At 36.1% G+C, this 57,671-nt stretch carries 52 protein-coding genes (2 of these 52 cut by a window edge); 25 read left to right on the forward strand and 27 right to left on the reverse strand.

Going from position 1 to position 57,671, the window contains the following annotated elements:
* Positions 1–244, reverse strand: the 5' end (the start) of a protein-coding gene (locus BAZ10_RS06920) for a TonB-dependent siderophore receptor (RefSeq protein WP_078771447.1). 1,997 nt of this gene lie to the left of the window's left edge; only the first 244 of its 2,241 coding nucleotides appear in the window; its start codon is at positions 242–244; the stop codon falls past the left edge of the window.
* Positions 245–462: 218 nt separating this feature from the next.
* On the opposite strand from BAZ10_RS06920, the gene BAZ10_RS06925 reads away from it, so the two are divergent.
* Complete coding sequence (locus BAZ10_RS06925; protein WP_078771448.1) at positions 463–1,518, forward strand: Gfo/Idh/MocA family oxidoreductase; 1,056 nt, start codon at positions 463–465, stop codon at positions 1,516–1,518.
* A gap of 75 nt (positions 1,519–1,593) precedes the next feature.
* Positions 1,594–2,739, forward strand: coding sequence for a pepsin/retropepsin-like aspartic protease family protein (locus tag BAZ10_RS06930; RefSeq protein ID WP_078771449.1), 1,146 nt, complete (start codon positions 1,594–1,596; stop codon positions 2,737–2,739).
* Positions 2,740–2,808: 69 nt separating this feature from the next.
* Here BAZ10_RS06930 and deoD read toward each other — a convergent pair whose 3' ends face one another.
* Positions 2,809–3,516 carry a purine-nucleoside phosphorylase gene (gene deoD, locus BAZ10_RS06935; RefSeq protein WP_078771450.1) on the reverse strand — a complete coding sequence of 236 codons (708 nt, stop codon included), beginning with the start codon at positions 3,514–3,516 and terminating at the stop codon, positions 2,809–2,811.
* A gap of 58 nt (positions 3,517–3,574) precedes the next feature.
* Positions 3,575–5,470, reverse strand: a complete 1,896-nt coding sequence (locus BAZ10_RS06940; RefSeq protein ID WP_078771451.1) for an ABC-F family ATP-binding cassette domain-containing protein — start codon at positions 5,468–5,470, stop codon at positions 3,575–3,577.
* Positions 5,471–5,607: 137 nt separating this feature from the next.
* Here BAZ10_RS06940 and BAZ10_RS06945 point away from each other — a divergent pair, with 137 nt between their 5' ends.
* Complete coding sequence (locus BAZ10_RS06945) at positions 5,608–6,762, forward strand: TlpA family protein disulfide reductase (protein ID WP_078771452.1); 1,155 nt, start codon at positions 5,608–5,610, stop codon at positions 6,760–6,762.
* On the forward strand, positions 6,762–7,277 hold the full coding sequence (locus BAZ10_RS06950; protein ID WP_078771453.1) for a 5' nucleotidase, NT5C type: 516 nt from the start codon (positions 6,762–6,764) through the stop codon (positions 7,275–7,277). The genes BAZ10_RS06945 and BAZ10_RS06950 overlap by 1 nt, the downstream gene beginning before the upstream one ends.
* Before the next feature lie 79 nt (positions 7,278–7,356).
* On the opposite strand, the gene BAZ10_RS06955 is transcribed toward BAZ10_RS06950, so the two are convergent.
* Positions 7,357–8,214: a GH25 family lysozyme gene (locus BAZ10_RS06955; RefSeq protein ID WP_078771835.1), complete on the reverse strand. Its 858-nt coding sequence runs from the start codon at positions 8,212–8,214 to the stop codon at positions 7,357–7,359.
* 122 nt (positions 8,215–8,336) lie between these two features.
* On the opposite strand from BAZ10_RS06955, the gene BAZ10_RS06960 reads away from it, so the two are divergent.
* Genes BAZ10_RS06960 through deoC form a run of 5 tightly spaced genes read left to right on the forward strand, consistent with a single transcriptional unit; the run spans position 8,337 to position 12,473 of the window.
* On the forward strand, positions 8,337–9,590 hold the full coding sequence (locus BAZ10_RS06960) for an NAD(P)/FAD-dependent oxidoreductase (RefSeq protein ID WP_078771454.1): 1,254 nt from the start codon (positions 8,337–8,339) through the stop codon (positions 9,588–9,590).
* The gene (gene trmD, locus BAZ10_RS06965) at positions 9,587–10,264 is read left to right on the forward strand and encodes a tRNA (guanosine(37)-N1)-methyltransferase TrmD (protein ID WP_078771455.1); all 678 of its coding nucleotides are present in this window, start codon (positions 9,587–9,589) and stop codon (positions 10,262–10,264) included. Before BAZ10_RS06960 ends, trmD begins: the two co-directional genes overlap by 4 nt.
* Positions 10,265–10,274: 10 nt before the next feature.
* A complete protein-coding gene (locus BAZ10_RS06970) occupies positions 10,275–11,255 on the forward strand; it encodes an endonuclease/exonuclease/phosphatase family protein (RefSeq protein WP_078771456.1) in 981 nt (326 codons plus the stop codon).
* The gene (locus BAZ10_RS06975) at positions 11,252–11,722 is read left to right on the forward strand and encodes an Lrp/AsnC family transcriptional regulator (RefSeq protein WP_009087955.1); all 471 of its coding nucleotides are present in this window, start codon (positions 11,252–11,254) and stop codon (positions 11,720–11,722) included. The genes BAZ10_RS06970 and BAZ10_RS06975 overlap by 4 nt, the downstream gene beginning before the upstream one ends.
* Positions 11,723–11,729: 7 nt before the next feature.
* On the forward strand, positions 11,730–12,473 hold the full coding sequence (gene deoC / locus BAZ10_RS06980) for a deoxyribose-phosphate aldolase (RefSeq protein ID WP_078771457.1): 744 nt from the start codon (positions 11,730–11,732) through the stop codon (positions 12,471–12,473).
* Between the two features lie 43 nt (positions 12,474–12,516).
* Here the strand turns inward: deoC and BAZ10_RS06985 are convergent, their stop codons facing one another.
* Positions 12,517–12,876 carry a T9SS sorting signal type C domain-containing protein gene (locus BAZ10_RS06985; protein WP_078771458.1) on the reverse strand — a complete coding sequence of 120 codons (360 nt, stop codon included), beginning with the start codon at positions 12,874–12,876 and terminating at the stop codon, positions 12,517–12,519.
* Positions 12,877–12,980: 104 nt separating this feature from the next.
* On the opposite strand from BAZ10_RS06985, the gene hemB reads away from it, so the two are divergent.
* Entirely contained in the window at positions 12,981–13,970 is a 990-nt protein-coding gene (gene hemB, locus BAZ10_RS06990; RefSeq protein WP_078771459.1) for a porphobilinogen synthase, read from the forward strand.
* A gap of 51 nt (positions 13,971–14,021) precedes the next feature.
* Here hemB and murB read toward each other — a convergent pair whose 3' ends face one another.
* The 3 genes from murB to BAZ10_RS07005 are packed head-to-tail and all read right to left on the reverse strand — an operon-like array spanning position 14,022 to position 16,732.
* Positions 14,022–15,041 (reverse strand): UDP-N-acetylmuramate dehydrogenase, encoded by a 1,020-nt coding sequence (gene murB, locus BAZ10_RS06995; RefSeq protein WP_078771460.1) that lies wholly within the window; start codon positions 15,039–15,041, stop codon positions 14,022–14,024.
* A complete protein-coding gene (locus BAZ10_RS07000) occupies positions 15,041–15,520 on the reverse strand; it encodes a hypothetical protein (RefSeq protein ID WP_078771461.1) in 480 nt (159 codons plus the stop codon). Before BAZ10_RS07000 ends, murB begins: the two co-directional genes overlap by 1 nt.
* Before the next feature lie 18 nt (positions 15,521–15,538).
* On the reverse strand, positions 15,539–16,732 hold the full coding sequence (locus BAZ10_RS07005; protein ID WP_078771462.1) for a pyridoxal phosphate-dependent aminotransferase: 1,194 nt from the start codon (positions 16,730–16,732) through the stop codon (positions 15,539–15,541).
* A 105-nt stretch (positions 16,733–16,837) separates the two neighbouring features.
* Here BAZ10_RS07005 and BAZ10_RS07010 point away from each other — a divergent pair, with 105 nt between their 5' ends.
* From BAZ10_RS07010 to BAZ10_RS07020, 3 genes are read left to right on the forward strand one after another with little or no spacing between them, the layout of a single operon-like run.
* Positions 16,838–17,284, forward strand: coding sequence for a DUF1801 domain-containing protein (locus BAZ10_RS07010; RefSeq protein WP_078771463.1), 447 nt, complete (start codon positions 16,838–16,840; stop codon positions 17,282–17,284).
* Between the two features lie 19 nt (positions 17,285–17,303).
* The gene (locus BAZ10_RS07015) at positions 17,304–17,858 is read left to right on the forward strand and encodes a LemA family protein (protein WP_059156916.1); all 555 of its coding nucleotides are present in this window, start codon (positions 17,304–17,306) and stop codon (positions 17,856–17,858) included.
* A gap of 3 nt (positions 17,859–17,861) precedes the next feature.
* Complete coding sequence (locus BAZ10_RS07020) at positions 17,862–19,856, forward strand: DUF2207 domain-containing protein (protein WP_078771464.1); 1,995 nt, start codon at positions 17,862–17,864, stop codon at positions 19,854–19,856.
* A gap of 52 nt (positions 19,857–19,908) precedes the next feature.
* Here the strand turns inward: BAZ10_RS07020 and murA are convergent, their stop codons facing one another.
* The 4 genes from murA to BAZ10_RS07040 all read right to left on the reverse strand — a co-directional run bounded on the left by murA (position 19,909) and on the right by BAZ10_RS07040 (position 22,856).
* Complete coding sequence (gene murA, locus BAZ10_RS07025) at positions 19,909–21,216, reverse strand: UDP-N-acetylglucosamine 1-carboxyvinyltransferase (protein WP_059154297.1); 1,308 nt, start codon at positions 21,214–21,216, stop codon at positions 19,909–19,911.
* Positions 21,216–21,875: a DUF4290 domain-containing protein gene (locus tag BAZ10_RS07030; RefSeq protein WP_034868592.1), complete on the reverse strand. Its 660-nt coding sequence runs from the start codon at positions 21,873–21,875 to the stop codon at positions 21,216–21,218. The genes murA and BAZ10_RS07030 overlap by 1 nt, the downstream gene beginning before the upstream one ends.
* A 75-nt stretch (positions 21,876–21,950) precedes the next feature.
* Positions 21,951–22,370 carry a thiol-disulfide oxidoreductase DCC family protein gene (locus tag BAZ10_RS07035; RefSeq protein WP_059324204.1) on the reverse strand — a complete coding sequence of 140 codons (420 nt, stop codon included), beginning with the start codon at positions 22,368–22,370 and terminating at the stop codon, positions 21,951–21,953.
* Between the two features lie 6 nt (positions 22,371–22,376).
* Positions 22,377–22,856 carry a heme-binding domain-containing protein gene (locus BAZ10_RS07040; protein WP_034868598.1) on the reverse strand — a complete coding sequence of 160 codons (480 nt, stop codon included), beginning with the start codon at positions 22,854–22,856 and terminating at the stop codon, positions 22,377–22,379.
* Positions 22,857–23,083: 227 nt separating this feature from the next.
* On the opposite strand from BAZ10_RS07040, the gene der reads away from it, so the two are divergent.
* Entirely contained in the window at positions 23,084–24,394 is a 1,311-nt protein-coding gene (gene der / locus BAZ10_RS07045; RefSeq protein ID WP_034868925.1) for a ribosome biogenesis GTPase Der, read from the forward strand.
* A gap of 56 nt (positions 24,395–24,450) precedes the next feature.
* A complete protein-coding gene (locus BAZ10_RS07050; protein WP_035590502.1) occupies positions 24,451–25,095 on the forward strand; it encodes a 4'-phosphopantetheinyl transferase family protein in 645 nt (214 codons plus the stop codon).
* 20 nt (positions 25,096–25,115) lie between these two features.
* Here the strand turns inward: BAZ10_RS07050 and BAZ10_RS07055 are convergent, their stop codons facing one another.
* From BAZ10_RS07055 to BAZ10_RS07065, 3 genes are read right to left on the reverse strand one after another with little or no spacing between them, the layout of a single operon-like run.
* On the reverse strand, positions 25,116–25,958 hold the full coding sequence (locus BAZ10_RS07055) for a carboxylesterase family protein (protein WP_035590504.1): 843 nt from the start codon (positions 25,956–25,958) through the stop codon (positions 25,116–25,118).
* Positions 25,959–25,972: 14 nt separating this feature from the next.
* Positions 25,973–26,458 (reverse strand): GNAT family N-acetyltransferase, encoded by a 486-nt coding sequence (locus BAZ10_RS07060; RefSeq protein WP_035590505.1) that lies wholly within the window; start codon positions 26,456–26,458, stop codon positions 25,973–25,975.
* A gap of 45 nt (positions 26,459–26,503) precedes the next feature.
* The gene (locus BAZ10_RS07065; protein ID WP_078771465.1) at positions 26,504–30,424 is read right to left on the reverse strand and encodes a Pls/PosA family non-ribosomal peptide synthetase; all 3,921 of its coding nucleotides are present in this window, start codon (positions 30,422–30,424) and stop codon (positions 26,504–26,506) included.
* Positions 30,425–30,533: 109 nt separating this feature from the next.
* On the opposite strand from BAZ10_RS07065, the gene upp reads away from it, so the two are divergent.
* Positions 30,534–31,184: a uracil phosphoribosyltransferase gene (gene upp, locus BAZ10_RS07070; RefSeq protein WP_078771466.1), complete on the forward strand. Its 651-nt coding sequence runs from the start codon at positions 30,534–30,536 to the stop codon at positions 31,182–31,184.
* A gap of 5 nt (positions 31,185–31,189) precedes the next feature.
* On the opposite strand, the gene BAZ10_RS07075 is transcribed toward upp, so the two are convergent.
* Both BAZ10_RS07075 and BAZ10_RS07080 read right to left on the reverse strand, forming a co-directional pair.
* Positions 31,190–31,843 (reverse strand): ComF family protein, encoded by a 654-nt coding sequence (locus tag BAZ10_RS07075; protein WP_078771467.1) that lies wholly within the window; start codon positions 31,841–31,843, stop codon positions 31,190–31,192.
* Positions 31,844–31,864: 21 nt separating this feature from the next.
* A complete protein-coding gene (locus BAZ10_RS07080; protein ID WP_078771468.1) occupies positions 31,865–33,370 on the reverse strand; it encodes a helix-turn-helix domain-containing protein in 1,506 nt (501 codons plus the stop codon).
* 78 nt (positions 33,371–33,448) lie between these two features.
* Between BAZ10_RS07080 and aceB the strand changes: the two genes are divergently transcribed.
* The 3 genes from aceB (at position 33,449) to aqpZ (ending at position 37,202) form a co-directional block, all read left to right on the forward strand.
* Complete coding sequence (gene aceB, locus BAZ10_RS07085; protein ID WP_078771469.1) at positions 33,449–35,014, forward strand: malate synthase A; 1,566 nt, start codon at positions 33,449–33,451, stop codon at positions 35,012–35,014.
* A gap of 38 nt (positions 35,015–35,052) precedes the next feature.
* Entirely contained in the window at positions 35,053–36,327 is a 1,275-nt protein-coding gene (aceA, locus tag BAZ10_RS07090) for an isocitrate lyase (RefSeq protein ID WP_078771470.1), read from the forward strand.
* A 155-nt stretch (positions 36,328–36,482) separates the two neighbouring features.
* Entirely contained in the window at positions 36,483–37,202 is a 720-nt protein-coding gene (gene aqpZ, locus BAZ10_RS07095; protein WP_009087912.1) for an aquaporin Z, read from the forward strand.
* Between the two features lie 88 nt (positions 37,203–37,290).
* Here aqpZ and BAZ10_RS07100 read toward each other — a convergent pair whose 3' ends face one another.
* The 8 genes from BAZ10_RS07100 to pfkA all read right to left on the reverse strand — a co-directional run bounded on the left by BAZ10_RS07100 (position 37,291) and on the right by pfkA (position 45,717).
* Positions 37,291–38,295, reverse strand: a complete 1,005-nt coding sequence (locus BAZ10_RS07100; RefSeq protein ID WP_078771471.1) for a LuxE/PaaK family acyltransferase — start codon at positions 38,293–38,295, stop codon at positions 37,291–37,293.
* Between the two features lie 47 nt (positions 38,296–38,342).
* Complete coding sequence (locus tag BAZ10_RS07105) at positions 38,343–39,263, reverse strand: NAD-dependent epimerase/dehydratase family protein (RefSeq protein ID WP_078771472.1); 921 nt, start codon at positions 39,261–39,263, stop codon at positions 38,343–38,345.
* Positions 39,264–39,323: 60 nt separating this feature from the next.
* Entirely contained in the window at positions 39,324–39,905 is a 582-nt protein-coding gene (locus BAZ10_RS07110; RefSeq protein ID WP_078771473.1) for a Crp/Fnr family transcriptional regulator, read from the reverse strand.
* A 3-nt stretch (positions 39,906–39,908) separates the two neighbouring features.
* Entirely contained in the window at positions 39,909–40,676 is a 768-nt protein-coding gene (locus tag BAZ10_RS07115; RefSeq protein WP_078771474.1) for a UDP-2,3-diacylglucosamine diphosphatase, read from the reverse strand.
* Positions 40,677–40,681: 5 nt separating this feature from the next.
* The gene (locus tag BAZ10_RS07120; RefSeq protein WP_078771475.1) at positions 40,682–41,134 is read right to left on the reverse strand and encodes a 6-pyruvoyl trahydropterin synthase family protein; all 453 of its coding nucleotides are present in this window, start codon (positions 41,132–41,134) and stop codon (positions 40,682–40,684) included.
* Positions 41,135–41,276: 142 nt separating this feature from the next.
* Positions 41,277–43,511, reverse strand: coding sequence for a TonB-dependent receptor plug domain-containing protein (locus BAZ10_RS07125; protein WP_078771476.1), 2,235 nt, complete (start codon positions 43,509–43,511; stop codon positions 41,277–41,279).
* 182 nt (positions 43,512–43,693) lie between these two features.
* On the reverse strand, positions 43,694–44,698 hold the full coding sequence (gene gap / locus BAZ10_RS07130; RefSeq protein ID WP_009087903.1) for a type I glyceraldehyde-3-phosphate dehydrogenase: 1,005 nt from the start codon (positions 44,696–44,698) through the stop codon (positions 43,694–43,696).
* Between the two features lie 32 nt (positions 44,699–44,730).
* Positions 44,731–45,717, reverse strand: coding sequence for a 6-phosphofructokinase (pfkA, locus tag BAZ10_RS07135; protein ID WP_059154277.1), 987 nt, complete (start codon positions 45,715–45,717; stop codon positions 44,731–44,733).
* Positions 45,718–46,080: 363 nt separating this feature from the next.
* Here pfkA and BAZ10_RS07140 point away from each other — a divergent pair, with 363 nt between their 5' ends.
* The gene (locus BAZ10_RS07140; RefSeq protein WP_078771477.1) at positions 46,081–49,062 is read left to right on the forward strand and encodes a SusC/RagA family TonB-linked outer membrane protein; all 2,982 of its coding nucleotides are present in this window, start codon (positions 46,081–46,083) and stop codon (positions 49,060–49,062) included.
* Between the two features lie 10 nt (positions 49,063–49,072).
* The gene (locus BAZ10_RS07145; protein WP_078771836.1) at positions 49,073–50,716 is read left to right on the forward strand and encodes a RagB/SusD family nutrient uptake outer membrane protein; all 1,644 of its coding nucleotides are present in this window, start codon (positions 49,073–49,075) and stop codon (positions 50,714–50,716) included.
* A gap of 46 nt (positions 50,717–50,762) precedes the next feature.
* On the opposite strand, the gene BAZ10_RS07150 is transcribed toward BAZ10_RS07145, so the two are convergent.
* Both BAZ10_RS07150 and BAZ10_RS07155 read right to left on the reverse strand, forming a co-directional pair.
* Positions 50,763–52,280 (reverse strand): sulfatase family protein, encoded by a 1,518-nt coding sequence (locus tag BAZ10_RS07150; RefSeq protein WP_078771478.1) that lies wholly within the window; start codon positions 52,278–52,280, stop codon positions 50,763–50,765.
* Between the two features lie 18 nt (positions 52,281–52,298).
* A complete protein-coding gene (locus tag BAZ10_RS07155; protein ID WP_078771479.1) occupies positions 52,299–53,450 on the reverse strand; it encodes a formylglycine-generating enzyme family protein in 1,152 nt (383 codons plus the stop codon).
* Between the two features lie 119 nt (positions 53,451–53,569).
* Here BAZ10_RS07155 and BAZ10_RS07160 point away from each other — a divergent pair, with 119 nt between their 5' ends.
* From BAZ10_RS07160 to BAZ10_RS07175, 4 genes are all read left to right on the forward strand, one after another.
* Entirely contained in the window at positions 53,570–54,550 is a 981-nt protein-coding gene (locus BAZ10_RS07160) for a hypothetical protein (RefSeq protein WP_078771480.1), read from the forward strand.
* 49 nt (positions 54,551–54,599) lie between these two features.
* Positions 54,600–54,938 (forward strand): hypothetical protein, encoded by a 339-nt coding sequence (locus BAZ10_RS07165; protein WP_024568565.1) that lies wholly within the window; start codon positions 54,600–54,602, stop codon positions 54,936–54,938.
* A gap of 229 nt (positions 54,939–55,167) precedes the next feature.
* The gene (locus BAZ10_RS07170) at positions 55,168–57,552 is read left to right on the forward strand and encodes a TonB-dependent receptor (protein ID WP_078771481.1); all 2,385 of its coding nucleotides are present in this window, start codon (positions 55,168–55,170) and stop codon (positions 57,550–57,552) included.
* An 88-nt stretch (positions 57,553–57,640) separates the two neighbouring features.
* Positions 57,641–57,671, forward strand: partial view of a hypothetical protein gene (locus BAZ10_RS07175; RefSeq protein ID WP_078771482.1) — the 5' portion only. It continues 533 nt past the right edge of the window; only the first 31 of its 564 coding nucleotides appear in the window; its start codon is at positions 57,641–57,643; its stop codon lies off the right edge, out of view.

Here is a 57,671-nt window from a genome sequence, read left to right on the forward strand (position 1 = left end):
GCTTTGCCTGCTGCTGTTCTATGATTTCATGAGTGACAATGGCAATTGGTTGTGGAGTTTCCATTACCGTAAGGTTAGATTTGGTAGATAATGGTTTCGCCTTATTAGGATTTCCTGTTTTATGGAGATTAATATCTTCTATCTGCTGAACTTTAATAGTGTCAGTCTTGATGAATTTTCCTTTCTGTGCATGAGCAAAAGTAGCGCACAATAGGAGTCCCAGAGCAATAGTGCTTTTATTCATAAGTTGTTGAGTTAAATCTATTTAGACTTATTTAAAATAATTTTGCAAAAGTAAAAATTTTTAGCATCAAAGCAATGTTTTATTTAGAATTATTAAAAAAAGAATGTTTTGTTTGTATTTATCTGATTTACAATGTTATATTTTTATTTATCGATAATTTTGAATCATTCAGTAATATCAGACAGTTGAATATGTAATATCTTTGATAAAAAATTGAAATGCAATTAGTAAAAGTTGGCCTATGTGCATTCGGAATGAGTGGGAAAGTATTTCATGCACCATTTCTGAAGGAGCATCCCGGATATTTTATGTCCGCAGTAGTAGAGAGATCTAAAAACGATTCAAAAGATAAATATCCTGATGCAATTATTTACCGTTCAGTAGAAGAAATGCTGGAGAATGCGGATATTGATATGGTGGTCGTAAATACACCTGTACAGACGCATTTTGAATACGCTAAAATGGCTTTAGAAGCGGGCAAAAATGTCGTTGTGGAAAAACCTTTTACAGTAAATACTTTCGAAGCCGAAGAGTTGGTAAAACTGGCAGAAGAAAAAGGATTGTTTCTGAGTGTTTATCAGAATCGTAGATTCGACAGGGACTTTCTGCAAGTGAAAAATATTATATCTGAAGGAAAACTGGGAAATATAAAAGAGACTGAGATACGTTTTGACAGATTCCGTACTACGGCAAGCGGAAAAGTACATAAAGAAAATCCGGACTTACCTGCATCCGGAGCGTTACATGATTTAGGAGCTCATCTTGTAGATCAGGCTATTCAGCTTTTTGGAGAACCCGAAAAATTATTTGCAGATGTTTTCTCAATGAAAGGGACTGAGTATGCCAACGATTATTTTGAGATTCTTTTGTACTATCCGAATAGTCTTAGAGTTCGTGTAAAAGCTTCTGTATTTACCAAAGAAGATCATTATGCTTACAAAATTCATGGAGATAAGGGTAGCTTTCTCCAGGAAAGAACAGATGACCAGGAAGCAGAATTGGTTGCTGGGGCTATTCCTGAATTTAACAAGGACTGGCAAAAACCTCTTAACGGAGATGACAGCATACTGAATTATCTGGATGAAAATGGTGATACAATTCGTATAACACAAAGTAGTAAAGCTGGTGATTATATGGATTATTATCAGGAAATATATGAACACGTTGTATTTGGTAATCCATTGCCATCTCCTGGTAAAGAGGTTATACAGAATATGAAACTTATTGATAAAGCTCTGGAAAGTGCAAAATCCGGACAGATAATTAATTTCTGATAAAAAAATATTATTTCTTATAGAAGTGAATTAAAAATGTTTCTATTTTTATGTCAATAAATTATTGTAGTAAAAATGAAACATTTTTTTTCTGTCTCATTACTTTTTGTGATGGTTCTATGCTTTTCCCAACAGAAATTAACCGTTGTTAAGGCAAACTCCAACAAAGCCAAAATCTATGAAGAAGATAATATGACATCTGGTTGGGGTATTAATCCAAAGGTAAAGCCCGATATTCATACGACAGGTAGAATTACAAAGTGCAAAAAGGTTGTATTCAAAACCGATATAGATTCTATAGTAGTAAACCTGAAGTCCGGAGAGAAAAAAGACTTTATCGTACTTTTAAATGGTAAAGATTCATGTTATACCAGAATTCAGGCACCGGAAGTAAAAAACTTTAGCAAAACAAAACCGGAAATTCATGATACAATTCCTTTTATCGTGAACAAGTATAATACTAACCTTGTCAAGACATTCTTTAACCATAAAGATTCTCTTACGTTCAATTTTGATACCGGAGCTACAGAAATGTCTGTTACAAGAGATGCGCTGAAAAACAGAATAAAATCTAATCCTCAGCTTTATAGTACACAGTACGATATACAAATCGGTAAAAGAACTTATAAAAGTGAGATCTACGATCATGAAATGGTAGGTCAGGAGGCAGATGGTTTATTGGGATGGAATATTTTCGATGGAATGCTGGTAGAATTGAATTATGATAAAGAGAAAATGATAGTACATTCTAAGATGCCTAAGAGTATATTGAAGGATAAAGGTTATTCAAAGTTTAAAATCTGGTATTTTAACAACAAACCTTTTATTGAATGTGATATGTGGGAGAATGGTGTTTGGTATAAAGAATGGTTTCTTTTTGATTTGGGGTATCAGCGATCTGTAATGTTGGATAATGATTTGCTGAAAGAGAAAAATTTCCCTGTGGAGAATATGAAGATTATAAAGAAAACAAGTCTGCGTGGGGTTAGTGGAAAAGAAATTCCTGTAATAACAGCTAATTTGCAAAAGATAAAGATTGGGAAGGCTGAACTAAAAAATATTCCAGCCCAGCTTCTGACAGCAAACAAACCTATGGGGTCTGCTAAAATTCATATCCTGGGAAATGATATGCTAAAGCGATTCAATACAGTACTTGATTTTCAAAATAACATAATTTACCTTAAACCAAATACTTTATTCAGCAAGGAGCTAATGAACTAAGGTAAAATCTGAGATAAAAAAAGCTGCATAACTCAGTTATGCAGCTTTTTTATTGTTAGTAACTATTGATTATAGTTTGATAGCTGTTTCTAAGGCTAATTCAATCATTGGCTTTAAAGCTCTTTCTCTTTCATTTGCAGAAATCTCCTCTCTTGTAGGGATAATGTCTGAAACTGTTAATATTGTTGCAGCATTTTTTCCTAAATGTTGAGCATTGGCAAATAAAGCAAATGCTTCCATTTCTACAGCAGAACAGTTATATTTCTCTGCAACAGCAGGAACAGAAGGGTTCTTGCGGTAGAAAATATCACTTGTGTGGATATTTGTATTTTTAGTAACGATAGACTGAGCAGTAGCTGTTTCGTTTATCATATCAAAAACTTTCCCCTGATGAGAGAGGATATCTCCTTCAATTTCCCATGCGTACTTAGCATAAGTACTTTCACTTGCTGCGTTTTCAACATTAAGAATATCGAAAAGTTTCAGATCTGTGTTGTAAGCACCACAAGTTCCGATTCGGATAATAGTATCTACATCATATTCAGTAAATAGTTCATAAGAGTAGATTCCGATGCTGGCACAACCCATTCCGCTGGCACCAACTGATATTGTTTTTCCTTTATATTCTCCGGTAAAGTAGAATATGTTTCGGGTTTTACTTACCAATCTTACGTTTTCTAAAAAATTCTCCGCAATATATTGCGCACGTAGCGGATCTCCCGGTTGTAATACAACTTTTGCAATATCTCCTTTATTAGCACTAATGTGAACGCTCATAATTTTATTTTTTGAAAAGACAAATATAGTGACTTTGATCGTATTGGGCTAAACAGAACTAGTTCCCGGAAGCTTCCTGTAGCTCCAGCCAACGCAGTTCATAATTCTCTAATATTTCCGAAACTTTCTCTAAATCAGCGGATAAAACAGATATCTTTTCATAATCTGCTTCATTATTTAATTTATCTAATATGATATTTCTCTGCTTTTCCAGTTCAGGCATTTCTTTTTCTATCGTTTCCAGTTCACGCTGCTCTTTAAAAGAAAGTTTCTTTTTGGAAGAAGTCTGGTTGTTGATAACAGGCTTTGGTTCCTGAGGCTGTACTTCCGGAGTTTTGTAAGTTGTATCTTGTTTTTTATCCTGATTCTTTTTCCATTCTCTGTATTCAGAGAAATTACCAATAAAGTCTTTAATTTTTCCTTCACCCTCAAAAGCTAAAACATGATCCACAATTCTGTCCATAAAGTAACGGTCGTGGGATACGATAATTAAACTCCCTTGGAAGTTTAATAAAAAGTTTTCAAGAACAGTAAGTGTTGGTAAATCCAGATCGTTGGTAGGCTCATCAAAAATTAAGAAATTAGGATTCTGATAAAGCACATACATCAGGTGTAGTCTTCTTTTCTCTCCACCGGATAATTTAGATATTGGTGAATATTGGGTTTGATCATCGAACAAGAACAAACGTAAAAACTGAGATGCAGAAATTGTCCGGCCATTGGCAAGTGGGAAATTTTCGGATATTTCTTTAATAAAATCTATAACCCTCTCATCTTCCTTGTATTTTAAACCTTTCTGGGAGAAGTAACCGAATTTTATAGTTTCGCCAGTTTCTATTTCACCAGAATCTTTGGGCTCTAATTCCTGAATAATATTAAGTAACGTAGATTTTCCGGCACCATTCTTTCCGATAATCCCAACCTTTTCTCCACGTTGGAACTGGTAACTAAAATCTTTAAGTAAAACTTTGTCTCCGTAGCTCTTATTGATATCTCTTAGTTCAAGAATCTTTTTTCCCAAACGTTTCATATCAAAATCAAGCTCCAAAGCTTGTTTTCTGGTGTCTGTTTTTGCTACTTTTTCAGTTTCATAAAAAGAATCAATTCTGCTTTTGGACTTTGTCGTACGAGCCTTAGGCTGACGGCGCATCCATTCCAGTTCTTTTCTGTATAAGTTATTGGCCTTATCAATAGTTGCTTCCAGATTGTCTTCGCGGATCATTTTATTTTCCAGATAAGTAGCATATGAACCATTGTGAAGATATAATGCCTGATCTTCCATTTCCCAAATGGTATCGCATACACTATCCAGGAAGTAACGGTCGTGGGTTACCAAAAGTAAAGTGATTTTGGCTTTACTCAGATAATTTTCCAGCCATTCTACCATATCGACATCCAGATGGTTGGTAGGTTCATCCATTATAAGGAGAGTGTGGCGGTGCTCTGCACGGGTTTCCGTAAGCAGCTTGGCAAGTGCAACTCTTTTAATCTGTCCTCCGGATAATGTTCCCATTTTAGCATCCAGATCTGTAATCTTTAGCTGAGAAAGAATTTGTTTCATTTCGTTCTCCAGATCCCATGCTTTATGGGCTTCCATTTCAGCAAGTGCTTTTTCTATAAAATCATGATCAGTGGAATGAAGTGAAGCATGGTAATTTTTAAGAGCCATAATTGGCGCAGAATCCAGCGTCATCATAAACTCTTCTATAGTCAGATCAGATTCAAAGTCTATTTCCTGATCAAATAAGACTACCTGAATGTCTTTGTTGATAACTACATTTCCGCTGTCGGCAATTTCTTTTCCCATCAGGATTTTCAGTAATGTAGATTTTCCGCTTCCGTTTTTAGCAACAATAGCAATTTTATCCCCTTCATTGACGTTGAAAGAAATATTTTTGAATAAAACTTTAATCCCGTAAGATTTGGTAAGATTTTCTGCGGTAACGTAATTCATTCCTGATTCTAAATTTGAACTGCGAAAATACAAAAAATAGAAAGGTTCCCACGAACAGAATATTTTAACAGATATTTCTTGTATCACCTATATTTCTTTGTGAAAATTTTTCAATATTTGTTGAAATATTTAAATAAATGAAGTTTCTCAATTCTTTCTTTCTTGTGATCTTGGGAATTTATGCTCAGGCACAAACATTTGATCTCAATACAACTTTTTATCAGAAAGATGGTAAAAAGATTAGCCTGGCCAGTGGAGTTCCGAGTGAAAAATACTTTAATGGTAATTTTACAATAAGTAATGACAAGGTAAAAAATCAGAAAATTCTTTTCAAAGTAAAGAGTGCAAAAGATAAAATGATATATCCTTTTAATTTTCTTATTAACAGAAAGGATGGGTTTTATTTTTCAGAAGATTTTTATCTGGATTCCCGTGCTCAGTTTTTAACCATGGGAAATCCAAAGGATTCAACTAACTATGATGTTAAATATGCTAATGAAAACAGTTTTGTTGCTAAAGAAGTGGAGAAGTATAAAATGTTTTATAAAGATTTGCGTACCAGAAACGATTCATTGAGAGCAGAACAAAAATTAATATTTGAGAAGTATGACAGCTATGATAAAATACCTGAAGATTTTATCCGAAGATCTGAAAAGATTAGCGCTGAGATAGAAGAACAGGAGAAATTACGGCTGTTGGAGTTTATTAAAAAGAACCCCAAATCATTTGTAGGATTCTGGCAATTGGTTAAGGATTTTCAAAGTAAAGGTTATAAACCTATCTTCGAAGAAATGTACAACCATCTTTCTTCAAGTTTAAAAGAAACCTATTCAGGTAAGGCTTTAGGTAAAGGGATTTACTCGGCAAAGATTCTTGCTATAGGTCAGAAATTTCCGGATCCCAAAGTCACTTCAATCGATCAGAAGCCAGTAATCTTTAAAATGCCGGAAGCCAAGGTTATCCTGGTAGATTTTTGGTTTAGCCATTGTAAGCCTTGTAGAGAAGAAATACCTAAATTAGTGGAGCTTTATGGAAAATATAAGAGTAAAGGATTTGAAATTGTAAGTATTGCTACAGACATTATAAAGGCTCTTCCGCATTTGCAGAAAACTGTAAAAGAAGATTTTAATATGACTTGGGCCAATTATCTGGATGAGAACAGAAAACAGTCGGATGAATGGGTTGTAACTTACTTTCCAAGTAAATTTTTATTAGACAGTAATGGGATTATCGTTCAAAAGGATATTTCAGTAGAGGATCTGGAAAAATTATTAGCAGAAAAATTAAAATAATGAAGAAACGAGTTTTAGTAGATATGGACGGAGTACTGGCAGATGTGTATCACCAGTTTATAAAATATGAAGAAAGAGATTCCGGTATCAGGAAAGAGATAGAAGATTCAAAAGGGCTTGATGAAACAATTGCTTTTCCCAATGTTGATAAACATTTGCATGAGCCTGGTTTTTTTAGAAATCTGCAGGTAATGGAAGATAGTATAGAAGTAATTGAATATCTTAATTCTAAATACGAAGTTTTCATTTTATCTGCGGCGATGGAGTTTCCCAACAGTTTACGGGAGAAATATGACTGGCTCGCAGAGCACTTTCCGTTTATTACATGGGAGCAAATTATATTCTGCGGGAGTAAGAAAGCGGTAACTGGAGATTATATGATTGATGATTATCCAAAGAATTTAGATACTTTCCAGGGAGAGAAATTACTTTTCACACAACCACATAATCAGTATGTGGATAATTCTGATTATAGAAGAATAGGTTCCTGGAAAGAAATACGGACTATTTTGTAACAATTTGTTATTTTGAATAATATGGAAAATAAAAGTGAAGCTATTCAGCTTCACTTTTTTCTTTTATAAATCGATTATCTTAATCTAATGTAAGACCTTTTAGTTGCCACATATTTCCATTGAATACATTAACATCTACTTTGGTATTGATACCATTCACGATACCTTTTTCTGTAAACTGCCAGAACCTCCATTCTGCCTTATCAGATGGAACATCTACATCATTGTAATTGGCCAACCAAAGAGGATAGTCTTTAAAATCGTCCTGAAGATAATCTCTGTAAAAATAATAGTAAGTGTATATAATAGGTTTTTCACCATAGGCCTCCTCTACAATTTTCAGCCAAACTTTTAGATCGCTTCTGAATTCTTCAAGGCTCTTATTCCGGGGGATTTTTTCAATATCCAGAACAGGACGCATATCTCCGGATTCTAATTTTACAGTTTCCAGAAAATTGTTAGCTTGTTGTACCGGATCTTCTTTTGGACGGTAAAAATGATAGGCACCGCGAATGAGCTCATTCTTTTGAGAAGTTTTCCAGTATTCATCAAAATGCTGGTCTTTGCCATCTTTGCCCATTGTGGCACGAAGGAGTATAAACCTTATATCTATTGATCCGTTGGCAATAGTCAGTTTTTTCCAGTTAATATCCTCTTTCCTCTGGTAATGGGAAATATCGATACCAAAAACTTTATCCGAGTAAAGCGAAACAATTCTGTTTATTCGCTCTTCTTCCGTTTTAGAGTTCTTTAGGGAATGTTTTTCTTTGCCTTTGAAATGCATGGCATAGTAAAAAATAACCTGATCTTTCATATAGAAACCAATCCCGATAAGAGACAGAAAAAGAATCACAAATAATACCCAAAGTTTCTTTCGGGCATCTGTACGCTTTTTCGCAATAGTTTTTCTTCGCTTTTGTGTTGCTTTTTTTGGCATAAATTCTGCTGCAAAACTATTAAAAGCTTTTTGTTTTTGGAAGTCTAAATAGTGAATTATTCTTAAAAACATCCTTTTTATTTTTGTAAATTTGATGCATATAAACAGTTTTTCCCCATACTATGAGTGAAAAAATCCTTATTATAGGTGGTGGCTTTGCAGGGCTTCGTCTTGCCAGAACGCTAAACCAGAAACGAGAAAAACGTATTACGGTGATTGATAAGGTAAATCATCATATGTTTCAGCCTTTATTCTATCAGGTTGCAAGCGGGCGTATAGAACCTTCTAACATTTCGTTTCCTTTCCGAAAGATATTTCAGAAATCGAAAAATATTCAGTTTAGAATGACTGATATCTTAAAGATTGTGCCTGAAGAAAATAAGGTGATTAGTGAAGATGCGGAATTCAAGTATGATAAACTGGTTATAGCGACCGGATGCAAAACTAATTTTTATGGAAATGAAGTTTTGGAAGGAAATGCATACGGAATGAAAAATACTCAGGAAGCAATTAGTATACGGAATCATGTGCTCATGACTTTTGAACGTCTGATTATTGAAAGACAGAGAAGTGATGATGGTGACTGGAATCTGGTTATTGTAGGTGGAGGACCTACAGGAGCTGAGCTTGCAGGTGCTTTTGCAGAAATGAAACGCGATGTACTGCCACGGGATTATCCTAAAATGAGCTTTAAAAATCTGAATATTATTCTTATTAATGCTACAGACAAGCCTCTGGCATCAATGAGTACGGAAGCACAGGATAAATCCGAAGAATATCTAAAGCAACTTGGAGTAATACTAATGAATAATACCCGGGTGGATGCTTATGATGGTGAAAATGTTACCCTTCATGACGGAACTGTTATCCCATCTAACAATGTTATCTGGGCTGCTGGAGTTACCGGAAACATTATAGAAGGTATTTCGCAGGAGCATATTATGCGGAATCGTTATATCGTGGATGAATATAATAAAGTAAAAGGATACGATAATATATATGCTATCGGAGATATTGCCTATATGGAAACAGCAGAATATCCACAGGGACATGCACAGCTGGCCAGTGTGGCAATCGCTCAGGGAGAGCATCTTGGCAAAAATTTTTTAAAAACAGCTGCATGGGAACCTTTTAAATATAAAGATAAAGGCTCTATGGCAACAATAGGAAAACACAGAGCTGTAGTAGATCTCCGGAATTTTAAATTTCAGGGAAGACTGGCCTGGTATTTCTGGATGTTTCTACATCTTATGCTTATCCTGAGTGTAAGAAATAAAATTGCCATTTTTTATAACTGGGCGTGGGCTTATATAAATAAAGATTCGTCTTTAAGACTTATTATCGTTCCGCACAAAAAGAATAATACTGAACAATGAGAATTGATATAATATCTGTTTTACCAGAATTAATGGAGAGTCCTTTTAAGGCATCAATCCTTAAAAGAGCAATGCAGAAGGAAATAGCGGAAGTACATTTTCATCATTTGAGAGAATGGGGATTTGGTAAACACCGCCAAATAGATGATGAGCCTTATGGAGGAGGGGCCGGAATGGTTATGATGGTAGAACCTATAGATAACTGTATTTTATCATTAAAAGCAGAAAGAAACTATGACGAAGTTATTTATCTGACACCAGATGGTGAAACACTGAATCAGAAAATAGCCAATACACTTTCCATCCAGAAAAATCTTATTTTTCTGTGTGGACATTATAAAGGAATAGATCAGAGAGTAAGAGAGCTGCATGTAACCAAAGAAATTTCTATCGGTGATTATGTGCTTACAGGCGGTGAACTTGCTGCATGTGTACTTGCAGATTCTGTTATTCGTCTCATTCCAGGGGTACTAAATGACGAGCAGTCGGCACTTACTGACAGCTTTCAGGATGACTTACTCTCCCCGCCAATTTATACAAGACCAGAAGAGTATAAAGGATTAAAAGTTCCTGATATTTTGCTTAGTGGTCATGCCCAGGCTATAGAAGATTGGAGATATGATGAAGCGGTAAGAATTACACAGGAAAAAAGACCCGATTTATTAAACAAGTAAAAAGCATAATTTGGAATTATCCTCTGCAGTTTCAGAACTGGTAATGTTTTACAATACTGAAAACTTTTTTTCTCCGCAGGAAGAGCGGTATCATCGGAATTATATTCCCAAATCTGGTTTAAAAAACTGGAATGAAGAACGTTATCAGAATAAAATATTTAAATTTTCCAGAACTTTTGAATATATTCGTGAAGAAATTGGACAATTTCCAATGCTTATAGGTCTTGCGGAAGTCGAAAATGATAAAGTACTTCAGCATATAACAGAGCAGGAGATCTTTGAAGGGAAATACAATTTTGTACATTATGATTCACTGGACGAGCGTGGTGTAGATACTGCACTATTATACGATAAAAGTAAACTTATACTGTTGCATTCTGAAGTCTATTCCGAAATATTTGATATTGAAGACGGACTGCCCAACACATTTGACACAACAAGGGATGTTCTGTATTGTCAGTTCCGGTATGGAGTTATAGAGCTTAATGTTTATGTACTGCATTTACCTTCCAAACGGGAAAAAGATGTAAATGCACCAAAACGTAAAATTATTCTGGATAAACTGAAAAAAAAGATACAGAATAAACTCTCCCAGAACCCTCAGGAAAATATTCTGGTGATGGGAGATTTTAATGAAAATCCTGGTGATGCGAATGTTCAGAGCTTTATACATTCCAGTGAAGGAAATGAAAAAATATTAGTAAATTCTTTTGAAGAATTATATAATAAAAAAAAATATTCTACGTTTCATAGAAGCGAAGGCCTATTATTTGATCAAATAATTTTATCGCCTTCATTTTTTAACTTAGAAAGTGATGTTAAGTTTATAAACGCTCAAGTTTTTAACTCCGAACATCTTAAAGAAAGAAGCTATCAATATCGGGGTCGCCCATTTAGGACATATGTAGGAACCCGTTATCTGGGAGGATATAGTGACCATTTTCCGGTGTTGGTAGCGCTAAAGTTGACAAAACAAATAGGAAATATATGAAAAATCTAGCAAGCGCAGGATATCATCTTGATGCTATTGACAAGGAAATTATCTACTTATTGATGGATAATGCCAAAACTTCTTTGGCTCACATTTCATCTCACGTTGGAATTTCCACAACAGCAGTACATCAGAGGATAAAAAAATTAGAACAGGCAGGTGTAATCGAAAATTCGATTTCTTTCCTGAATCCGAGAAAAGTAGGGTACAAAGTAACTTCTTATATGGGAGTATATCTTGATCAGCCTAGCCACTACAATGAAATTATCAAATCATTAGAACAAATTAATGAGGTTGTGGAAGCTCATTATACAACAGGAAACTATACTGTTTTCCTTAAAGTTCTTGCAAAAGACAATGACCATTTGATGGAGATCTTAAGCAAAATTCAAAAGCTTAAAGGTGTGATGAGAACTGAGACTTTCATATCTTTGGAGCAAAGTATTTCAAGACAGCTTAAAGTATAATAACGTAATGAAGAGCATAAAAGATTATTTAGATTCCACTTATCTTAAAACACCTCAACAATCTGGTCTTACAGAAGAGCAAACACGTGAAACTGTACATAACCTTACACAAGAAGCTATAGATCATAAGCTTTTTGCAGTAATGATTCGCCCTGAATATGTGAAAGAAACAAAAGAGTTCCTTCAGCAGCAGGCAGCATCTGTGGTAGTAGGAACTGTTATTGGTTTTCATGAAGGTACAGCATCGGTTGAGGAAAAAGTAGCGGAAGCCCAAAAGGCAATTGAAGACGGGGTAGATGAGCTGGATTTTGTAATCAATTATGAAGCTTACAAAAACGGAAATATTGATTTGGTACAGGAGGAAGTAATTACTTGCACCAGATTAGCATTAGAAAATGGTAAAATCGCAAAATGGATTATAGAAATTGCTGCATTAAGCAATGATCAGATTGCAGATATTACTAAAAAAATTGCTACATGGACAGAGGAAAACTTCTCTGAAAATGCAGATAAAGTTTTTGTGAAATCCTCTACAGGTTTCTATAAGACCGAAGACGGAAAGCCTAATGGTGCAACTGTAGAAGGTATCAGGATAATGTTGGAAAATGCAGGGAGATTGCCAGTGAAAGCTGCCGGTGGAGTGAGAACTCCGGAGGAAGCAGAGAAAATGGTAGAGATGGGGGTTCAGCGAATAGGAACATCTTCAGCTTTAGCATTAATCGGAGAAAATACTTCGAAAGGAGATTATTAGTATCCGTAAAGAATAAAAAAGCCGCTTCATAGAAGCGGCTTTTTTATTCTTTCACCAGCTGAATTACCTGATCAATATTGTTGCTTAGCGTATACTTTATAAGATACTTTCCTGGCTTCAGTTGCTCTGTTGGTAATTTTACCATATTCAGATTAATATCCTTTAGTTCTATCACTGGTTTACCTATTATAGCATATATGGTAACTGATTTTAACTTTGAATGAGAATCTTCGATCTGTAAATTTAATTCATGATTGCCTGTGGGGATAAGATTAACAGGAACACTTCTTTTTGAAGAATCACTTAGTGATGATGACTGTTGTTGCTCAGGATCACTATATGCCAGGTGTGGCACAAAGGATAAAACGGCAAACAAAAATAAATAAAATAAAAATGCTCTCAAATGTCATGTTTAATTATAACGAAATTAGAAAAAACAAATCATAAAATAATAGGTTTACGGCTTCGGTATAGTTAAATTTGTATTAAATTTTAAATAATTCATTCATGAATTTTAATAGAAACAGAAGACTGCGTACAAGTCAGTCTGTTAGAGATTTAGTGCGTGAAACTACACTAACTACAAACGATTTTGTACTTCCTATTTTTGTAATGGAAGGTAGCGGAAAGAAAGAACCTATAGCTTCTATGCCTGGTGTGTTCAGGCACTCTTTAGACCTTTTAAAAGAAGAGATAAAAGATCTTTATAAGCATGGTATAAAAGCGGTTAATGTTTACGTTAAAGTAAGCGATAACCTTAAAGATAATACAGGAAAAGAATCGTGGAATCCGAATGGGTTAATGCAGGCTGCTATTAAACTTATTAAAGATACTGAGCCTAACATGATTGTTATGCCGGATGTTGCTCTGGATCCATATTCAGTTTATGGTCACGACGGAATTATAGAAAGAGGAGAGGTTATTAATGATGCTACGGTAGATGCGTTAGTAAGAATGAGTCTTTCTCATGCTGAAGCAGGTGCTGATTTTGTAGCTCCGTCCGATATGATGGATGGGCGCACTTTTGCAATACGTCAGGCTTTTGAAGAAAATGGATTTACTAATGTAGGTATTATCTCTTACGCTGCTAAATATGCAAGTGCTTTTTACGGACCGTTTAGAAGTGCTTTGGATAGCGCACCTGTAGATAATCAGGAAATTCCGAAGGATAAGAAAACTTATCAGATGGATTTTGCAAACTCTCGTGAGGCTATCCGTGAGGTTTTGGATGATGTGGATGAAGGTGCTGATATTATTATGATCAAGCCGGGAATGCCAAATCTGGATATTGTAGCAAAAGTAAGAGAGATTATTACTCAGCCAATTGCTGTATATCAGGTGAGTGGAGAGTATGCGATGTTAAAAGCTGCTTCTCAGAACGGATGGTTAGATAATGATAAAGTTATTTTGGAAAGTTTACACAGCATTAAGAGAGCTGGAGCAGATTTAATCTTCACATATTTTGCTAAAGAGGCTTCACTGCTTTTGAATAAATAGATCTGAGATTTTAAGATAAAAAAAGCTGTTTCATCCGAAACAGCTTTTTGTTTATAGGATGTTAACCTCTCTTTCTAGTTCTATTCCGAATTTTTCCTTTACGGAATTAATAATCTGTGATGAAAAATCGAATACTTCTTTTCCTGTAGCATTCCCTGTAGCATTAATAATAACCAAAGCCTGTAGCGAATGGCAGCCAACATTCTTAATTATTTTACCTTTCCAGCCGCATTGTTCAATTAACCAGCCAGCAGGTACCTTTACTTCATCTCCGTTAGGATAGTTAGGGATATTTTCAAATATTATTTTCAGACTGTTGAATTGTTCAGCCGGGATAACCGGGTTTTTGAAAAAACTTCCCGCATTTCCTGTTATAGCAGGATCCGGAAGCTTGCTCTGTCTTATAGCAATTACGGCATCCGAAATATCTTTTATAGTAATTGTAGTGATGTTATTCTTATCCAGTTCCTGCTGAATAGCTCCATAAGTTGCAGAAATTTTGTGTTCGCGGGTTGTAAGAAGGAAACTTACCTCCAGAATAATATAACGTCCTTTTGCCGTGCTTTTAAAAATAGAGTCGCGGTAACCAAAATGGCAGTCTTTCAGATTTAGTGTTTTTACGCTAAAATCTTCAGTGTCCAAAACTTTACAGGAATGGAAAGTATCTTTTATTTCAGTACCATAAGCACCGATATTCTGAATAGGTGATGTGCCTACATTACCCGGGATCAGGGAAAGATTCTCCAGCCCACCATAATTTTTAGAAATACAATGGAGAACAAACTGATGCCAGTTTTCACCTGCCTTTGCTGTAACCAGAATATGGTTTTCATCAGCTTTTTCTTCTGTAATTCCTTTCAGGCGCAAAGCAATGATCAGACCTTCATAATCCTTAGTTAAAAGCATATTACTTCCACCTCCGAGGATCAGATAGGGCATGTTTTTCTCTTTTGAAAAATGAAGCGCTTCTTTTAATTCTTCAATGCTATGTACTTCAATGAAAAATAAAGCTTCGGCTTCAACCTGAAATGTGTTGTATTGTTTTAATGAAAAGTTTTCCTGTAACTGCATTATTTTTTTTGGATTAATTCCTCTAGCTGCGAATATACTACTTCCAGAGATTTGTAATTATCTGTGTCCTTTTTTCCATTAATAACACGATAAGTACGGGTGGAAGTTTTTATTTCCCATATGTCATCTATTCCGTCAAAAGGCTGATAACTTGGACCGTTTTTAATTTTTGATACTGAGGATAGATCAATTTCCGAAATTAGTTTATTCCATTCTGAGGGTGTAATTGCTCTTTTGTGAGATTTATTCAGATGGTCATTATCAGCTTGTCTCTGTATAGATGAAACAGAATCTTTATTTACCCGGATATTTCTGAAATAGCCTAAATTACCACCTTCAGTTGTAACATTTATAGATTCTATTTTCTCAGAAGGGATTGCTATATTTTTTGAAGTTTTTTCTTCCTTACATGAAAAAAATATCAGCAATAATGCCGTTAATAATATGGTTTTCCATTTATAAAGCCTTATTGCTGACATCTTAAAGTTTTATTTAAATTAGTCTTTGTAAACCTGAAGAGCATTTCTAAGAACCTCAACAGATTTTCTAAGATCTTCTTCTTTTAGCACGTATGCCATTCTTACCTGCTTTTTACCTAATGCAGGATCAGAATAGAATCCTCCGGCAGGAGCAACCATAATGGTTTCACCATTGAAGTTATAAGATTCCAGTAACCATTGTGCAAAATCGTCAGTATCCTTCACTGGAAGTTCCACCATACAATAGAAAGCTCCTTTAGGGTTAGGACAGATAACACCAGGGATACTGTTTAACAAATCAACTAAAAGGTTTCTACGTTTTGTGTATTCTTCACGAACTGAACGGATATATGCATCGTCATCAACGTGTGCAGCAGCAGCAATAATCTGACCGATAAGCACCGGGCTAAGCCTTGCCTGTGCAAATTTCATTGCCGCATCTAAAATCTTTTGTGAACGGGTAACCATGAAACCAATTCTTACACCACACATGCTGTAACGCTTGGATTCCGAATCGATAACGATACAGTTGTCTGCAAGTTCAGGGAAAGCAAGCATAGATATCTGGCTTTTTCCGTCGTATACATATTCACGATAAACTTCATCGGAGATAACTACAATATCATGTTTTAATGCAATTTCAGCAAGTTTAGCAAGCTCTTCTCTTGTATAGAGATATCCGGTAGGGTTACCAGGGTTACATATAAGAATAGCTTTGGTTTTATCAGTAATTTTCTTTTCAAATTCTTCAATAGGAGGCAATGCAAAACCTGTATCGATAGATGATGGGATAGATTTTACCACTACTCCTAATGCATTGGAAAATCCGTTATAATTTGCGTAATAAGGTTCAGGTACAATAATCTCATCATCCTGATCACAAAGTACTGAAATTGCAAAATTTAACGCTTCGGATCCACCATTGGTAACAATAAAGTTTTTAGGTGTAATGTCTGCAAAACCGATTTTATTATAATATTTTGCTAATTGTTCACGGTATTCAATATTTCCTTCGGAAAGAGAATATTCCAGAACTCTTAAATGAATATCTTTTAGAGCATCCAGCGCAGATTGAGGCGTTTCAATATCCGGTTGTCCAATATTAAGGTGATAAACTTTTATTCCTTTTTGCTTGGCCGCAATAGAGAAAGGAACTAATTTTCTGATTGGTGAAGCCGGCATATGTTCGGCTCTGTTCGATATTTTTGGCATTTCTAAGATTTATTTTTCGAGTAACAAATTTACTAAATTTTAGAGGAAAAACTTTTCATTGTTCAACGAAATAAATTTGTTTATTTTTAAGAAAAATAAATGATGATGAGTAACCTGATACAAACATATCTGGAAAAAGTCCCTGATGAGAGAAAAATAGCTTTTCATAAATTGTTCAATGCAATTCATGATAATCTGCCTAAGGGGTTTGAGTTAACTGAAGCTTACGGAATGCTTACATGGGTTGTGCCTTTGTCTAAATATCCTGCAGGTTACCATTGTGCTCCCGGTACCCCGCTCCCTTTTTTGAGCCTGGCCAGTCAGAAAAATTTTCTGGCATTTTATCATATGGGTATATATGCCGATAAAGACCTGTTGGAATGGTTTCAGGAAAGTTATACTCAACATGCAAAATATAAACTGGATATGGGGAAAAGTTGTGTTCGGTTCAAAAAAATGGATGATATTCCCTATGACATAATTGCTGAATTGAGCGCTAAAATATCACCGGAAATATGGATTGAAAAATATGAAACTGTTTTTAAAAAATAATTAAACTAAAAATAATCTTATGATTGCACTTATTGTTGTTATTGCACTTGTTGCTATCGTTTTGTTGTATGGAGTTTCTGTGTACAATAAGCTTGTTAAATTCAGAAATTTGGTTCAGGAAGCCTGGAGTAGTATTGATGTAATGCTGAAAAAGCGATATGATCTTATTCCAAATTTGGTAGAAACTGTAAAAGGATATGCTACACACGAAAGAGAAACATTAGATAGTGTAACGCAGGCGAGAACTATGGCGAAAAATGCTGGTTCTGTACAGGAGAAAGAAGCTGCTGAGAAAAATCTTAATCAGGCTATGATGAATTTATTTGCTGTGGCCGAACAATATCCGGATCTGAAGGCTAATACCAATTTTCAGCAACTGCAAAATGAACTTTCTTCTCTGGAAAGTGATATCGAAAAATCCAGAAGATATTACAATGGTACCGCGCGGGAGAATAATACACTTGTAGAATCCTTCCCAAGCAATATTATTGCTAACATGTATAAATTTGAAAAAGCACCTTTCTTCGAGTTACAGAATACCGCTGAAAGAGAAGTTCCTTCTGTAAAATTTTAAAAATTGAAGCGGTTATTTATATTTGTATTATTCTCTTTTTTTCTGCTTTTTAAAGCCCAGGAACAGGCTACAGCTGCGGCTGCAGCCGCAAATGCAGATGCAGTAGGAGATAGTATAACAACAGAAAGTACAGAACCAACTGAAAGGATTTTATCTTTTCATTCAGATATTACAGTTCATAAAAATTCATCACTTACAGTTACCGAGACTATAGTTATCAACAGTCTTGGGTATAACTTTAAAAGAGGGATTTTCAGAACATTTCCCTCTGTGAGAAATCTGAACGGGAAGACGAAAAAAGTTAAGTTTAAAATTCTTTCCGTGAAGAAAGATGGTGTGAAGGAACATTATTCTACTACATATGAGAGTAGTCAAAAGACAATATATGTAGGGAATGAAGATACTTATTTGGATCCGGGAAAATATACTTATCAGATTACATATGAGACACCAGATCAGGTAGGATTCTTTCCTAAGTATGATGAGTTGTATTGGAATGTAAATGGTATGGCCTGGGATTTTCCTATAGACAAAATTTCGGCGACAGTTCACTTGCCTCAGGGAGCTAAAATATTACAAAATGCTTGTTACTCAGGAGTAGAGGGAAGTACGGCACAAAACTGTTCGTCAAAAATTATTTCTGATAATGAAATTGAATGGCAGGGTGGAAGCCTCTTAAGTCGGGAGAACTTGACTATTGCTGTTGGATTCCCTAAAGGAATTGTAATGCCACCACCACCGCCATCATTCTTAGAAAAATATGGTATCAGTATATTTCTGTTATTGGTATTTGGAGGTTTGTTGCTATATGGATATAATTCTTGGAAGAAGTATGGAGTAGATCCGGAAAAGCCTGTAGTTTATCCACAATTTAATGTGCCGGAAGATATGTCTCCTGCAGAATTAGGATATATACATCATGAAGGCTACAATACAAATTACCTTACGGCAGCACTTGTAAACCTTGCTATAAAGAAGTTTGTTGTAATAAAAGAAACTACAAAGAAATCCATTTTAGGATTGTCTTCCGGGAAAGAATACGAAATTACCAAGCTAAAGGAACCAAGTCCGAAATTGGCAAAAGAAGAGATTGGGCTGATGAACGATCTTTTTGGTAAGTCTTCTACAGTAACTTTGGATGGCAGCTATAGTAGTAAAATAGAAAAAGCTGTGGGTAACTTTACTCACAATATGACCTTTCAGTACAAAGCCTTTATTAAAGAAGGAAATAATGCCAATAAAGTTGTACTTCCGGCTATAGTTGTTTTTGCAGTTTTTATACTGACATTTATTGTAAGTAGTATTATTGGAGATTCCACAGAGCAATTGGTAATCGGAATGTTCGGACTAATCTTCGTTGTTATTTTCTTTGTGGTTACAATGGTTCTTATCTCTAAAATGGAAGGACTGAATAAAGGATGTATTGTAGCTTTTATTGCAATATTTTTTCTCCCGTTCTTTATAAGTTTTATTATATTTTTTATTAAAGGTAATTTTGATCAGAATACAAGATCCAGTTTTCTTTTTCTGATTGCTGGTATAGGTTTTCTTTTTGTTTACCGATACCTTATCAAAAGACCTTCTGAAGAAAAATTACGTAAACAGTCACTTATAGAAGGTTTTAAAATGTATATGGGTGCAGCGGAAAACGAGGTGATTAAGTTTCATAATCCTCCACAGATGACGCCGGCTATATTTGAAACCTATCTACCATACGCAATGGTATTGGGTGTGGATAAAATTTGGGGTGAAAAATTTCAGGATATGCTGCAGCAAATGTCTGTGGATTATACCAACGATTGGTATACCGGAAGTACGATTGGGTTTGCCGGTCTGGGACATACACTTAATTCCAGCTTAACCAACTCTATCTCCTCAGGCTCAACTCCACCTTCAAGTAGTAATTCATCAGGAAGCAGCTCTAGCTTTAGCAGTGGCTCCAGTGGTGGTGGATTCTCTGGCGGCGGCGGTGGCGGCGGTGGCGGTGGCGGCTGGTAGCTTCACGTACAAAAAAAGCATTCAGAATTTTCTGAATGCTTTTTTTGTGTTATTATATTCTTTGGATGTCTGCTCCCAGAGCTTTTAATCTTCCGTCTATATTTTCGTAACCTCTGTCAATCTGTTCTATATTGTGAATAATAGATTTTCCTTCGGCTGATAAAGCTGCAATAAGCAATGCGTTTCCGGCACGAATATCCGGCGATGTCATTGTTGTACCTCTTAGTGGAGCTTCGTGGTTTAGTCCTACCACTGTTGCTCTGTGCGGGTCGCAAAGGATAATCTGTGCTCCCATGTCGATTAATTTATCCACAAAGAACAAACGGGATTCGAACATCTTCTGGTGAACCAGAACAGTTCCCTTTGCCTGAGTAGCAACAACTAAAACAATAGACAATAAATCCGGAGTGAAACCTGGCCACGGAGCATCGGTAACGGTAAGGATAGAACCGTCAATAAACTTCTGTATCTTATAGTGTTCCTGTGCAGGAATGTAGATGTCTTCTCCGCTTCTCTCCAGTTGTATTCCAAGCTTTCTGAAAGTATCAGGAATAATTCCTAATTGGTTCCAGTTAACATTTTTAATAGTGATTTCAGACTTTGTCATTGCTGCAAGTCCAATCCATGAACCTATTTCTACCATATCCGGAAGCATTGTATGCTCAGTCCCGTGAAGATGTTCAACACCTTCAATAGTTAATAAGTTTGATCCTACACCAGAAATGTTAGCTCCCATTCTGTTTAGCATCTTGCAAAGTTGCTGAAGGTAAGGTTCGCAGGCAGCATTATAAATTCTGGTTTTTCCTTTCGCCAGGACGGCAGCCATTAGAATATTAGCTGTACCAGTTACAGAAGCTTCTTCCAGTAGGATAAATTTACCGTGAAGTTCTTTAGCTTTTAATGAATAAAAATATTGCTCTTCATCATAATGAAACTCAGCTCCTAATTCAACAAATCCCTGAAAGTGAGTGTCTAATCTTCTTCTTCCGATTTTGTCACCACCCGGTGTTGGCATATAAGCCTCACCGAAACGTGCTAAAAGCGGACCTAAAAGCATAACAGAACCTCTTAGCTTTGCTCCGTTCATTTTGAATTCCGGAGATTTGATATAATCGAAGTTAATGTTATCTGCTTTGAAGGTATAGTCACCTTTACCATTTTTTGTAATAATAACGCCCAGGTCTCTTAAAATGTCAATAAGCTGATTAACATCTTTAATGTCTGGTATATTCTTAATTCTTACTTCATCACCTGTTAAAAGCACAGCGCAAAGAATCTGCAATGCTTCGTTTTTTGCACCTTGTGGAGTAATTTCTCCGGATAAAGGCTTTCCTCCTCGTATTTGAAATGCGTTACTCATTAATTCTTTCGGTTGTTTTTATGATTATTCTGGAAATTTCTTCTTTTCTGCTGGTTGTTTTTATTATTTTGATTCTGGTTCTGATTTTTGTTTCTGTGATTGTTGCCAGAATGATAAATCTTACTTTTTTCTAAAGAATCAACACCTGTAATGTCCAGCTGTTCATTAGAAAGCGTTTTTAGATGTCTGAAGATTACCTCGTCCTGTACATGCTCTTTATTATATACATTATACGACTTCTTCATATTATTTGCAATAACCTGAATCAAAGCCTCTTTTTCTTCACCTTCCGGAAGAGAAATAGCTTTATCTATAAGTTGTAAAATACTTTTGCCATAAAACTTATACTCATTATCATAAGAAGGATACTCCAGTTTTTTAGGTTTCTGTTGTAATTCTTCAGCGGTCGGAATCGGGTATGGAGAGTCTACATCCAGATTATAATCTGCAAGAATAAAAAGATGATCCCAAAGCTTATGATTATAATTTTCCTCATCACGAAGGTGTGGATTCCTTTGCCCGATAAAAGCGATGATGGCATTTGCCATTTCGTTTCGTTCTTCTTTGGTAGGAAGTGCCTTGCAATGCTCTACCAGAGATTGTATAAGGCGCCCGTATTCAGGCATATATAATGGTGTTCTTTCAGTATTGTATTCCATTGATAGACGGATGTAAAATAAGGGTCAAAGATAGTGTTTTTATTTTGGTTTTTATATTCCCAAAAGTATTCTGAATTAGGTCAGAAATGGCTCAGTTATAAACTTTTTTCTCTCCTCAATAGTCAGAATAGGGCAGGCTTCAACGTCTACTTTTTTCCGGTTTCGGGAAACAAAATCATAAATGGTATCAGAAATAAATTCGGGTATAAATTTCATCCATGATAATGGACGATATATACCACCCAGTAAAGAAAAGATCTTAAAGATTGCTTTAGATCTTACCAGATAGTATTGCTGAGGTTTTAACAGGTAAATTGTATTGAATTCGATGTGGTTCAGGTTTCTCTTTTTCAGAAAATCCTGTCCGAAATCTGATTGGAGTGCGGCAAACATAAATTTGTTTTTATCGTCGCGTTTCAGAATAAAATTTACCCAGTAATTGCACATCGGGCAATCACCATCATATAGAACAATATGTTTATTTTGTATTTGCATTTTTTGTTACGGCTGCTCCTGTTCAGTCGTGTTGTATCTTATTTCGGTATCTGTTCTGGCGTTTTTCAGATATTTGATCAGCATCTTTTTATCTGTATCACTAAGTCTGGCATTTTGATGGGCCAAAAGGTAGGTTTCCAGAGGCATTTTATCTTTTTCAATCATTTCCACAGACTCGTCCAGTTTCCGGAGTTGTCTTTCTGTGTCATAAAGTGCAAAGGTAGAAAAATTAAGATGTTTTCTACCATCAATAATATGATCTTTCATCCACCAGGATACAGGAGCAATATTACTGTACCATGGATATTTAGTTTCATTGGAATGACAGTCATAACAGGAATTTCTAATAACCTTGCTGACTTCTTCGGGAGTTTTCTTTATAGTAAGAAAATCCATCCTTTCATTCACAGGTGGGTTGACTTTATCAATCGGAAAGAACTGAATGATAATGAAAGCAACCAGTAGTATAACCAAAAATTTTTTCATTGAAAGTGAAGTTTCCTTATCAAATTTATAAAAAATATTGCTTATATGCTCATCTTCAATATATAAACTTATGTCGTTGTAAATATAAAACTGGTAACAACAAACTAAATTCGTATCTTTGCAAAAATTTTTGGGCTCGGAAAGACCGGGTAACCCATTCTTTAACGTCTTCTTTTTCGCTCAGATTATACTATACACTGAGTGAGGCCGAAGAGAAACAAAATTTTATGTCAAATATTGTTGCAATCGTTGGGCGTCCCAACGTTGGAAAATCCACCCTGTTTAACAGACTTTTAGAGAGAAGAGAAGCTATTGTAGATTCTACAGCCGGAGTAACCCGTGACCGTCATTATGGTAAATCGGAATGGAACGGAGTAGAGTTTACTGTAATCGATACGGGTGGTTATGATGTAGGTACTGATGATGTATTCGAAGAGGAGATTCGTAAGCAGGTACAGCTTGCAGTAGATGAGGCGACTTCAATTATCTTTATGATGAATGTTGAAGAAGGTCTTACAGATACAGATTATGAAATCTATCATTTGCTAAGAAGATCGAATAAACCTGTTTATATTGTTATAAACAAAGTTGATTCTTCAAGAGAAGAGCTTCCGGCAACGGAATTTTATCAATTAGGAATTGATAAGTATTTTACACTTTCATCTGCTACCGGTTCCGGTACAGGAGATTTGTTGGATGATGTAGTAAGAGATTTCCCTACAACAGAATATAAAGACCCGTTTGAAGGTCTTCCTAAAATTACAATTGTTGGTCGTCCGAATGTTGGTAAGTCTACAATGACCAATGCTCTTTTGGATAACGAGCGTAATATTGTTACTGATATTGCTGGTACCACAAGAGATAGTATCCAAAGTTTGTATAACAAATTCGGACACGAATTTGTATTGGTAGATACTGCAGGGATGCGTAAAAAGAACAGAGTTTCTGAAAACCTGGAGTTCTATTCTGTAATGCGTTCGGTAAGAGCTATTGAGAATTCGGATGTAGTAATTATTATGGTAGACGCTGAATTAGGATGGGAGGCTCAGGATATGAGCATCTTTGGTATTGCTCAGCGAAACAGAAAAGGTATTGTAATCCTTGTTAATAAATGGGATTTGGTTGAAGATAAGAAAACCAATACAATGCGTGATTTTGAACAAGCGATCCGTAATAAGATTGGTCAGTTTTCTGATGTTCCAATTCTTTTTGTTTCTGCTCTTACAAAGCAAAGAATTTTGAAATCTGTAGAAACAGCAATGGAGGTTTATGAAAACCGTCAGAAGAAAATCAAAACTTCTAAGCTTAATGAGGTGATGTTACCAATATTCGAAGGAACGCCACCGCCAGCTATAAAAGGTAAGTACATAAAAATTAAATATTGTGTACAGTTGCCAACACCTTCTCCACAGTTTGTATTTTTCTGTAATCTTCCACAATATGTGAAAGAGCCTTATAAGAGGTTTACCGAAAATCAGCTGCGTAAAGAGTTTGGCTTTACCGGAGTTCCGATAGAAGTATATTTCAGACAAAAATAATAAAGAAACCCTTGTTAAGATCACTCTTAGCAAGGGTTTTTAAAATCTGCTATATAATGGAGGTTATACTTTTTTATACCTTTATTTCTCAAAATCCACCCGAAAAAATAGATGCCTTTTTCCGTACACTTCCGGAAGAACTAAGATTGTCTATATCTCAATACCAGAGTCAGAAAGATAGACAGGCCAGGGTGTTGTCTAAATTTTTAACTGAAAAGTTATTTCATCAATTTTATCCGGATCATCAGTTAGATTGGAAAAAACTTAAAAAAGATGAAAACTTTAAACCTTATCTGGAAGGCTATCATTTTAATTTTTCATCTGCACACAGCGAAGATCTATGTCTAGTCTGTGCTTCTGTGAACGATAGATGCGGCGTTGATACGGAGATATTAAAGCCTCTGGATGTTTCAGTTTTTAAAGATTTTCTTCACTCTGAAGAGCAAGATTATCTATTGAATGGCCAGAATTCTGTGAATGATTTTTATAATATATGGATAAAAAAGGAAGCCGTGCTAAAGGCTTCTGGTTTGGGGATTTCTAAGGAGTTAAATGAAGTAAATACTTTGCCTGATTGTATACAGGTCAATGATCAGAACTTTTTTACAAACGAAGTCTTTATCTCAGAACTTTATAAAGTTTTTATAGCATCGGAAAACCCATCTGTAAAAATCAGTGTATACAACATATCAATTGGCTAAACCTTATCTGAGGTTAATTGTTATTTTCTTTTTTCAAATAACCATTTCGGAATTTCGTCATTCAGTAGGAAAGGAATCGTAATATTATTATGATTAAGATATGTGTAGGTGGTAAATAATAGATTTTTATTCCCACTGAGCTTTTTGTAAAGCACCTCGCTTCCAACATATGGATTTTCATTATCCTCACTTCCGTGGATAAGCCAAATCTTTTTGTTTCTTATTTTATTAAGGTTCGAAAAATTTGGAACAGCGGCAATAGAAACGATTGCTGCGAATGTTTCGGGAGTAATACTTAGTAAATCCTGAGCGGTAGAAGCTCCCATGGAATAACCAACCAGATATATTCTGTTCTTATCTATTTCCGGATATTCAGCTGTTGTTTTCTTAATGAGTTCTGGTAATGCCAATACATCTTCAGAAGGTTTTGAGACAAGAATTCCGTCGTTGTTTTCAGTATAATTGGATGAGCGTTCTCCAAATTGTGGCGCTATAACAAAGCAATTGTATCGACTATAAATATCGTTCCTAAGCCATATTCTTGCAAGATGTTCTAGCTGATTTTCATTGTCGTGACCAATTCTGGATGAATTATGAAATGTAATAACCAGAGGATATTTCTTTTTGTTATCAATATTTTTAGGTAACAGAAATCTGTACGGTAATTCTTTGTCTTTGTAACTGAATACTTTTTTTTGGTAATTCTCTGTAGAAAGATTATTTAATGCTTTTCTGGTATTGACAAATGTAAGACTGTCTACCTTGGTATTACTGTATAAATGCCTTTGACCCCACATTATACCTGATGTGAAGAGGCAAAGAAAAGTTATTCTCTGAATGGTTCGGGAATAAAGTTTAATCATTTTTTATGTTGTAATTATATCCATTTTTCATACAAAAGCCTTACAGGCTGATAGCCTTGTGAAGTTAACCAACGTTGCATGGTTTCGTTGTTGCATAAAGTGAATCTGTAAATTTTACGGATTTTATATTGCTCCAGATACATTTTTTCAAAAGCTTTATTTAGTGCGGTATATATTCCGTTCTTTCTGTATTCTTTTTTTACATAACCTTCAGAAACATATAGATCATCAGCGTCACCGAGCTCAAAATTACTGTCATCTTTCTCATCGATATAACCGAAAATAAAGCCTATAGCTTTGCCGTTTACTTCAGCGATAAGAAAAGAGCCGTCATTCTCATCTTCACAGTCTTCCATAAACCGCATATAATTTTTCCGGATATGTTTCCAGTCTGCAGTATGCTCGTTCATCTCTCTTTCTGAGAGATGAAGTTCACCTACCAGCTCATCTACTATAGGTAGATGCTCGCTAATTTTTATTTTCCTGATCTGATATTCCATCTTGTATTTTCCGAAATTTGTTTGGTTGAAACAGTATTATAATATTTACTTACCTCTTACAGGGCTTCCGTGCCATGATGTATTGTCGGAAAGTACTTCTCCCTTCATCACTAAAGATAAAGCATCTACATGTACATTATCTCCAATTTCAGTATCATAAAGAATAATACTTCTGGCGCTGATGGTTGTCTGATTTCCGATTTTTACACTGCCAACTTTCATAATCCGGTCTTCGAACAAGTGTGTTTGCGGTCCGCATTCTTCATTCAGCATGGATTCATCACCAATAGATACCATGTCAAATTCTGTAATGTCTGTAGTGTTCAGCCATACTCGTTTTCCGATTTTAACACCCAGAAATCTCATAAAGATTGGAAGCCACATTGTTCCGCGTAAAGCATCCAGGAAAAAAGGAATAGCCAAAGCTTCGTATAATGTAGTAATTCCCTCACTTAGCCATACTTTTAGGTTATACATAGGGATTTCTGTCTTTTTATATTTTGTTACTAAAATCCATTTAAGAAGAACTGTGAAGAAGAAAGCTGGCAGTGCAACGATTCCGAGATAATAAAATGGTGATAATAATAGTAATAATGGTATTCTGCCTTCCAGATAGACGCTTGTGTATGCTATGAAAAGTACACTGCATATAATGATAATGGTTTGTGGCAGAATGATTCTTATACCTTCAACAATAGCACGGGCAAATTTTAAAGATGCCGGCGGGTTATAGGTAAGGTTGTCATTGAAGATGTCGGACTTTTGTCGGGAAGGCAATCCGATAGGTGGAGAACCAAACCAGTCTTTCTCTACGGAATTGGCTAGTTGCTCCTCAGTTGGTGCTTTGCTTAGAACACCAATAAGCATATTATCACCCAGCTGATATCCTTGTGGTATCAGCCCACTATTGCCAACAAAGCTATTATTGCCAATTTTTGTTTTAGCCAATATTAATTGCCCATTTCTTACGTCATGTTCTCCCAGGATAACTGCATCGGCAATAAAAGAACCTTCACCAATTTCCAGTAAGTTGTGAGACACATCACTTGCAGTAGAAATCTCCGAATTTTTCCCCACTTTGGCTCCCATCATTCTGTAAAACTTAGAGATGTAGATGGATGCAAACAGAGGATGTAATACAACCAGGGATATATTGAAAATCTGATCTTTCACCCATTTTCTGTAATAAGTAAAACTGTACACCGGATATATGCCGGGTTTCATTTTGATTTGTAGTAGTCTGGTAAGGAAACTTACAACCAGAATAAATAACAAAATGTAAACGGTAGAAAGTATCGGTGCCTGCCACAAATAATAGAAATTGTAATCCGATGAACGTTCGTCCAGATAGTAAAGTGTATAAAGAGTTGGAGCCAGCGGTAATACGATAATCAACGGGAAGAAAAACAGTGATATAGCATAGAACAACGAGAATAAGCTTCTTTTTCCAGCAGAAATCAATTCAGGTTGTTGAGTTTCTTCTGTTGTTTTTGTTCTTATTTTCTGTGCCGGGCTTCCGTTCCATATTTCTCCGTAGCCTACTTTTTCGCCTTCATTCAGACAACTCAGATCCTGTAACTCTCCAAATTCCTCTATAGTAGTTTCTCCACATACCACAACGGAAGAACCTATATAGGAATGTGCCTTTAAGTGTACTTTGCGTATTTTTAATATTCCGTTTTCCACAGAAGCATTATCTATGCAGCATCCGGAACTGGTTGTTACGTTCTCATCTATGGTTACAAGATCTTCGGCTGCAATTGGTAATAAGCTTAATTGAGCTGACGGATGTACTTTTACACCTAATAAGCGCAAATATTTAGGATAAAGAGGAGTTTCTACAATAAACTCAGATGGCATTAATCTTTTTACAGTTTTCCATAACCACCATCTGAAGTAATACCATCCCCATAGCGAATAATCTCCTTCTTTTATTTTTCCGATAACCAGCCATTTGGTAATGAGTATAATTAAAGAATAGACTGGCGGAATAAGGGTATACAATAACATCGCACTTAGCAGGGCATAATGCAATCCGAACCCGTTTAGCTGGAAATAATAATAAGCGAGATATGGAAAGAATATCTGAATACTTAATAGTCCGTATACAACCAGTAAGCTTAGTGTTTGTGCTAAGTTGCAAAGATAATATTGCAAGGTGGATACCTTTTGGAAAGGTTCTTTATGCTCAGCTTTTGTATTTTGTTTTTTCTGTAGAACCTCTGTAAATGCTGCTAGCGGACGGTTTTCGTATACATCTTTAAGAGAGGCATAAGGGATTCCGGCTTTCTGTCTTAGATGTGAAACCAGAGTTGCTGCCAATAGGGAATGCCCGCCAAGGTCAGTGAAAAAATCCTGAGACAGGTTAATGTCTTTTCCTGGGAATACAATGTGGAGAACTTTTATAAGTTTTTCATCTACAGAATCATTTTCTCCAATTTCGATATGACTTGTACTTTCCTGTACTAAGAAGCTATCAGGTAAGGGTAGTTTTTTTCTGTCTATTTTGCCACTTGGCATTCGCGGCATTTCTTTCATTTTTATAATGGTGATCGGAACCATGTATGGAGCCAGAAACTTCGCCAGTTCTTTACGCATTTCGTTTTCATTAAAATCTGCATCAGATTTCATTACAGCATAGCCAACCAATTGCCCCTGTTGGTTTGCATCTTCTCTTACTGTAACCGCTGCAGAGGAAACTCCTTCCAGTTGGTTTAGGCGGGTTTCTATTTCGCCTAGTTCAATACGATAGCCTCGCAGCTTGATCTGGTCATCAATTCTTCCCTGGAAATCAATAAAGCCATCTTCTCTGAAAGCAACAGCATCACCAGTTTTATATATCGTATCCCCTGGTAATTCATGGAACGGATTGGGCAGGAACTTTTGTGCCGTGAGTTCTGGTAAATTAAAATATCCGTTACTAACACCAGGCCCGGAAATAATCATTTCGCCACGCTCACCATGCGGAACAATATTCATATTTTCATCTACAACGGCAATATGATAGTTGGGCAATGGTGGACCAATAGTAAGTTCCTGAGTGGAATTTAGTATTGCCATATTAGAAGAAACGGTGGTTTCTGTTGGTCCATAACTGTTTATAAATGTGCGGTATGGTTTTGCCCATTTTTCCTGAACCTGTTTGGTGCAAGCTTCACCACCTGCATTTACGAGGCGTAAAGCCGGAACTTCATCTATAATAGCTAAAATACTAGGAACAGCATGAAGAATTGTAATTTTATTCTCTATTAAAACAGTGCTGAGTTCGTCAATCGCTTTGACAGTGGTAGCATCTGCAATCCATATTGTAGCTCCTGCAAAAAGACTTATCCACACTTCTTCGCACCACATATCGAACGACACAGAAAAACCCTGATAAACCTTATCGGTATCTTTAATGCCAATAAAATCTTCTTCAGAACGAATCAGGTGACATATATTCCGGTGGGAAATTGGTATGCCTTTCGGATTTCCGGTACTCCCGGAGGTGAAAAGTACATATGCCCAATTATCTGGATTAATTGCAACTTCCGGAAGTGAAACTTTCTCAGTTGGTTGCTCCGGAATCGTAATGGGACTGCAATGGATGCCAGCATCTGTATCAGAAAAATAAGTTTTCACATTGATATCTGTAAATACCATTTTGATACGATCTTCAGGCATCTCTCTGTCCAGAGGTATGTAGCAGGCTCCCGCTTTCAGGATCCCTAGTATAGCAACCGGAAGTTCCATGCTTCTGGGATACCATACGCCTACACAGTCGCCTTCCTGTACGCCTTCTTCTTTTAGGCGTAAAGCTATAGCATTACTCCAGTTGTCTAATTCTTCATAAGTAAGAGTCCTGTCTTTAAAAATAAAAGCAGGTTTGGTTTTATATTTTTCAAAAGTGGGAATTAATAGCTCCGGTAAAGTTTCGTTTTTAATAAATTCCGGTGCTATTTTGCCTAAAATAAAGCTTTTGTTCATAAAGTTCTGGTGGGGAAATAATTAACTAAAGGTAATATTTTTTTGTGTCCGTAAAGCTTTTGAGTCAGTTTTTTTAATCGTATTTTTGTTTAACCCAAAATAAAAATTCATGCTATATATTTTATCAGAAAACTTTTCCCTCGTCAATTCGTGGATTAATGATTTAAGAAATGTTGATGTTCAGGGAGATAGAATGAAGTTTCGTAGAAATATGGAACGTATCGGAGAGATAGCAGCATTTGAAATCAGTAAGCAGTTTGAACAAAAAGAAGTTGAGATTGTAACACCACTGGAGACAATCACGTCAAAAGAAATAGCAGTACAGCCGGTGATTACTACAATCCTGAGAGCCGGAGTCCCATTATTTCAGGGAATTCTTAATTATTTAGACAAAGCTGATTGTGGCTTTGTGGCAGCATACAGAAAACATGATGCAAACGACTATTTTTCTATAAAGCAGGATTATCTTACTTGTCCGAATCTGACAGGTCGTCCGTTAATTATTGCGGATCCGATGTTAGCAACCGGAGCATCACTTATTGAAGCTATAAAAGATTTATTAACCCACGGAACACCATCACAAATGCATATTGTAGCGGCAATCGCAAGTAAAGAAGGAGTTGAGGTTATTCGTAAAGCTTACCCTGAAGCACATCTTTGGGTAGGTGTTGTAGATGCAGCTCTTACATCCAAAGGTTATATTACACCAGGATTAGGAGATGCAGGTGATCTTTCTTATGGAGAAAAATTACAGCGATAAGCAAATTAATCAATTGCCATAACCAAAACGCTCAGCTTATTGCCGGGCGTTTTTAGTATCTCCCAGGCGCAGGAAGCTAAGGTACTCCCGGTAGTGCATACATCATCAATAAGAAGGAAATGAATGTTTTCAACAGGATTGGGAACTGTGAATATATTGGTGTTTTCCTTTCTCTGTATCAGTTTTTTTCTGGCTTGAGCAGTGCTATAAGCTGTCCTTTTTAAATAATGATGATTATATGGAATACTCCATTCCTTAGATAATATTTCTGTAAAACGATGTAACTGATTGTAGCCTCGCTTTTTTAGTTTTTTGATATGCAGAGGAATATTAATTAGTGTATCAGGTTTTGATTTTAGATTTACTTTTTCTGATGTCCACCGGGCTAATGTTTCTCCTATAATTTCGCGATTAGCATATTTGAGATTATGAATTAATTTTCTGCTAAGACCTTCTTTCTCAAAATTCATCAAAGAGTAAGAATTTTCAACAGGGAAAAGAGAAGATAATTTCTGTTGTAATGGTGTCTCCGATAATGATTCCCAATGGGTGAAATCTATTTGATCATAGCATTCTTCACAAATAATATCTTTTCCACCAATAATGTGATTGCATTGAAGGCAACGGTTTGGAAATAATATATCTGTAAATAAATTCATAACTCGTTTTGAGTCAGTGATTTATGATTTGTTTTTCATTTCTGCCAATTTTTTTTCAACAGAGATTTGTATTTTTTCGTTAAGTTCTTGTTTTTCCAGTTTTATAGCTGGAGCTTGTCGTACTTCACAATCTTTTATAGAGCAGCTTTCACACGTAACACCTACACTTTCTCTGGATATATTCTTTAGAAATTTTAATTGTTTTGTTGTTTCGGGATTTAGTAAAATTCCCAGACAATAGCTTCTGTTATTGCCATCAGCAAAAGGATTTTTTTGAGATGTGGATATCACCAGATAATTGAGACCTGAATTTTCGTATTCCGATATCTGTATAGCTGTCAGACTCTTGGAATCGGAAAGATTCTGCATGTTTTTTATAGCAATCCATCGGCGGCAATAATGTTCGTTGGTTGTATTGGCATGCGGTGCCTGATGTCTGTTGAGGTGCAGTTCTTTCAGGATATCTATTTTATCACTGTTTTTTCTTTTTACAAAACACAGATAAAAGATGTCTTTCATCCCGAAAAATTCAGGAAGAATGTTAGTAAGTCTGTAAAAAAGAGTTTCAGGAGACTGTGTATAGTTTTCTATAAGATGATCAAACTTTTCATTGTTCCATTCTTTGTCAGAGAATATACTTTTTGTTTCCTGTATCAGCTGATCTTTTGGAATAAGAAGACAGCCTGCAAAATAAGATGCGTAAAAGTTATTAACAAGGCTATCGAAGTTGGTAAACTTTACCCAGGTATAAGTATTTGGGCGAGGTTGCAGATTTAAATACTGAAATCCGATTTCCTTTGCCAGGATAAAAAGTTTTTGCTGTTCCCCAAGTTTCTGATTAATAGAAAGAATTTTATGATCTGCAGAATATAGAGAACGCAGATGCTTTAGCTGTCCTTGTTCTTCGTAGTCTTCATAGTAAATCTGATAACCAGATTCTTGCTTCAGTATATCTTCTAAAATCTGAATATTAATTGTAGTAAGTCCATATTTTTTTTTGAATTCGATGGCTTTTTCTTCAATTTCCGGAAAGTAATTATTATAGAGCTCCTGGAAGGATCGTAGTACCGAAAGGTAGAAATGATCTTTATCAAAATTATAAGTCTGTGCAATCTCTATAAGAGTGTTGATAAAGGCATTTACTTTTTTTGGGGCTTCACTTACAATGTTGATAAGTGAATTTTTATTGATTCCGAAAAGTTCCAGAGGAAGTTCTCTAAAGAAATCTTTTTGCATCAGTTCTCCAATTGGAGCCAGATTTTTATCGAGCTGAATAGAGACCAATTCATCAAAATTGCAATCCAAAGCATCTGCCAGAGCTAATATTTTGTCGTGCTTGGGATACTTTTTTCCTTTTTCTATTTCGTTCAGGTAAGATTTGGACATACCCGTTTTTTCAGAAATTTCCTGTAGTGACCAGTTTTTCTGCTGGCGGAGCTGTCTCAGCTTTACCCCGAAAATAGTACGTATATAATCGCTCTCGATATTCATAAAATAAATATAGAAAATAAAAGCGATTATTCGCATAATAATTTATTTTTAATTTTAGCGAAAATTCGCTGTTGGTGAAAATTTATTTTTTACATTAGCAAAAAAATCAGACTCATGGAAAAATTTAGTATTCAACATTCAAAAAAGTATGAAGAGATCTACTCTGCTGAATTACAATTGTTTTTAACAGAGTTGCATGAGCATTTTAATGCTGAGAGACAAGCTCTTTTAGATAAAAGAAAGGTTTTGCAGAAGGAATTTGATCAGGGGATTTTACCTCGATTTTTGAAAGAGACCGAAGAAATCAGGAATGGAAACTGGGTATGTGAACCTCTGCCGAGTTCTTTACTGGACAGACGGGTAGAGATTACAGGTCCTGTTGACCGTAAGATGATTATTAATGCTATGAATTCCGGAGCTAATTGTTTCATGGCTGATTTTGAAGACAGCAATTCTCCTACTTGGGAGAATGTAATGGATGGACAGATGAATCTCAGAGATTTGAATAACAGAAATATTGATTTCGAAGTTAAAGGGAAACAATATATTCTGAATGAAAAGCCTGCAGTTTTGCTGGTACGCCCAAGAGGGCTCCATCTAAATGAAAAGCATATCCTTATTAATGGAGAGCAGGCATCGGGTTCTTTAATTGATTTTGGAATCTTCCTTTTTCTGAATGCTAAAAAGCAGTTGGAAAATGGAGTTGGACCTTATTTTTACCTTCCAAAACTGGAGAACCATCATGAATCTGCATGGTGGAATAAAGTTTTTGTATTCTCACAAAATTATCTTGGAATACCGCAAACTACGATTAAGGCGACTGTTTTAATAGAAACCATTACAGCTGCTTTTCAGATGGATGAAATTATATATTCTCTGAAAGAGCATATGGCGGGTCTGAACTGTGGGCGTTGGGATTATATTTTTTCATTTATTAAAAAGTTCAGAAAACTTCCTGAATTTATATTACCAGACAGAGATCAGGTGACGATGACTATCCATTTTATGAGCTCATACTCAAAGCTTTTGGTAAAAACCTGTCATAAAAGAGGTGTTTCTGCAATGGGAGGTATGGCTGCACAAATTCCTGTAAAATATGATGAGAATGCAAACGAAGTAGCTTTTGCAAAAGTACGCGCAGATAAAGAACGCGAAGTGAAGAACGGTCATGATGGAACATGGGTGGCACATCCGGCTTTGGTAAGTGTTGCCAAAGAAGTTTTCGATGCGGGAATGCCTACACCGAATCAGATTGATCAGAAAAAAGAAGAATACAATATTGCTGAAGCAGATCTGCTTACTGTTCCACAGGGTACAATTACCGAAGCAGGTGTACGCAAGAATATCAATGTGGGAATTCTTTATATCGAATCCTGGCTGGTAGGAGTTGGTGCTGCGGCTATTTATAATCTGATGGAAGATGCTGCAACAGCAGAGATTTCCCGAACCCAATTGTGGCAGGTATTCCATTCACAAAAACCATTAGAAGACGGACAATACCTTACAAAAGAAAATTATCTGAAATGGCAGGATGAAGAGTTAGTGAAGATAAAAGAATATGTAGGAGCTACAAGACATACCGATGGGAATTTTGCACTGGCAACACAGCTGCTGCAGGATATGGTTTTTGAAGAAAATTTTGAAGATTTTCTAACATTAAGAGCCTATAAATACATCTGAAATCAAAGAATAAATCAAACCGAAAAATAAATATTATTATGAAAACTATTCAGGAACTACAACAGGACTGGAATGAAAACCCAAGATGGAATGGTATAATTCGCCCGTATACACCGGAAGATGTACTTCGGTTACGGGGAAGTTATAAAATAGATTATACTATAGCACAGCTAATGGCAGAGAAATTTTGGAACAAACTTAATAGTCAGGAGTATGTGGCCGGATTAGGTGCATTAACCGGAAATCAGGCTGTACAGGAAGTAGATGCCGGACTGGAAGCAATTTATCTGAGTGGCTGGCAGGTTGCTGCGGATGCAAATCTTTCAGGAGAAATGTATCCGGATCAGTCATTGTACCCTTCCAATTCTGTTCCGGCAGTTGTGAAAAGAATTAATAATGCTCTTCTGCGTGCAGATCAGATTCAGTCTGTTAACAGAGTAAACGGAGATCAGACGAAGCAATACCTGGTTCCTATTGTAGCTGATGCTGAAGCAGGGTTTGGAGGGAACCTCAACGCCTATGAATTGATGAAGCAAATGATAGAAGCCGGAGCAGCAGCAGTACATTTTGAAGATCAGCTTTCTTCTGCTAAAAAATGCGGGCATTTGGGTGGTAAAGTATTGGTGCCAACTCAGGAAGCGATAAATAAGCTAATTGCAGCGAGATTGGCGGCAGATGTTTGCGGTGTATCAAGTATTATTATTGCGAGAACAGATGCTGATGCTGCAGACTTGCTCACTTCTGATATTGATGACAGAGACAAGCCTTTTATAACAGGAGAGCGTACTTCTGAGGGCTTCTTTAAAGTAAATGCAGGTGTACCGCAGGCAATCGCCAGAGGATTGACTTATGCACCATATGCTGATTTGTTGTGGATGGAAACCTCTCATCCAGATTTAGAAGAGGCACGACAGTTTGCTGAAGCTATTCATGCTGAATATCCCGGGAAATTATTGGCATATAATTGTTCTCCGTCTTTTAACTGGGCTTCCAAGCTAAGTCAGCAGGAAATGGAAACATTCCGTGAAGATTTAGCAGCGTTAGGATTCAGATTTCAATTTATTACACTTGCCGGATTCCACGCCCTTAATTATTCTATGTTTGAATTAGCAAGAGCGTATCGTGAGCATGGTATGGCAGGGTATTCCCAATTACAAGAGAAGGAATTTGCATTGCAGCAGGAAGGTTTCCGCGCTGTAAAACATCAGTCTTTTGTGGGAACAGGTTTCTTTGACGAAATTCAGACTATTGTTACAGCCGGAGAAGCAGCAACGGTAGCTCTAAAGGGTTCTACAGAAGCTGCTCAATTTTAAAAAAGATATGTGAGGGTAATGCCATCATTTCATGTAAGATAGGTTTTGTAACAAAAGCAAAAACACTATGGTTTGAATGTTAAAACAGCATAACATCTATCAGGATTGCAGAATATTTTTTACATTTGATAAACAAATATTAAAATATTAATGAAATGAAAAAATTATTCGCTGAGTTTTTTGGTACCTTTTGGTTAGTATTCGGAGGGTGCGGTAGTGCAGTATTTGCAGCCGGTGTTCCAGACATTGGTATAGGATTATTAGGTGTGGCATTAGCCTTCGGGTTAACAGTTGTTACAATGGCATATGCCGTTGGTCATATTTCCGGAGGACATTTTAATCCTGCTGTTTCTTTCGGGCTTTTAGCTGGTGGAAGATTTAGTGCAAAGGATCTTGTTCCTTATATTATTGCTCAGGTATTGGGAGCGGCAGCAGCAGCTGGTTGTCTTTACATTATCCTGAATGGTGCTGGTGCATTCTCTGCTGAAGGACCGGGAGCATTTGCAACCAACTTCTACGATATGCCAGGCTATAACGGAAGAAGCTATTCTATGGGAGCAGCTTTCCTTGCGGAGTTTTTACTAACAGCTTTCTTCCTGATTATTATTATGGGAGCAACAGATAAATGGGCTAATGGCAAGTTTGCAGGATTGGCAATTGGTTTAGGTTTAACATTAATTCACCTGATTTCAATTCCAATTACCAATACTTCTGTTAACCCGGCAAGATCTACTTCTCAGGCTTTATTTGTAGGTGGAGTAGCATTACAGCAACTATGGCTGTTCTGGGTAGCGCCAATCCTTGGTGGTATTGCCGGCGGACTGATTTATAAGTTCTTGCTTCAGCGTGATGGTGGAGAAGAAATTGCTAACTAAGCAGTAACAAAATATTGAATATAAAAAAAAGACCTTCTGAAAAGAGGGTCTTTTTTTATTATTAGAATCATAACGAATCAAATGTCTTTTAGCTTACCAAAAGGCTGCAACCTCTGATGTCTGAGTGGTCTATTCTTCCCAGAACCTGAAATTTTCTTTTACCATCCACGTCAATATCAAAACGACCTAGATCTTGTGTGGCAATAAATGCACAGCTATGCTTATTGGCTAAATCAATAATATTAATGGCTCCGGTGCGTCCCTCATCTACATACGAAAATGGATCTTCTGTATTACGGATCAGAATTCGCATCCAGTTTGGTGTTTCGTATTCATTATTCCCTTTTGAATATGCCTGCGATAATAATTCGGTCATGCTATATTCAGAGTAAATTTTCTCGGTACCAAAACCTGTTTGTAACTCCTGAAGAAGCTGATCTTTTGTGATCTCTTCTTTTCTTCCCTTCATTCCTCCGGTTTCTATAACAATACCATTGGAAATTCTAAAGTTGGTTATACTAAGTTGTTGCAGCGTGTCTAAAAAATCTAATAAAGCGAAAGAAACTCCAAATACAATGTATTTTTTCTGTTCCTTTTCCAGATGCTGAATCTGCTTTAAAAGGTCTTCGTGATTATATAAGAAGTAACCATTCTCAGGCTGATTAGAAACTTTCATCAGGTAATCGACCATATAGACCAATGAGGAGTTTTGTCTTTCCAAATAATTAGGCAGAAGCCCCAGAAAAATAAAGTCTTCAGGTTTGCCAATAAATTGTTCAAAACTTTTATAAAGACTTTCCTCGTATAGCCCGGCATCACAAATCCAATGTTTGGAAAGGTTCATTTGTGTAGTACCGCTACTTTGAAAATAAAATTGAGGTTTTTTGTTCTGATCAACTACTGTGTGATTTTTAAACATTTCTATTGGTAGAAAAGGAATGTTTTCTACCTGAGTAATTTCCTCGGGTTTGATATTCAGATAGTCTGTAAATTTTCTGTAAACTTCAATATTTTGATACTGATAACGAAATGTTTCCAGACAAGCCTGTGTGAAATCCTCTTCTGTTTTTATATTAAAAATGTCTAACTCCATAATACTAATGTCAAAAACACTGCAAATTTACGAAGTTTTTGCGGGAGCTATGAGTTTTTTAGAATTTCCTTTATTCCTTGTTTGTAGGTTGTTGGTGTAAAGTTGAATTCCTTAACGAATTTTTCACTGTTAAAGAAATAGTCTCTGTCATTCTGGTATTGCATCTCTATAAGCTCTTTTATTGTTTTAGAAAATAAGCCTGCCAGTCTTAGCATAAAAGAAGATAGCAAGGTATATCTGGGCTTTGTATTTAGTTCTGTAGTGACAAGTTCTATAAATTGTTTGCCGTTTAACCTTTCTGTAGAAGTTGGGAGATGCCAGTTTTGCCCGTATGCGGAAGCTGTATTGCCTAATAACGCAAGGCCTTTGGCTGCATCAATTGTATAGGTGAAAGAATGAATTTTGGTAGTGTCAGATTGCCATTGTGCTTTTTTACCTTTTTTAAAGTTATCTATAACTAAAAGATTCAAAATACCATTTTTTGCATCTGGTCCGTAGAAGTCAGCACTTTTAGCAATAATTAATTTTAATCCGTTATTTTTTTCTGCTTCATGGAGCTTTTTTATGAGCTGTTCCCTTATTTTTCCTTTTTTAGAAGGAGGATTAATGTGGCTGTCTTCATGCATATTTCCGATCTCTTTTGCAGAGTATGCATATACATTGTCCAGAAAAACGAGTTTTGTACCATGGGTAAGACATGCTTTTATCACATTTTGTATAATAACAGGCCATTGTTTCTCCCAAATTTTATAATCATAAGGAAGACCCACGGTAAGATAGGCTACATCTGTATTTTCCAGAGCCTGAATAACATTTTTTTCATCAAGTAAATTGGCAGCAAATAATTCATCATCCTGATTTACTTTTTTGGGATTTCGGGCAACAAGTCTGACTTTGTCAGTATATCTTCTAAGTTCTTTTGCTAATGGAGTTCCTATATCTCCGCCGGCACCAAGTATTGTCTGCATAATTTTTTTTGTAAAAATATAAGCAATGTTGTACCTAAAACGATGACTTGGGTTAAGGTTTTAGGATTGTATCAATCTTTTCCTGATTCTGCTCAGGCTTTCCGGGGCTATTCCCAGATATTGTGCAATATATCGCTGCGGAATTCTCTGTAGGATTTGTGGTTTCTCCTGTATCAGTTCCAGGAATTGTTTTTCCGGAGAAAAGGAGAGTAGTGATTTTGTTCTGCGCATACTTTCTGTAGCTACATTTTCAACAATAACTTTAAAGAAAGTTGCAATGTTCTCTGATGCTCTCATTGCATTTGCAAGATTTGTGCAGCTGGTAACAAGGCAGGTTGTTTCTTCTTGGGTAATAATAAAGGACGTGGCCGGAATCTGCCTGGAAAAACTTTCCAAATCAGTCAAAAATTCATTTTCAAATGCGAAATAACAGACTCTTTCATGCCCTTCTTCATTGATGTAGTATTGGCGTAAAGCTCCTTTAGTAACAAAAAAGGCTTCATGAGCTGTTTTTCCGGCTTCCAGCAGAAGCGTATTCTTTTTAAATTTTTTCTCTTCAAAAACAGATAAAAACAATCTGATATCTTCCTCCTCAAAAGGTGTTGTTTTGTTGATAACTTCTATGAGGGGATGATTTTCCATGTTTTATCCTTCGTAAGTTTTTAATTCAAAATGATCTCCATCGAAAACACCATAAGTGAAATAGCCAATCCAGTCACCAAGGTTAATGTATTTTGATTGTCCGGCATTCAGATTCAGTACCATTGGCAAGTGGCGGTGGCCAAAAATGAAATAATCGATCTTTTCAGTTTTTAATTTCTCCTTGGCGTAGATAATCAGAAACTCTTTGTCCTCACCCAGGAATTCTTTGTCTTCTTCACCGCTGATCATCTTATTTTTCTGAGAAAGATATAATGCTATTCTCATGGAGATATCTGGGTGCAGCCATTTGAAAAACCATTGCGCTACAGGATTGGTGAAAAGTTTTTTCATTCTTTTATAGCCTTTGTCTCCGGGGCCTAATCCATCGCCATGGGCTAAAAGAAAGTTCTTGCCTGAAACTTCGTAGTATTTTTTTGTGAAATAAACAGGAACTTCCAGTTCATCTTCAAAATAAGATTTCATCCACAGATCGTGGTTGCCTACAAAAAAGTAAAGTTCTATTCCGCTGTCTTTTAATTCGGCAAGTTTGCCTAAAAGTCTTACATAGCCTTTAGGAATTACATGTTGCCATTCGTGCCAGAAATCGAAAAGGTCACCCATCAGGAAAAGTACTTGTGCATCTTTCTTTATTTCGTCCAGCCAACGGATGAATTTTGCTTCACGGACTTTACTTTCTTTAGGAGTAGGAGCTCCAAAGTGCTGGTCCGAAGCGAAATATATTTTTTTACCTTCTTGTAAATCAATTTTCATAAAAATTAATTTTCAGATTGATCCTCAGCAAACCATTCTCCATAAGAGTTTTCGGTTTCATGAAGCTTAAGATATGCAAGAGAAATTTCCGAAGGAAGTTTTGCCTGAACTTTTGCAGCAATTTCATACAGCATATTTTCACATGTAGGCTGAAAAACACAGTAAATAACTTTATGCCCTCTTCCTTCAAGCTCATTTCCGAGTTCCTTGTGTGGAGAATTTGCATTGATTAGTACTGCATGATCCCAGATATCTACAACTTCTTCATTTACAATTTTTTTGATATCGCCGAAATCTACAACCATACCATTTTTAGGATTGTCTAAATCGTTAACAGGTTTTCCTTTTACGGTAACAAATAACTTGTAGGAATGTCCATGCATGTTTTTACACTTACCATCATAATTGTAAAGTACATGAGCAGTTTCAAACGTGAAAATCTTAGTAATACGAATCATGTGGCAAAGATACGAATATGAGTTGAGAGTTGACAGTAAAGCCTGTAAGTTACATGAAAGTGTTGCCCTGAATATAAGGGCGGGGTAATGTCATTTGATTTTTCATGTATCCGGACTCACTGTCAACATCAACTCGCTCAAACTAATAACTGAAAACTAACTTCAAAGCAAAGTTCCTTCCCATATTATAAATGCCTCTGTACCCTGTATTTATTGTTTCCTGTGGTTCGAAATATTTTAGTCTGCTAAGATGTGACTGATAGGCTCTGTCAAAAACATTGTTGACCTGTAAATTGCACATAAGACTGCTTTTATTTCCTACTTTCCATTCTGATGAGATTCCGATGTTCATCAGAAAATAAGATGGAGTATAAGATTCAGTCTGATTTAGTCCAAGATACCTGTTCTGTGCTGCATTATATTCTGCTTCTACCATCGGAGTAATATTCTTCCAGTTATTTTTCCGGAGTGTGAAATTTTTCTCCAGTTTACCCAACCATTTTAAAGGCGCTATTAATGGTAAATATTCTCCGTTTGTACCTTTGTCTTTGAATTCCGGATTTTTATTAAAACCATATACCAATGCAATGCTATTGCTTAGTGTCCATCCTTTTAAAGCTTGAGGATGCAGGGCAAAGTATGCTTCTAATCCGTATAGTCGAGCCTTTGCCTGCTGGTATTGATAAGTACGGTTTCCCTGTGCATCGGTTTGTGGTTTCCCATCTTTGTCCAATAGCATAGTAAGGTAAATAAAGTTGTCCATATTATTATTGAACGCATTAATTTCTCCTGAAAAATCACGGTAACTAGCTATAAGGCTTAGGTCCTGCTGGAATGAAAATTCTGGATCGAAGTTTTTATTTCCTAAATAAATAATGTGAGCACCCGGATCCAAGCCATTTGAGGCCATTTCTGTAATATTCGGTGCTCGGTATGCTCTTCCGATATTGGCTTTTATGTACAACTGTGAGGCCAGTTTGTAACTTGCTCCCAAACTAGCGGATACACCATTGAATTTTTTCTGGTAAGCACTAAACTGATGATTTGCGTTTGGAGTACCTGCTGAAACCTGTCTGTCAAAACCTGTAGCAGGATCAGCTGCAACGTAAAAATCGTCCCAACGAAGATTTCTATGATCATATCTAACACCGCCGCTCACATTCCAACGGTTTTTGGACCACTTTGCATAAGCAAATATACCTGTGTCTGTCAGATTATAATTGGGAATAGGAAAATCGGTTGCATCTTTATTTTTGTTATTCTGTAACATTCCGTTTGCACCGAAACTGAATTCAAAGTTTCCGGTATTGTTCGGAATAAATCTGAAACTATAATTTAAGGTGTTTAGTCTTACAAACATTCCGGCCTGGGATGTCTGAGTAGGATGGTTGTATTCTATTCTGTTATTTCTTTGGTAACCAACGTTAGCATAAAAGTCACCAATGGATGTCTCATAATGGTTATTGGTATAAATTCTCAGATGTCGTATATTTTGATGCAGTGGTGACAGGCTGTAGGAGTTCAATTCTTTGTCACTCACAATAGGTCTGCTTTCCATTACATCCTCTTCCGCTTCATGAATCTGTTTTGTGAATTGTCGTGTTTCCGGATTTCTGCTGCCATCTGGAATTCCCTGTTCATTATCATAATAGGTAATATTGAAATGAGAATAATTATTCCCTTTCTGATAACCTAATAATAAAGAAAAGTTTTTCTCATTAAACCCGGTATTGTAAACTCTTCCGTCTACACTATTTCTATAGTTTTTTGCAAATCTTAGTGAAGTTGAAGTAGCAATGATCCAGTTGTTTTTATTAGCTGCCCAACGGAAACCTGCTCCCACCATACCATTGTTGGTCTGATATTCTGATGTAGCTTTCAGGGATTCCGTATTAGGTGTAACAGGAATGTAGGGGAAGAAACTAATGATTCCGGCTATGGCATCGGATCCGTACATTAGGCTGGATGGCCCTTTGATAACTTCTGCCTGAGCAATGTTGTAAGAGTCTACTTCTATTCCGTGCTCATCTCCCCATTGTTGTCCTTCCTGTCTATGTCCATCATATAGCGTAAGTACTCTGTTATAGCCTAAACCTCTTATAAAAGGTTTTGATACATTCGGCCCGGTTTTTACGGCTACCAGTCCGGGAGTATTCTGTACCAATGCATCTATAATATTCGTCTCATTTGTTTTCTCCATCATTTTAGCCGTAATTCTTTTGATAGGTAATGGATTATCTTTTACAAATGTTTTTTTAGAGAGTCCTGTCATTACAACGGCATCTATACTATTTTCTTTAAGACTGTCTTTTATAAAGCCTTGCGAAAACACATATTGGCTGCATAATGCCAAAACTGAAACATAAAACTTCTTCATTGTTATATCTGTGTAGTTAAAAAGTTAGACAAATCTAACAAAAATATTTTAAAAGAAAAATTTATTTTTTTTTAGAATATCGAGATATGAAAAGAAGAAAACAGCTTTGAAATCTTTGTCGTATGAAACAAAAAAAAACGCTTCCGGGTGGAAGCGTTCTTTATCTGAATTCTGATCTTATATTATAAAGAAGCAGAGTGGATTAACATATCTGTTAATTTGTTAGAGTAACCAGTTTCGTTGTCATACCAAGAAACTAATTTTACGAATGTTGGAGATAACATAATACCAGCATCTTTATCGAATACTGAAGTTCTCTTTTCTCCTACGAAATCCTGAGATACAACAGCATCTTCAGTATAACCAAGGATTCCTTTTAATTCACCTTCAGCGGCAGCTTTAATAGTAGCACAAATCTCATCGTAAGTTGTAGCTTTATCTAATCTTACAGTTAAGTCTACTACAGAAACGTCAGCAGTTGGTACTCTGAAAGACATACCTGTAAGTTTTCCGTTAAGAGAAGGGATCACTTTACCTACAGCTTTAGCAGCACCAGTAGAAGAAGGGATAATGTTGTTCAGTGCAGAACGTCCACCTCTCCAGTCTTTCATTGAAGGACCGTCAACAGTTTTCTGAGTAGCAGTAGCAGCGTGAACAGTAGTCATCAGACCTTCAGCAATACCAAAGTTATCGTGGATAACTTTAGCTAAAGGAGCTAAACAGTTAGTTGTACAAGATGCGTTTGATAAGATTTTGATATCATCAGTTAGTTCGTTGTGGTTAACACCCATTACGAACATTGGAGTATCATCTTTTGGAGGTGCAGAAAGAATTACTTTTTTAGCACCAGCATTAATGTGAGCCTGTGCACTTTCTTTAGTTAAGAATAAACCAGTAGATTCTACGATATATTCAGCCCCAACTTCATTCCACTTAAGGTTGTTAGGATCTTTTTCAGCAGTTACACGAATTCTGTTTCCGTTTACAACAAGGTCGTTACCTTCTACAGAAATCTCTCCTTTAAATTGCCCGTGTACAGAGTCGTACTTTAACATGTAAGCCATGTACTCTGCATCGATAAGGTCGTTGATACCAACTACCTCAATATTGTCTCTTTCAGTCATTGCTTTGAACACAAGACGTCCGATTCTACCAAATCCGTTGATACCTACTTTGATTTTTGACATTTTAAAATAAATTTAATTGATTAGTAAATAATTTATATGGCAAGGATTTCGGCGATCTTCATTAAATCGCCATTCATTTCATTATGTTTTCTGATGGCTTCCTCTATAGGAGTATAAACCAATTCGTTGGCTCTTATACCAGCCATAACATTGGTGTATCCCTGCATAAGTCCTACTACAGCACCATATCCCAGACGACTAGCAAGAACTCTGTCTGCACAACTTGGGGAACCTCCTCTTTGGATATGTCCTAGAGTTGATACTCTTATGTCGAATTCCGGAAATTCATCTTTTGTTTTTTGGGCAAGGTCATATATGTTACCCAGTTTTTCTCCTTCAGCAACAACTACAATGCTTGAAGACTTCCCGGTACCTTCAGCTTTTCTGAAGTTTTCAAACAGATCTTCAATTTTGTCTTCTCTTTCAGGAATCAGAATATCTATAGCTCCGGTAGCAATACCACTGTTTAGCGCTATAAAACCGGCATCACGTCCCATTACTTCTACAAAGAATACTCTGTTGTGAGAAGTTGCGGTATCTCTTATCTTATCTATAGCCTCCATTGCAGTGTTTAGCGCAGTGTCATATCCTATAGTATTGTCGGTACCAAAGATATCATTGTCAATAGTTCCAGGTACACCGATTACTTTTATACCAAATTCTTCACAGAAGATTTTCGCTCCGGTAAAAGTACCGTCTCCACCGATACAGACTAATCCGTCTATACCAGCTTTCTGACATTGTTCAAAAGCTTTTTGTCTTCCTTCTTTAGTTTTAAATTCCAGAGAACGGGCAGATTTTAAAATAGTACCGCCCTGGTTGATGATATTTTTTACGGAACGGGCTCCCATCTTGGTAAGGTTACCTTCCATTAAACCTGAATAGCCTTCACGGATTCCGAAACATTCTAAATGATAATAATTAGCAGTTCTGACTACAGCACGAATAGCTGCGTTCATTCCCGGAGAATCCCCTCCGGAAGTCAATACTCCGATTTTTTTAACCTGTGATTCAGTCATAAAAAAATATATAATGCGAATTTACGGATAAAAAAGGAATTTTTTTACACATTCCTTTGTCTATTTTGATGATTGTTTCGGTAAATATAGTGAAACTTAATTTATATACAAAAATATAAAAGTTTGGGTTTTGTATTGTCTATATGGCATTTTTGGGGATTTATTTTTTGCTAAAATGCATAAAATTGGTAAAAAACAAGAATATATGAAAATTGTAATATTGTTTTTTAGTCCATTATTTCAGGGGTTTGAATTTTACTAAAACGTTTTCGTAAAAAGTTAACGTAATGTTAATATTGGGTTTCGAATTTATTTAGATTGCGTTTAAAATTAACAAACTAATTAACCTAAAATTAACGAATTATGAGAATTCACCCAATGGTGCCTTCAAATTACCTGAAGGTTGCTATCGCCTTTTTTCTCTCTACTTCAGGAGTACAAATGGCCATGGCTCAGCAAACTCCTAATCGAAAAGTAAGTACTAAGGCTGATACTATTTCAAAGTCTAAAGACATTGACGAAGTAGTTGTAGTAGGGTATGGAAAGCAGAAGAAATCTAATATGACGACTGCTGTTTCATCGATCTCCAAAGAAGTACTAGAGTCCAGACCTGTTCCTAATATTATGAACGCCATGCAGGGTGCTGCACCAGGAGTTGTGGTAACAAGAACCTCAGGTAGGCCCGGTGGACAAAATTTTAATATTGAGGTTCGTGGAGCTTCATCCATGAATGGTAGTATTCCACCATTATATGTAGTGGATGGGATTACAGTTTCAGACCAGGTATTCAATACTATTAACCCTGATGATATTGAGAATATTTCCATACTAAAAGATGGAGCGGCAGCTTCTATTTATGGAGCCCGTGCAGGAGGTGGTGTTGTTATTGTTACCACAAAAACAGGGACAAAAGGAAAGGTTAGAGTTTCTTACGGTAGTATTATTACCTCTATGAAACCTCTCAATATTCCGAAGAGAATGTCATTACTTGAAGAAGCCGAATATGCTAATATAGCTTACAATAATGCCGGACAGTCTGTTTATTATGATGATATTGATATGGGCTTTATTCGTAATGGCATCGAATGGGGAATAAATCCTAATAAAAATAAGGTTTCTTATCAAACTTACAATCAGCATGATATCTACAAACAATTGTTTCACGATAATTATTATATGATGCAAAATAATCTGAGTGTTCAAGGGGGATCTGATAAGGTTAGTTATTTTGCTTCAATGGGCTATCTGCAACAGAATGGTTTGTTTAAGGTAGGCCCGGATGCTTATGATAAATGGAATACAAGGTTAAATCTTACTGCAAAGTTATCGGATAAGATTACGATGGACGTCCGTATGGCTTATGCAAAAGAAAGTTTTGACAGATCATCCAGAACGGTAGAAAATGGGGGATCTCTTTCAACAGCATTTTCAGCACGTCAAAAGTTTCCAATTTTCAATCCTGATGGTAGCTTTTATGGAGCAGCAGGTAGTTCAGGTAACTTAACTTATATGTATCAGGCTGCTGCCGGATTTAATAAAAGAAGCAATGAAGATTTTAATAACTCCGTATCATTAACGGGTAAAGATATATTTGTTAAAGGCTTAACACTTAAAGCTGTATATGGAAGAGAGAACTATTATAGAAAGGATAAAACTTTTAACAGAACGGTAAAAACTTATGACTGGACAATTAACGGGCCAATAGCTGCTGCCCCGGTTAATTCAACAAATTCATATAGTGTTTATAATGAGAGTTATATCCAACAGAATACGCAGTTTCAGATAGATTATGATTTTGCTATAGATAAGCATAAATTTCATGTAATGGGAGGCTTTCAATGGGAAGATTATTATAAAAAGACAGAAAGTGCTTCAGCAACCAATCTAATTGTTAATGATAATCCTTCATTAAATTATGCATCGGATGCAAAATATAAATCAAATAGTGAAGGTCAAACCGGATGGGCTCAGCAGTCGTATTTTGGTCGTTTTACATATGAATATGATGGCAAATATTTACTTGAAGGTACAATCAGAAGAGATGAAAGTTCAAGATTGTCTCCAGGGTTCAGAGCCGATTGGTTCAAATCTGCCTCTGCAGGATGGAATATGCATAAAGAAGGATGGTTCAACAGTGCATTACCTTTTTTCACTGTGTTCAAGCCAAGGATATCATATGGTGAGGTTGCAAACGCCAATTCAAGAGACTTAGTTGGAGATTTTGATTTCCTAAACGGTTTAAGTTTTGGTACGAATGTAGTGCTTGGAGATAATGGTGGTGATAGAAATACCTATGTTACCCAAGGAAGATTTTCTTCGAATAGATTGAAATGGGAAAGAGTTGTATCAAAAAATTTAGGTTTAGACTTTGCCTTATTTTCTAATAAACTAACTGGTAGCTTTGATATTTATAGAAAAGATAACCGTAATAACCTGGTAAGAATAACATTGCCTAGTGTATTTGGATATCAGGAGCCATATCAGAATCAGGGGATTCTAAAAACTACTGGATGGGAATTCTCATTAGGGTATAATGGAAGAATAGGAAAAGACTTCACTTTCAATGTGTCCGGAAATATTGCAGATTCTAAAAACAAAGTCGAATATAAAGATGGAAGTTCTTACTTTGTTTACTCAGGACGGAATAATATCATAGAAGGATATGAAATGAATACAATCTGGGGTTATAAAACCAATGGATATATTCAAAATGCAGATCAGTTAAAGGGAGTTCCATATAATGGAAGTAAAACGGGTATAGGTGACGTAAGATATATAGATATGAATGGTGATGGGCAATTAAACGGTGGACTGAATACCGTTGCTGATCACGGAGATTTAGTTTATCTAGGCAGTGATAACCCGCGTTATACTTTTGGATTTAACTTCAGTTCTAAATGGAAAAATGTAGATTTTAGTTTCCGTTTACAAGGAGTAGGGAAAAGAACATTCATGTATTCTACAGATCAGTTTCAACCACTTGCAGCTGCATGGGTACAGCCAATATCAATTCATTTAGATTACTGGACTCCGGACAATCCAAACGCAGCCTTCCCAAGGCCTTTTGTTGGGGGTGGACACAACTTCTTGCCATCTGATAAATGGGTTTTGAATGGAGCTTATGTAAGATTGAAAAATGTTCAGTTGGGTTACAGTTTATCACCTGAAGCGATGAAGAATCTTCCAATTTCAAGGCTAAGATTCTATGTGACAGCAGAAGATATTTTAACATTCTCCAAACTAGGAGTATGGAAAGGTATTATCGATCCGGAACAGAAGAATCAGGCATATGCTGATTATCCACTTTCATCCAGTATCGCATTTGGGGTAAATATTGATTTTTAAAAGAGAAAACATGAACAAAGCAATTATAAAAATAGGAATTTTAGCAGGTGCATTATTCTTGACAGGCTGTAATATTGACAGAGCACCTGAAACATCATTGACAGATGAAGCTTTTTGGAATACAGCTGATGATGTGAAATATGGAGCAAATAATCTATATAATTATTTACCAACTATTAATTCCGATAGTAATATGGATCTATTGTCTGATGATCTTTATTCGGGAAGAAACTCTGTGAATGAGGGAAGCTGGAATGTATCTTATAATGATGGAACCTATAGTAGTAATTATACTTTAATACGTTATGCTAATACTGTAATTCAGAAATCAGACCAAGTCATTTCGAAAGGGGTAAGTGCTGCTGATGTTGGGAAATATCAAGGAGAAGCTTATTTTTTCAGAGCTATGGGCTATTTTGATCTCTTCAAAAGATTTGGTGGAGTACCTCTTATATTAAAAACATTATCTACAGATTCTCCTGAATTAAAGGCGCCACGAGCATCCAGAGACGAAACGATTGATCAGATTTACAAGGATTTGGATTTGGCAATAAGTCTGCTTCCGTTACCTAGTAAATCCGGAGCCGCAAATTATGGACGAATTACTAAAACCGCTGCATTGGCCTTTAAGTCGAGAGTAGCTTTGTTTGAGGGTACCAGATCTAAGTTTCATGGTTACGGCGATCCTGTAAAGCACCTGACCCTTGCCAGAGATGCTGCGAAGGCAGTAATGGATTCAAATGAACATTCGCTATTTGGAAACTACTTTAATTTATTCCAGTATGAGGGAGAAGGATTTGCCAATAAAGAAAATGTATTGGTAAGGATGTATGGACAAAATGCAGCCAATAGTATATCTACTCATGTTATTCAAAGGAATTATGAAGGAGGTTATAATCCGACTTTAGCTTTGGCTAATTCTTATTTGGCAATTGATGGTGTTCCTACAGAAAAATCGAATGAATATACAACTGCTACTGTAAGTTGGGACTTGTATAAGAACAGAGATCCAAGGATGAGTGCCACTTTCTTTAAAAAGGGTGATCCTTTTATCTCTTCGAAAAATTATGATTATCCGAGTCTTAATTTACAACAGACCGGATTTGGACTAAGAAAATATGCAAATGTTGCAGATTGGACAGCTCAAAGATCTTTTATAGATAAACCTATTATCAGATATGCTGAGGTATTACTTAATTATGCTGAATCGGTATATGAATTGAGTGGGTCTATTTCAGATGCGGATTTGGCAAAATCAATTGTTCTACTTAGAAAAAGAGCAGGTTTCCCGGATAATGATAAGGCTGGAAACAGTATTGTCTTTACTAATAGTTTTGTCTCTTCACGCGGGCTGAATATGAGAGATGAAATTAGAAGAGAGCGTAGGGTAGAATTAGCATCTGAAGGATTCAGATATTGGGATTTGATCAGATGGAAGACCGCAGAAACAGAATTGCCAAAATCTACATTAGGTAGTTTTTATTATTCAGACTGGCCGGCAAAAGGTTCTGGAGTACAACTGACACCAGACGGTTATCTATTAATACAGGATGGGTCTACAAAAAAGTTTAATGTACAAAGAGATTATATTTTCCCATTCCCAACGTATGAAATAGCACTAAATCCAAACTTAAAACAAAACCCAGGTTGGTAACATAACAAAACCGCTTCTTTTGAAGCGGTTTTTATTTTTGATGTATTTATTGATTTATAGGTTTCTTCATAACTTCATCTAAAAGGGCAGCAAGTTCTTTTACCTTTTCAGGATGATTTGCCGCAACATTTATTTTTTCTTCCTCGTCGGTTCGAAGGTCATAAAGCTGAGGCTGGGGATTGTTACCTAATTCAGTTTCCGTTTCTTTTAGATACGAACTTCTGTTATTAGGTTTAATATACTTCCATGAATCTTTGATAATAGCAATTCCATATGCATCTTCTATCAGATACGGTCTGTTTTCTTTGCTTTTTCCTAATAACTGGTTTAGCATATTGAAACTATCAAAAGCCTGTCCTTGTTTCAGGTTTTGTTTATTCAGAGATGCAAAAGATGCGAACAAATCAATCTGACTGATAAGTGTGTTGGTTTCTCCTTTTTTTATTTTTTTAGGATAATTTACAATGAAAGGAATTCGGGTTCCACCTTCGAATATACTATACTTACCACCTCTAAGGTTTCCTGCCGGGCGGTGGTTGCCTAAAAGTTGCTTTGCCTGATCATTGTATCCGTCATCTATTACAGGGCCGTTGTCACTACTAAAGACAATAATTGTATTATCTCTAATGCCTAATTTATCCAATGTTTTAATTACCTGACCTACACAATAATCTAATTCCAGAATGACGTCACCACGTGGCCCCATTCCACTTTTTCCAGCAAACTTTTTATTTGGAGTTCTGGGTACATGGATATTTGGAGTAGCATAGTACAAAAAGAAAGGTTCATCTTTGTGCTCGGTAATGAATTTGCTGGCCTTGTCGGCGAAATGCTCATTCATACTGTAATCATCCCATATTGCAGCTTTTCCTCCGGACATATAACCAATACGTCCGATTCCGTTTATAACCGAATTGTTGTGCCCGTTAGAAGAAGTCATCTCCAATAACTCCGGATGCTCTTTATAGGTTGGTATGTTGGCGTTAGGAATTGGACCTTTGTAATTAACCGTAATAGGATCGGCAGGGTCCAGATTCTCTACCTGATGTCCATCTATATACACACATGGAACACGATCCTGAGTTGCAGCCATAATGTAAGAATAATTAAAGCCCAATTCTAAAGGACCCGGTTTTAATGTTCCGCTCCAGTTTGGTCCTTCTTTGCCACCTATTCCAAGATGCCATTTGCCAATAACGCCTGTAGCATATCCTGAATCTCTGAAAAGATCGGCTAATGTATAAGTGTCCTCATTAATAATGAGAGAAGCATCACCATTTGCCACTCCGGTATCATTTCTGCGCCAGGAATATGTTCCTGTAAGAAGTGAATAACGTGATGGTGTGCAGGTAGCATTTGTAGCATAAGCATTGGTGAACTTTAGTCCATTATTTGCGAGAGCATCGATATTGGGGGTATTAATAGATTTTGCTCCATATGAGCGGAGATCTCCATAACCCAGGTCGTCCGTATAAATAATAAGGACATTTGGTTTTTTGCTTTTCTGGGCATTAATATTGGCTAGTGCCAATAAACCCAAAAGCAGAGTTAAGATTTTATTCATGGTTAATTAGTTTTATTTTTATTTGGTTTCAAGATCCTTTACCAATCTGAAACCTGTATGTACCATGCCTGTGTCTTCTGAATAAGGCATTCTTGCAGAAACCCGATAGCTGGCACAGTAAGAATCATTACACAGGAAGCTCCCGCCACGTACCACTCTTTTGTTAGCAAAAGGTTCGGATGGATAATAAGGTTTCGATGGTCCCGTAGGATTGTTGCTTATTTGATTTCCCTGCAAAGACTGATAGTAATTTTCACTAAACCAATCTGAGCATATTTCCCAAACATTCCCAGCCATATCATAAAGACCATAAGCATTTGGAGCATATGATCCAACCGGAGCAGTATAGTAATAACCGTCTTTTTCTGTGTTCTTTATTGGGAATGTTCCCGTCCAGTAATTAGCTTTCTGAGAACCATTGCCTATGTGTTCATCGCCCCATGGATAAATTTTGTTATCTAAACCACCACGTGCAGCCCATTCCCATTCAGCTTCAGTAGGAAGGCGTTTTCCTGTCCACTTTGCATAGGCAACAGCATCAAAGTAGGAAACATGTACAACCGGATGATTTTCTTTACCTTTTATATTACTTCCCGGACCAAGTGGATGCTGCCAGTCAGCTCCTTTTACCCAACGCCACCATTGTGAGTAATCTTCTAATCCGTTTACCGATTCAGGAGAAGCAAAAACCATAGATCCAGGCATTAGATCCTCATCTGAAGGTTTAGGAGTATCGGGCGGTAGCTCTTTTTTCAGTGCTTCCCAGTCAACAGGTTTTTCAGCAGTAGTAATATAACCTGTGGCAATTACAAATTTTTCGAATTCAGCATTGGTGACTTCATGTGTATCCATATAAAAGGACTTTACCGAAACTTTATGCTGAGGTGATTCCCAGTTACGGGACCATTCATCACCATTGGACCCCATCATATAAGTGCCGGCAGGAATTAAAACCATTTTGTTTGTTACTTCTGCGGAGATTTTATCTTTTAATGAAATTGTTGTAGCAGGTGAGTTTGTCTTTTTTTGTGTGATAATTTGCCGGGCTTTACTACCGGAAACTTCGCAGCAGGAAAGCTTTGTAGTCTTTGTTTGTCCATTCGCAATGCCGGAGTATGTAACTCCTGTCAAGCTTATGCAGACACAGATTAGCTGTTGAATAGAAGTCATGGTTTTTTTTCAAAAATAGCAAATATTCTATTAAATCTTGTTTTCCTAGTTATCCACATTTTCCGGCTGTACATACTAAATTACTGTTAAAAATGTTATTTTAGTAAAGAAATTTAAGTATGAAGAAAGGAATGCTCATCTTTTGGGGACTGTATCTTTTATTTTTTTGTATACCTTTTCCTATTATCATCTACATGGCAACTGATACATCATCAGGTACTTATATGCCGGAAAGTTCATTGTTTTGGTCATGGTTCTGGTTAGGATTATCAGTTCTTATTTGGGGATATATCCTTTGGTTTTTCATTGATCAGTCCTTAATACAGCCTGTAAAAGATAAGAAAGTGATACAGGATATCGCTAAAAACGGCATTGAAAGAAAGGCCATTATTACAAGTCAGGTTATACTGAAAAATGAAACATTAAAAAATCAACAGTTATTGCAGCTAAATCTTCGATTTAATAATCTCAATAATTATCCTATTGAAGATAGTCATTTCTTTGTGGATATTAAACCAGAAGAAAACAGATTCGCAAAAGGTAAAGAAATAGATATTCTGCTGAACAGAAATGTAGAGCATACACCTTATTTTATTCTGAAAGGACAACAAACAAAATATAACAACAGTGGTATGCTGTATAGGTTACTAGGCTTTGTCTTATTACTGGCCTATGTTGCGGGATTGTATATTTATTTTTACGACCGGGATTCAAAAGGACACGAATGGCAATTTCTTACTTTTATGCATCCGATTATTTTTACCGGTTTTATGATTTTGCTTTTTGTTGCTGTCTATCAGTTTTTGCTCAAACCTTTGATGTTTGGAAAAAAATGGAAACAAAAATTATTGTATGCCGGAAAAATGGTTTCTGCAGAAATAAGAAATGTAAGACAAACAGGGCTTTTGGTAAACGATCAGCCGGAAGTAAGATTCGATGTGTCCTATGCAAATGAAAAAGGTATTGTTTATCAGGCTATTTATAAAAAGGTTGTACAGTTAATTGATATACCTGCCCTACGTAGGGAAGGCTATATTGATATTATGTATAGTGATGAAAAACCTGAAAAAATTGTAATTCCAAATATATTTAATCATTAGATTGTTCCACAGATAGATATAACTCATATAAAGTTATTATATTTGTGCAATGCAAAAAGATTCCGGGCAATATAAAAAGCTTGTAGCAGGGATTATCGTTGGCATATATGCCTTCGTAGTTTTCTTTGCGGGATTTTTGCATACTCACAAAGCAGATGTTACGTTTGGTACAGGAACTAAAGTGAAAATGGAAAAATCTTTCCAGCCAAATGTTAATGACTGTCTTTCCTGTCATCTTATGGGAAGCCATCAGATTTATGAATCTTTTGATTTTTCATTAGAGTTATTCAGTTCTCAGATTTTTGCGGAACAGATTTATTTCTATCAGCAAAAATTCTTCTTAGAAGCAAAAACCTATTTTTCTTTACGGGGACCTCCGTTTGTTTAGTGTATATAGCGGTTTGTATTCTTTTTACAGTCGCATAAAGTAGAAACGTTGAATTGTGTATTGGTAAGATGTATTCATATCGTAGTGTATGAATATGTAGTTTGCTCATTATTTCTATGGGCATAGCAATATGGTCATATACTGTAATCTAATAAGCTATCAGCAATGCTGGCGAATTTGATGTACATTATTACAACAGACACATTCTAAAACAAATTAAGGTAAAATTATGTCAAAATATATGACGACATTCCTGCTGCTATGTGGTATGGTAATGTCTTATGCGCAAAGCAGCTTTACTGTACAGGGGACGGTAAAAGATTCAGATAATCACTCTCCGATAGCTCAGGCACAAATTAGTATTGGAGGTATTAAGGCGATATCTGATGCTAAAGGCTTTTTTTCTCTAAAAATAAATAGCGGAGAATATGCAGTGGTGGTTACACATCCAAAGTTCGATGCATTCAAGGAAAATCTGAAAATAGATAAGCATCTCAAACTTGAAATTAATCTGGAGCACAGAGCTGAAGATATAGAAACAGTAGTACTGAATGTAAAACATCGTACTCCTGGTGCTATGATTGTTAGCTCTCTGGATAAAAATATGATTTCCAGAAATGTGGCCAGTAATCTGGGGAATTTGCTAACAAATATATCCGGAGTTGAAGGATTGAAAACTGGTAATAATATTGTAAAGCCTATTATCCATGGGATGTACGGAAGCCGTGTTGCAATCCTTAATAACGGGGTAAAGATGGCTGAACAGGAATGGGGTGTAGAGCATGCTCCAAATATAGATATTAATAATTACCAGCATATAGATGTGGTAAAAGGAGCTTCGGCACTAAAGTTTGGTGGTGATGCTATTGGTGGAGTTGTATTGCTGGAACCGGCGATATATCCTAAGAAAGATACACTGGAGGGAAGTGTAACGCTGAATGGACAGTCTAACGGCCGAGGCGGTGGTGTTAATGTAAACCTTCTGAAGCTATGGAAAAATGGCTGGGCAATTAATACTAACGGAGCCTATAATAAATTAGGAGACCTTAAGGCACCTGACTACGGATTAATGAATACCGGATTGGAGTCTAGTTCTTTTAATTTTGGAGTTCAGAAGAAAAATGCACATAGAGGATTTTCTATAGATTACTATCTTACAAATCAGAATATTGGTATTCTGAGAGCTTCACATATAGGAAGCCCACAGGATTTTTATGAGGCTATCAATGCGCCTCGTCCAATCTTCGAAAGAGATTTCAGCTATGATATTGATAACCCTAAACAGGTTGTAGAACATCATCTGGTAAAGCTTAATGCTTATAATGATTTTAAAAACTTCGGTAAACTGTCTTTAACCTACAGTTTCCAGTACAATCACAGACAGGAATACGATATTCGTCGTGGAGATCTTAAAGCGTTACCAGCTTTGGATATGGAGTTGATTACAAATCAGGTTAATATTAATCATTTACTGAATAAAGATAACTGGAGTCTGGAATCCGGAATTGACGGAACCTATCAGAATAATTATTCAGATCCTGCAACTAAAGCCAGAAGACTGATTCCTAATTATGATAAATATGCTGGTGGTATTTATTCCATATTTAAATATAAATTCAATTCAAAATGGAATACAGAAGCCTCAGCCAGATACGATTTTAACAGATACGATGTAAACAAATGGTATGATACTTCTGATTGGAATAATCGTTATGCAGCTTTATATCCGGAATTTAAAGTAAAAGAAAAAGCAAACCGTACACTTACAAATCCGATTCTGAATTATCATAATTTTTCTTTCAGTGCCGGAGTAGAATATAGACCCTCTTCAGTACTTAATTTGAAATTTAATTATTCCAGAGTAAGCAGAACACCAAATATTGCAGAACTATTCTCCGATGGATTACATCATTCAGCATCGGTTATAGAAGTTGGTGATATGAGCCTGAAAAATGAAACGGGTAATCAGTTCAATTTGTTAATCGAAAGCAAAATTAATGCGCTACAAGGATTGCAAATTTCACTGAATCCATATTTCTTCTATACCAAAAACTATATCAACGAAGTTCCTACAGGAATACAGAATACAATTCGTGGTGTTTTCCCGGTATGGAGTTATCAACAAATTGATGCCAAAATGTTTGGTGCAGACTTAGATGTTAACTGGAAGCTTACTTCTAATGTAATATACAAGGGACGTGCAGCTTATTTATACGGACAGGATATGACGAATAATGTTCCACTAATCCTGATGACACCTACTAACGTTTACAATGCTATAGAGTTTAATAAACCGGAGTGGAATAATTTCTACTTCAATGTGAACAACAGACAGGTATTCCGCCAGAACAGATATCCATACAATCCTGTATATATTACTTTGTACAATGCAGAAGGAGAAGCTTATGAAGCTACATTGGATCTTTCAACTCCTCCAAAAGCATATAATCTGTGGGGGCTGCAGGCCGGAGTAGATATTTATAAAAACTTCTCTGTAGGACTTACCGTAAATAATCTTTTAAATACTAACTATAAAGATTATCTCAACAGACTGCGTTTCTTTAGTTATGAAATGGGGCGCAATTTTATCTTAAATATTAAATACAACTTTTAATCTCAGTTAAAGATTAAATATACATGGAGGTTATGTTAATTCTAACCATTTATATTTCTTTCGATAACAAAAATAAATTTATAACAAAATGAAAAATATATTCAGAATATTCAATGTCA

The organism is Elizabethkingia occulta (genome assembly GCF_002023715.1).
Classification (GTDB): Bacteria; Bacteroidota; Bacteroidia; order Flavobacteriales; family Weeksellaceae; genus Elizabethkingia; species Elizabethkingia occulta.

Bases quoted from the DNA above. Each gene is read 5' to 3' on its own strand.
- BAZ10_RS07065 (WP_078771465.1), bottom strand. From the start codon at position 30,424: ATGAACAAAAGCTTTATTTTAGGCAAAATAGCACCGGAATTTATTAAA.
- BAZ10_RS07120 (WP_078771475.1), bottom strand. From the start codon at position 41,134: ATGATTCGTATTACTAAGATTTTCACGTTTGAAACTGCTCATGTACTT.
- BAZ10_RS06975 (WP_009087955.1), top strand. From the start codon at position 11,252: ATGAAAAATCTAGCAAGCGCAGGATATCATCTTGATGCTATTGACAAG.
- BAZ10_RS07115 (WP_078771474.1), bottom strand. From the start codon at position 40,676: ATGAAAATTGATTTACAAGAAGGTAAAAAAATATATTTCGCTTCGGAC.
- BAZ10_RS07055 (WP_035590504.1), bottom strand. From the start codon at position 25,958: ATGATTAAACTTTATTCCCGAACCATTCAGAGAATAACTTTTCTTTGC.
- BAZ10_RS06950 (WP_078771453.1), top strand. From the start codon at position 6,762: ATGAAGAAACGAGTTTTAGTAGATATGGACGGAGTACTGGCAGATGTG.
- BAZ10_RS07075 (WP_078771467.1), bottom strand. From the start codon at position 31,843: ATGAATTTATTTACAGATATATTATTTCCAAACCGTTGCCTTCAATGC.
- BAZ10_RS06930 (WP_078771449.1), top strand. From the start codon at position 1,594: ATGAAACATTTTTTTTCTGTCTCATTACTTTTTGTGATGGTTCTATGC.
- BAZ10_RS07140 (WP_078771477.1), top strand. From the start codon at position 46,081: ATGAGAATTCACCCAATGGTGCCTTCAAATTACCTGAAGGTTGCTATC.
- BAZ10_RS07005 (WP_078771462.1), bottom strand. From the start codon at position 16,732: ATGCCAAAAATATCGAACAGAGCCGAACATATGCCGGCTTCACCAATC.
- BAZ10_RS06945 (WP_078771452.1), top strand. From the start codon at position 5,608: ATGAAGTTTCTCAATTCTTTCTTTCTTGTGATCTTGGGAATTTATGCT.
- der (WP_034868925.1), top strand. From the start codon at position 23,084: ATGTCAAATATTGTTGCAATCGTTGGGCGTCCCAACGTTGGAAAATCC.
- BAZ10_RS07170 (WP_078771481.1), top strand. From the start codon at position 55,168: ATGTCAAAATATATGACGACATTCCTGCTGCTATGTGGTATGGTAATG.
- BAZ10_RS06940 (WP_078771451.1), bottom strand. From the start codon at position 5,470: ATGAATTACGTTACCGCAGAAAATCTTACCAAATCTTACGGGATTAAA.
- deoC (WP_078771457.1), top strand. From the start codon at position 11,730: ATGAAGAGCATAAAAGATTATTTAGATTCCACTTATCTTAAAACACCT.
- BAZ10_RS07000 (WP_078771461.1), bottom strand. From the start codon at position 15,520: ATGTCAGCAATAAGGCTTTATAAATGGAAAACCATATTATTAACGGCA.
- BAZ10_RS07030 (WP_034868592.1), bottom strand. From the start codon at position 21,875: ATGGAATACAATACTGAAAGAACACCATTATATATGCCTGAATACGGG.
- BAZ10_RS07125 (WP_078771476.1), bottom strand. From the start codon at position 43,511: ATGAAGAAGTTTTATGTTTCAGTTTTGGCATTATGCAGCCAATATGTG.
- pfkA (WP_059154277.1), bottom strand. From the start codon at position 45,717: ATGACTGAATCACAGGTTAAAAAAATCGGAGTATTGACTTCCGGAGGG.
- hemB (WP_078771459.1), top strand. From the start codon at position 12,981: ATGAATTTTAATAGAAACAGAAGACTGCGTACAAGTCAGTCTGTTAGA.
- BAZ10_RS07050 (WP_035590502.1), top strand. From the start codon at position 24,451: ATGGAGGTTATACTTTTTTATACCTTTATTTCTCAAAATCCACCCGAA.
- BAZ10_RS07015 (WP_059156916.1), top strand. From the start codon at position 17,304: ATGATTGCACTTATTGTTGTTATTGCACTTGTTGCTATCGTTTTGTTG.
- BAZ10_RS07145 (WP_078771836.1), top strand. From the start codon at position 49,073: ATGAACAAAGCAATTATAAAAATAGGAATTTTAGCAGGTGCATTATTC.
- BAZ10_RS07155 (WP_078771479.1), bottom strand. From the start codon at position 53,450: ATGACTTCTATTCAACAGCTAATCTGTGTCTGCATAAGCTTGACAGGA.
- upp (WP_078771466.1), top strand. From the start codon at position 30,534: ATGCTATATATTTTATCAGAAAACTTTTCCCTCGTCAATTCGTGGATT.
- BAZ10_RS07110 (WP_078771473.1), bottom strand. From the start codon at position 39,905: ATGGAAAATCATCCCCTCATAGAAGTTATCAACAAAACAACACCTTTT.
- BAZ10_RS06955 (WP_078771835.1), bottom strand. From the start codon at position 8,214: ATGCCAAAAAAAGCAACACAAAAGCGAAGAAAAACTATTGCGAAAAAG.
- aqpZ (WP_009087912.1), top strand. From the start codon at position 36,483: ATGAAAAAATTATTCGCTGAGTTTTTTGGTACCTTTTGGTTAGTATTC.
- trmD (WP_078771455.1), top strand. From the start codon at position 9,587: ATGAGAATTGATATAATATCTGTTTTACCAGAATTAATGGAGAGTCCT.
- BAZ10_RS07035 (WP_059324204.1), bottom strand. From the start codon at position 22,370: ATGCAAATACAAAATAAACATATTGTTCTATATGATGGTGATTGCCCG.
- BAZ10_RS07100 (WP_078771471.1), bottom strand. From the start codon at position 38,295: ATGGAGTTAGACATTTTTAATATAAAAACAGAAGAGGATTTCACACAG.
- BAZ10_RS07080 (WP_078771468.1), bottom strand. From the start codon at position 33,370: ATGCGAATAATCGCTTTTATTTTCTATATTTATTTTATGAATATCGAG.
- murA (WP_059154297.1), bottom strand. From the start codon at position 21,216: ATGAGTAACGCATTTCAAATACGAGGAGGAAAGCCTTTATCCGGAGAA.
- BAZ10_RS07010 (WP_078771463.1), top strand. From the start codon at position 16,838: ATGAGTAACCTGATACAAACATATCTGGAAAAAGTCCCTGATGAGAGA.
- aceA (WP_078771470.1), top strand. From the start codon at position 35,053: ATGAAAACTATTCAGGAACTACAACAGGACTGGAATGAAAACCCAAGA.
- BAZ10_RS07040 (WP_034868598.1), bottom strand. From the start codon at position 22,856: ATGAAAAAATTTTTGGTTATACTACTGGTTGCTTTCATTATCATTCAG.
- murB (WP_078771460.1), bottom strand. From the start codon at position 15,041: ATGCAGTTACAGGAAAACTTTTCATTAAAACAATACAACACATTTCAG.
- BAZ10_RS06960 (WP_078771454.1), top strand. From the start codon at position 8,337: ATGAGTGAAAAAATCCTTATTATAGGTGGTGGCTTTGCAGGGCTTCGT.
- deoD (WP_078771450.1), bottom strand. From the start codon at position 3,516: ATGAGCGTTCACATTAGTGCTAATAAAGGAGATATTGCAAAAGTTGTA.
- aceB (WP_078771469.1), top strand. From the start codon at position 33,449: ATGGAAAAATTTAGTATTCAACATTCAAAAAAGTATGAAGAGATCTAC.
- gap (WP_009087903.1), bottom strand. From the start codon at position 44,698: ATGTCAAAAATCAAAGTAGGTATCAACGGATTTGGTAGAATCGGACGT.
- BAZ10_RS07150 (WP_078771478.1), bottom strand. From the start codon at position 52,280: ATGAATAAAATCTTAACTCTGCTTTTGGGTTTATTGGCACTAGCCAAT.
- BAZ10_RS07105 (WP_078771472.1), bottom strand. From the start codon at position 39,263: ATGCAGACAATACTTGGTGCCGGCGGAGATATAGGAACTCCATTAGCA.
- BAZ10_RS07165 (WP_024568565.1), top strand. From the start codon at position 54,600: ATGCAAAAAGATTCCGGGCAATATAAAAAGCTTGTAGCAGGGATTATC.
- BAZ10_RS07060 (WP_035590505.1), bottom strand. From the start codon at position 26,458: ATGGAATATCAGATCAGGAAAATAAAAATTAGCGAGCATCTACCTATA.
- BAZ10_RS06925 (WP_078771448.1), top strand. From the start codon at position 463: ATGCAATTAGTAAAAGTTGGCCTATGTGCATTCGGAATGAGTGGGAAA.
- BAZ10_RS07160 (WP_078771480.1), top strand. From the start codon at position 53,570: ATGAAGAAAGGAATGCTCATCTTTTGGGGACTGTATCTTTTATTTTTT.